The sequence below is a fragment of the Priestia sp. 40 genome (assembly GCF_049368575.1).
Taxonomy (GTDB): Bacteria; Bacillota; Bacilli; order Bacillales; family Bacillaceae_H; genus Priestia; species Priestia zanthoxyli.
On the sequence record NZ_JBMPZA010000005.1, the window covers coordinates 1,860,729 to 1,918,399 of the forward strand.

General features: G+C 38.1%; 47 protein-coding genes and 4 tRNA genes (2 of these 51 cut by a window edge). 17 read left to right on the plus strand and 34 right to left on the minus strand.

From position 1 onward, the window contains the following. On the plus strand, positions 1 to 613 hold the 3' portion of the coding sequence (gene ald, locus ACO1DI_RS10765) for an alanine dehydrogenase (protein ID WP_013059863.1). It extends 521 nt beyond the left edge of the window; the window shows 613 of its 1,134 coding nt (coding positions 522-1,134); its start codon lies beyond the left edge, outside the window; it ends in the stop codon at positions 611 to 613. Between the two features lie 326 nt (positions 614 to 939). Further along, positions 940 to 1,764, plus strand: a complete 825-nt coding sequence (gene pdxK / locus ACO1DI_RS10770) for a pyridoxine/pyridoxal/pyridoxamine kinase (protein WP_243550089.1) — start codon at positions 940 to 942, stop codon at positions 1,762 to 1,764. A gap of 33 nt (positions 1,765 to 1,797) precedes the next feature. Here pdxK and ACO1DI_RS10775 read toward each other — a convergent pair whose 3' ends face one another. Further along, positions 1,798 to 2,667, minus strand: a complete 870-nt coding sequence (locus ACO1DI_RS10775) for a Cof-type HAD-IIB family hydrolase (protein WP_371906264.1) — start codon at positions 2,665 to 2,667, stop codon at positions 1,798 to 1,800. 88 nt (positions 2,668 to 2,755) lie between these two features. Further along, entirely contained in the window at positions 2,756 to 3,463 is a 708-nt protein-coding gene (gene pgmB / locus ACO1DI_RS10780; protein WP_371906265.1) for a beta-phosphoglucomutase, read from the minus strand. 274 nt (positions 3,464 to 3,737) lie between these two features. Between pgmB and ACO1DI_RS10785 the strand changes: the two genes are divergently transcribed. The 9 genes from ACO1DI_RS10785 (at position 3,738) to ACO1DI_RS10825 (ending at position 13,807) form a co-directional block, all read left to right on the plus strand. Continuing rightward, on the plus strand, positions 3,738 to 5,375 hold the full coding sequence (locus tag ACO1DI_RS10785; RefSeq protein ID WP_074681872.1) for a PTS transporter subunit IIBC: 1,638 nt from the start codon (positions 3,738 to 3,740) through the stop codon (positions 5,373 to 5,375). A gap of 4 nt (positions 5,376 to 5,379) precedes the next feature. Continuing rightward, the gene (locus ACO1DI_RS10790; protein ID WP_014457716.1) at positions 5,380 to 6,165 is read left to right on the plus strand and encodes an endonuclease/exonuclease/phosphatase family protein; all 786 of its coding nucleotides are present in this window, start codon (positions 5,380 to 5,382) and stop codon (positions 6,163 to 6,165) included. Positions 6,166 to 6,455: 290 nt separating this feature from the next. Further along, positions 6,456 to 7,556 carry a glycosyltransferase family 4 protein gene (locus ACO1DI_RS10795; RefSeq protein ID WP_406866602.1) on the plus strand — a complete coding sequence of 367 codons (1,101 nt, stop codon included), beginning with the start codon at positions 6,456 to 6,458 and terminating at the stop codon, positions 7,554 to 7,556. Beyond that, on the plus strand, positions 7,553 to 8,491 hold the full coding sequence (locus ACO1DI_RS10800) for a glycosyltransferase family 2 protein (protein WP_013059871.1): 939 nt from the start codon (positions 7,553 to 7,555) through the stop codon (positions 8,489 to 8,491). The genes ACO1DI_RS10795 and ACO1DI_RS10800 overlap by 4 nt, the downstream gene beginning before the upstream one ends. 5 nt (positions 8,492 to 8,496) lie before the next feature. Next, positions 8,497 to 10,212: a DUF6020 family protein gene (locus ACO1DI_RS10805; protein ID WP_423145228.1), complete on the plus strand. Its 1,716-nt coding sequence runs from the start codon at positions 8,497 to 8,499 to the stop codon at positions 10,210 to 10,212. Then, entirely contained in the window at positions 10,212 to 10,547 is a 336-nt protein-coding gene (locus ACO1DI_RS10810; protein ID WP_013059873.1) for an EamA family transporter, read from the plus strand. The genes ACO1DI_RS10805 and ACO1DI_RS10810 overlap by 1 nt, the downstream gene beginning before the upstream one ends. After that, positions 10,540 to 10,872 carry an EamA family transporter gene (locus ACO1DI_RS10815; RefSeq protein ID WP_014457712.1) on the plus strand — a complete coding sequence of 111 codons (333 nt, stop codon included), beginning with the start codon at positions 10,540 to 10,542 and terminating at the stop codon, positions 10,870 to 10,872. The genes ACO1DI_RS10810 and ACO1DI_RS10815 overlap by 8 nt, the downstream gene beginning before the upstream one ends. Before the next feature lie 30 nt (positions 10,873 to 10,902). Continuing rightward, entirely contained in the window at positions 10,903 to 12,405 is a 1,503-nt protein-coding gene (gene murJ, locus ACO1DI_RS10820; protein WP_014457711.1) for a murein biosynthesis integral membrane protein MurJ, read from the plus strand. Between the two features lie 25 nt (positions 12,406 to 12,430). Then, positions 12,431 to 13,807 carry an O-antigen ligase family protein gene (locus ACO1DI_RS10825; protein WP_182421638.1) on the plus strand — a complete coding sequence of 459 codons (1,377 nt, stop codon included), beginning with the start codon at positions 12,431 to 12,433 and terminating at the stop codon, positions 13,805 to 13,807. Positions 13,808 to 13,836: 29 nt separating this feature from the next. Here the strand turns inward: ACO1DI_RS10825 and ACO1DI_RS10830 are convergent, their stop codons facing one another. The 10 genes from ACO1DI_RS10830 to ACO1DI_RS10875 all read right to left on the minus strand — a co-directional run bounded on the left by ACO1DI_RS10830 (position 13,837) and on the right by ACO1DI_RS10875 (position 25,289). Beyond that, entirely contained in the window at positions 13,837 to 15,636 is a 1,800-nt protein-coding gene (locus tag ACO1DI_RS10830) for a cation:proton antiporter (protein ID WP_014457709.1), read from the minus strand. A gap of 226 nt (positions 15,637 to 15,862) precedes the next feature. Beyond that, positions 15,863 to 17,608, minus strand: a complete 1,746-nt coding sequence (gene cydC / locus ACO1DI_RS10835) for a thiol reductant ABC exporter subunit CydC (RefSeq protein WP_423145229.1) — start codon at positions 17,606 to 17,608, stop codon at positions 15,863 to 15,865. Beyond that, the gene (gene cydD / locus ACO1DI_RS10840; protein ID WP_014457707.1) at positions 17,608 to 19,320 is read right to left on the minus strand and encodes a thiol reductant ABC exporter subunit CydD; all 1,713 of its coding nucleotides are present in this window, start codon (positions 19,318 to 19,320) and stop codon (positions 17,608 to 17,610) included. Before cydD ends, cydC begins: the two co-directional genes overlap by 1 nt. Further along, positions 19,320 to 20,336 carry a cytochrome d ubiquinol oxidase subunit II gene (gene cydB, locus ACO1DI_RS10845; RefSeq protein ID WP_014457706.1) on the minus strand — a complete coding sequence of 339 codons (1,017 nt, stop codon included), beginning with the start codon at positions 20,334 to 20,336 and terminating at the stop codon, positions 19,320 to 19,322. Before cydB ends, cydD begins: the two co-directional genes overlap by 1 nt. Further along, entirely contained in the window at positions 20,323 to 21,729 is a 1,407-nt protein-coding gene (locus ACO1DI_RS10850; RefSeq protein WP_014457705.1) for a cytochrome ubiquinol oxidase subunit I, read from the minus strand. Before ACO1DI_RS10850 ends, cydB begins: the two co-directional genes overlap by 14 nt. Positions 21,730 to 22,029: 300 nt before the next feature. Then, positions 22,030 to 22,485 carry a threonine/serine exporter family protein gene (locus ACO1DI_RS10855; RefSeq protein WP_013059882.1) on the minus strand — a complete coding sequence of 152 codons (456 nt, stop codon included), beginning with the start codon at positions 22,483 to 22,485 and terminating at the stop codon, positions 22,030 to 22,032. Between the two features lie 14 nt (positions 22,486 to 22,499). Next, positions 22,500 to 23,261 carry a threonine/serine exporter family protein gene (locus ACO1DI_RS10860; RefSeq protein ID WP_013085528.1) on the minus strand — a complete coding sequence of 254 codons (762 nt, stop codon included), beginning with the start codon at positions 23,259 to 23,261 and terminating at the stop codon, positions 22,500 to 22,502. 144 nt (positions 23,262 to 23,405) lie between these two features. Beyond that, positions 23,406 to 24,128, minus strand: coding sequence for a LacI family DNA-binding transcriptional regulator (locus tag ACO1DI_RS10865; protein ID WP_423145230.1), 723 nt, complete (start codon positions 24,126 to 24,128; stop codon positions 23,406 to 23,408). Further along, positions 24,082 to 24,417: a LacI family DNA-binding transcriptional regulator gene (locus tag ACO1DI_RS10870; RefSeq protein WP_423145231.1), complete on the minus strand. Its 336-nt coding sequence runs from the start codon at positions 24,415 to 24,417 to the stop codon at positions 24,082 to 24,084. The genes ACO1DI_RS10865 and ACO1DI_RS10870 overlap by 47 nt, the downstream gene beginning before the upstream one ends. A gap of 95 nt (positions 24,418 to 24,512) precedes the next feature. Then, the gene (locus ACO1DI_RS10875; protein WP_115655105.1) at positions 24,513 to 25,289 is read right to left on the minus strand and encodes an alpha/beta hydrolase; all 777 of its coding nucleotides are present in this window, start codon (positions 25,287 to 25,289) and stop codon (positions 24,513 to 24,515) included. A gap of 189 nt (positions 25,290 to 25,478) precedes the next feature. Here ACO1DI_RS10875 and ACO1DI_RS10880 point away from each other — a divergent pair, with 189 nt between their 5' ends. Further along, complete coding sequence (locus tag ACO1DI_RS10880) at positions 25,479 to 26,864, plus strand: sugar porter family MFS transporter (protein ID WP_140451819.1); 1,386 nt, start codon at positions 25,479 to 25,481, stop codon at positions 26,862 to 26,864. A gap of 33 nt (positions 26,865 to 26,897) precedes the next feature. Here ACO1DI_RS10880 and ACO1DI_RS10885 read toward each other — a convergent pair whose 3' ends face one another. Both ACO1DI_RS10885 and proB read right to left on the minus strand, forming a co-directional pair. Beyond that, complete coding sequence (locus ACO1DI_RS10885) at positions 26,898 to 28,142, minus strand: glutamate-5-semialdehyde dehydrogenase (RefSeq protein ID WP_014457701.1); 1,245 nt, start codon at positions 28,140 to 28,142, stop codon at positions 26,898 to 26,900. Next, on the minus strand, positions 28,139 to 28,972 hold the full coding sequence (proB, locus tag ACO1DI_RS10890) for a glutamate 5-kinase (protein WP_014457700.1): 834 nt from the start codon (positions 28,970 to 28,972) through the stop codon (positions 28,139 to 28,141). Before proB ends, ACO1DI_RS10885 begins: the two co-directional genes overlap by 4 nt. Positions 28,973 to 29,216: 244 nt before the next feature. Between proB and cstA the strand changes: the two genes are divergently transcribed. Next, complete coding sequence (cstA, locus tag ACO1DI_RS10895) at positions 29,217 to 31,025, plus strand: carbon starvation protein CstA (RefSeq protein WP_014457699.1); 1,809 nt, start codon at positions 29,217 to 29,219, stop codon at positions 31,023 to 31,025. Between the two features lie 275 nt (positions 31,026 to 31,300). Beyond that, positions 31,301 to 32,761 (plus strand): catalase KatA, encoded by a 1,461-nt coding sequence (gene katA / locus ACO1DI_RS10900; RefSeq protein WP_115655107.1) that lies wholly within the window; start codon positions 31,301 to 31,303, stop codon positions 32,759 to 32,761. A 326-nt stretch (positions 32,762 to 33,087) separates the two neighbouring features. Here katA and ACO1DI_RS10905 read toward each other — a convergent pair whose 3' ends face one another. Together ACO1DI_RS10905 and ACO1DI_RS10910 are read right to left on the minus strand one after the other, a co-directional pair. Beyond that, entirely contained in the window at positions 33,088 to 35,337 is a 2,250-nt protein-coding gene (locus tag ACO1DI_RS10905; RefSeq protein WP_423145232.1) for a histidine kinase dimerization/phospho-acceptor domain-containing protein, read from the minus strand. Continuing rightward, the gene (locus ACO1DI_RS10910) at positions 35,315 to 36,004 is read right to left on the minus strand and encodes a response regulator transcription factor (RefSeq protein ID WP_025752427.1); all 690 of its coding nucleotides are present in this window, start codon (positions 36,002 to 36,004) and stop codon (positions 35,315 to 35,317) included. Before ACO1DI_RS10910 ends, ACO1DI_RS10905 begins: the two co-directional genes overlap by 23 nt. 250 nt (positions 36,005 to 36,254) lie before the next feature. Here ACO1DI_RS10910 and ACO1DI_RS10915 point away from each other — a divergent pair, with 250 nt between their 5' ends. Beyond that, on the plus strand, positions 36,255 to 37,706 hold the full coding sequence (locus tag ACO1DI_RS10915; RefSeq protein WP_014457695.1) for an alpha-amylase: 1,452 nt from the start codon (positions 36,255 to 36,257) through the stop codon (positions 37,704 to 37,706). Between the two features lie 29 nt (positions 37,707 to 37,735). On the opposite strand, the gene ACO1DI_RS10920 is transcribed toward ACO1DI_RS10915, so the two are convergent. Further along, positions 37,736 to 39,169 (minus strand): anion permease, encoded by a 1,434-nt coding sequence (locus ACO1DI_RS10920; protein ID WP_014457694.1) that lies wholly within the window; start codon positions 39,167 to 39,169, stop codon positions 37,736 to 37,738. Positions 39,170 to 39,447: 278 nt separating this feature from the next. After that, the gene (locus ACO1DI_RS10925) at positions 39,448 to 40,647 is read right to left on the minus strand and encodes a class I SAM-dependent rRNA methyltransferase (protein WP_115655109.1); all 1,200 of its coding nucleotides are present in this window, start codon (positions 40,645 to 40,647) and stop codon (positions 39,448 to 39,450) included. Positions 40,648 to 40,928: 281 nt separating this feature from the next. Here ACO1DI_RS10925 and ACO1DI_RS10930 point away from each other — a divergent pair, with 281 nt between their 5' ends. After that, positions 40,929 to 42,827, plus strand: a complete 1,899-nt coding sequence (locus ACO1DI_RS10930; RefSeq protein WP_014457692.1) for a PhoX family protein — start codon at positions 40,929 to 40,931, stop codon at positions 42,825 to 42,827. Between the two features lie 392 nt (positions 42,828 to 43,219). Continuing rightward, positions 43,220 to 44,218 (plus strand): tRNA dihydrouridine synthase, encoded by a 999-nt coding sequence (locus ACO1DI_RS10935; protein ID WP_014457691.1) that lies wholly within the window; start codon positions 43,220 to 43,222, stop codon positions 44,216 to 44,218. A 169-nt stretch (positions 44,219 to 44,387) separates the two neighbouring features. On the opposite strand, the gene rlmH is transcribed toward ACO1DI_RS10935, so the two are convergent. The 16 genes from rlmH to ACO1DI_RS11015 form a co-directional block, all read right to left on the minus strand. Then, a complete protein-coding gene (gene rlmH / locus ACO1DI_RS10940; RefSeq protein ID WP_013085547.1) occupies positions 44,388 to 44,867 on the minus strand; it encodes a 23S rRNA (pseudouridine(1915)-N(3))-methyltransferase RlmH in 480 nt (159 codons plus the stop codon). Between the two features lie 83 nt (positions 44,868 to 44,950). Then, on the minus strand, positions 44,951 to 45,109 hold the full coding sequence (locus ACO1DI_RS10945) for a CxxH/CxxC protein (protein WP_013059901.1): 159 nt from the start codon (positions 45,107 to 45,109) through the stop codon (positions 44,951 to 44,953). Between the two features lie 73 nt (positions 45,110 to 45,182). Continuing rightward, complete coding sequence (locus tag ACO1DI_RS10950) at positions 45,183 to 46,415, minus strand: S1C family serine protease (RefSeq protein ID WP_013059902.1); 1,233 nt, start codon at positions 46,413 to 46,415, stop codon at positions 45,183 to 45,185. Positions 46,416 to 46,472: 57 nt separating this feature from the next. Further along, positions 46,473 to 47,267, minus strand: coding sequence for an MBL fold metallo-hydrolase (locus ACO1DI_RS10955; RefSeq protein ID WP_014457688.1), 795 nt, complete (start codon positions 47,265 to 47,267; stop codon positions 46,473 to 46,475). Positions 47,268 to 47,285: 18 nt separating this feature from the next. After that, the gene (locus ACO1DI_RS10960; RefSeq protein WP_226556380.1) at positions 47,286 to 48,065 is read right to left on the minus strand and encodes a two-component system regulatory protein YycI; all 780 of its coding nucleotides are present in this window, start codon (positions 48,063 to 48,065) and stop codon (positions 47,286 to 47,288) included. Beyond that, entirely contained in the window at positions 48,052 to 49,353 is a 1,302-nt protein-coding gene (locus ACO1DI_RS10965) for a YycH family regulatory protein (protein ID WP_235860910.1), read from the minus strand. Before ACO1DI_RS10965 ends, ACO1DI_RS10960 begins: the two co-directional genes overlap by 14 nt. 56 nt (positions 49,354 to 49,409) lie before the next feature. Continuing rightward, positions 49,410 to 51,317: a cell wall metabolism sensor histidine kinase WalK gene (gene walK, locus ACO1DI_RS10970; protein WP_423145233.1), complete on the minus strand. Its 1,908-nt coding sequence runs from the start codon at positions 51,315 to 51,317 to the stop codon at positions 49,410 to 49,412. A 6-nt stretch (positions 51,318 to 51,323) separates the two neighbouring features. After that, on the minus strand, positions 51,324 to 52,031 hold the full coding sequence (gene yycF / locus ACO1DI_RS10975) for a response regulator YycF (RefSeq protein ID WP_013085552.1): 708 nt from the start codon (positions 52,029 to 52,031) through the stop codon (positions 51,324 to 51,326). A 262-nt stretch (positions 52,032 to 52,293) separates the two neighbouring features. After that, positions 52,294 to 52,366 (minus strand) — tRNA-Phe (locus ACO1DI_RS10980). Between the two features lie 4 nt (positions 52,367 to 52,370). Then, positions 52,371 to 52,446 (minus strand) — tRNA-Asp (locus ACO1DI_RS10985). Positions 52,447 to 52,481: 35 nt separating this feature from the next. Next, a tRNA-Glu gene (locus ACO1DI_RS10990) sits at positions 52,482 to 52,553 on the minus strand. A gap of 15 nt (positions 52,554 to 52,568) precedes the next feature. Next, positions 52,569 to 52,641: transfer RNA gene (locus ACO1DI_RS10995), tRNA-Lys, on the minus strand. A gap of 168 nt (positions 52,642 to 52,809) precedes the next feature. After that, positions 52,810 to 54,096 carry an adenylosuccinate synthase gene (locus tag ACO1DI_RS11000; protein WP_423145234.1) on the minus strand — a complete coding sequence of 429 codons (1,287 nt, stop codon included), beginning with the start codon at positions 54,094 to 54,096 and terminating at the stop codon, positions 52,810 to 52,812. A 187-nt stretch (positions 54,097 to 54,283) separates the two neighbouring features. Next, complete coding sequence (gene dnaB / locus ACO1DI_RS11005; RefSeq protein ID WP_013059909.1) at positions 54,284 to 55,648, minus strand: replicative DNA helicase; 1,365 nt, start codon at positions 55,646 to 55,648, stop codon at positions 54,284 to 54,286. A gap of 115 nt (positions 55,649 to 55,763) precedes the next feature. Then, a complete protein-coding gene (rplI, locus tag ACO1DI_RS11010; protein WP_013085555.1) occupies positions 55,764 to 56,213 on the minus strand; it encodes a 50S ribosomal protein L9 in 450 nt (149 codons plus the stop codon). Continuing rightward, on the minus strand, positions 56,210 to 57,671 hold the 3' portion of the coding sequence (locus ACO1DI_RS11015; protein WP_025752414.1) for a DHH family phosphoesterase. 512 nt of this gene lie beyond the right edge of the window; the window shows 1,462 of its 1,974 coding nt (coding positions 513-1,974); its start codon lies off the right edge, out of view; the stop codon is at positions 56,210 to 56,212. Before ACO1DI_RS11015 ends, rplI begins: the two co-directional genes overlap by 4 nt.

Consider the following 57,671-nt stretch of genomic DNA (forward strand, 5'->3'; position numbering starts at 1 on the left):
AGGCGGCGGTGTTGGTACAAATGCTGCAAAAATCGCAATTGGCCTTGGTGCTGATGTAACAATTATTGATTTAAGTCCTGAACGCCTACGTCAATTAGACGATATCTTTGGTAACCAAATCAATACGTTAGTATCAAATCCATATAACATTGCAGATGCAGTAGCAGAGTCAGATTTAGTGATTGGCGCAGTATTAATTCCAGGTGCAAAAGCTCCAAAACTAGTAACAGAAGAAATGGTGAAAACAATGAAGCCAGGTTCTGTGATTGTTGACGTAGCAATCGACCAAGGTGGTATCGTTGAAACAATCGACCACATTACAACACACGATCAGCCTACTTATGAAAAGCACGGTGTTGTACACTATGCAGTTGCGAACATGCCGGGAGCAGTTCCACGCACATCAACGATTGCTTTAACAAACGTAACGGTACCTTACGCACTTCAAATTGCTTCTAAAGGTGTTCACAAAGCAATCGCTCAAAACGAAGCGTTAAAATTAGGAGTGAACGTTGCAAACGGAGCTATTACGTATGAAGCAGTTGCACATGATTTAGGTTACGATTATGTATCAGTAGACGTAGCTCTTGAAAAAGAATTAGCTTCTATCTAATAAATAATAAAAAACGTCCTTAACCTTCTGTTAAGGGCGTTTTTATTTTGAATGAACAGCAATTAACTGTAAAAACCACGACTATTTAAAGTTTTGTGTATCTTTACTTTTCATTTGACGCATGCTTTACAGGCAGTCGTCATAATTCTAAATTCCACGAAGGATTCATACAGTTTTTAGAAATTGAATATCTACATTAAAAGCGATAAAATAGAAGGAAAAGTGAATGGAAGAAAGTTATCTAAAACACATTGGGCAGCTAAAGACCGACCGGTGGAAGTTTTACTCTATTTTCTCTATGAACTTAAAATACGGGAGGATTTTTTATGACAATGAATAAAGCATTAACCATTGCGGGTTCTGACAGCAGCGGCGGAGCTGGCATTCAAGCGGATTTAAAAACATTCCAAGAACTTGGTGTTTACGGAATGACAGCTTTAACAACAATTGTAACAATGGATCCCGATAACGGCTGGTCTCATAACGTATTTCCACAAGAAGTTTCAACTGTTGAACAGCAGCTGAAAACAATCGTAAAAGGCGTAGGCGTACAAGCTCTAAAAACGGGTATGCTTGGCTCAGTGGAAATTATTGAACTAGCCGCAAAAACAATTGAAGAATACGATTTAAAAAATGTTGTAGTAGATCCTGTGATGGTATGTAAAGGAGAAGACGAAGCGCTTCACCCGGAAACAACTGTCAGCTTGCGCGATGTACTAGTTCCAAAAGCAACAGTCGTAACGCCTAACTTATTTGAAGCTAGTCAATTAAGCGGACTTGGCCCTATCAAAACGGTTGATCAAATGAAAGAAGCAGCCGTGAAAATTTCTGAACTTGGTGCTGAATATGTATTGATTAAAGGTGGAAGTAAATTAGCGCATGAAAAAGCAATCGATTTGCTTTATGATGGAAAGACATTTGAGATCTTAGAGTCTGAACGTATTGAAACGACATTTACACACGGTGCTGGATGCACATACTCAGCTGCGATTGCTGCTGAATTGGCAAAAGGCAGTGGCGTCAAACAAGCTATTTATACAGCAAAAGAATTTATTACAGAAGCAATTCGCCATTCATTTGCTTTAAATCAATATGTCGGACCAACAAATCACGGTGCATACCGTCGTACAAAAGAAAAAGTAACAAACTAAAAGCATGCCTTTAGGCATGCTTTTCTATTTTGCTTATTGTTTGACTGTTTCAAGCGCATTTAAAATAGCCTGAGCTACGCCGTGCTCGTCATTTGTCCCTGTTACGATATGGGCAAACTCTTTAATTTCTTGAGGGGCATTCCCCATCGCTACGGCACGTCCAACTCGCTGAAACATCGACACGTCGTTATAATTGTCTCCAATGGCCATCGTTTCTTCTAAAGAAATATGGCGTTCTTGAACAAATGATGTAACTGCAATTCCTTTTTGAGCATTTTCATCATTTATTTCAATATTTTCTTTACCAGATGCACTGACTGCAATAGAATCTAACTTCACAAGTTCTATTTTTGCCTGTTCTAACTTTTCTTCGTCAAAAGAGAAAGCAAGCAGCTTATAAATGTCCTTGTTTGGATCTTGAAACAATGCTTCATACTCTTCAATAAGTTTCACTCTGCCGCTATTGAAACGCTCTTTTGCCGCTTCTAACGATTTTTCATAATTATCTTTTAAGCTGGCGCTTAAATAAATATCCATTAATACCGACAAAGCTTTTTCATAGTCATTTGAATACGTACCTTCACTTGTATAGACTTCAAAGTACAGCTGAAACTTCTTAAAAATATCCTCTACTTCGCGAATAGATTCCATCGTCATGCCTACTGAATATTGTTTTTGCCCTTGTGGATTCCGAAGCTCTGCTCCGTTTGCACAAATTAAATATGTATGAAGTCCTGCTTCTTCTAAAACATAACGTGCCTCTTCATAAGAACGTCCCGTAGCAACAACAACTTCTACCCCTGCCTTTTGAGCTGTCTTAATCGCTTGGGCATTTTCTTTACTTACAACTTGTTCACTATTTACTAACGTTCCATCCATATCGATCGCAATACATTTAATCATGATGTACCCCTTCCTATGTATCTTTGCTCTCTTATTTTATTCTAGCACATGTTTTTTTGCGCTTTGCTACTTGCATGTAAAAGATTTACTAATTTTTTGTATACGCGCTGTTATAATCTGTTCCTTTTCTTGCTTTTTCGAAAACCTCTTTGATTGTCTTTAAATGCAAATCAGCTGTTGAATGTACATGTAAATTTACGTCCTCTGCTCTTAGGTGCTTACCAACACCAATAGAAACCATATCAGTTTGGTTAATAGCTTTGATACCAGCCTCTCCATCTTCTATCGCCACACATGCATCGGGTTTTACTTTTAATTGATCGGCAGCTGTCAAAAATATTTCTGGATTTGGTTTACCTTTTTTTATTTTTTTCACATCCACAATACAGTCAAAAAAAGAGCGTACTCCTAGCGTATCCACTACAGTATTTGCATTTGAACTAGAAGAAGCAATCCCCATTTTAATGCCTTGTTTTTTACAATCTTCTAACAACATTTTAATGCCTGGAAGTAAATGATCTTCTGTCATTTCTCTTATTAAAGCCTGATAATGCTTATTCTTTTCATAAGCAAGCTCTTCTTTTTTCTCCACTGTCAGACGTACATTTCCTTGCGCAGCAATGAGCTCTACAGTTCTCATCCGGCTGACTCCCTGCAGCTGTTGATTTAGTTCTTCAGAAAACGAAACGTTAAGTTGATCTGCTACTTTTTTATTTGCTTTATAATATAGATGCACCGTATCTGCAATAACACCGTCTAAATCAAAGATAATTGCTCGTAATCTTGCTTTTGTCATATTATCCTCCTCTACACTTGTCTTTATGCCATTATCTACACGCTTTTGTTACATTCCATCATGTTGAAATAACATTGATATTGTTCACTTTATCATAAAAATTTTTTCACCATTTAAAATTCATGAATAAATTTTTCAAAAAAGAGAAATTACAGTATTGCATTATGAAAGCCCTTTTATTACAATAGGTTTATGCAAACGGTTGCACTGTCTTGAAAATATAGTTTATCAAAAAATAAAATGAAAACCCATACATAGGGGAAGGGGAAAAACTATGAAGAAGTTCTTTTCATTTGATTTTTGGCAGAAGTTTGGTAAGGCTTTATTAGTAGTAGTAGCGGTTATGCCCGCAGCTGGTATTATGATTTCACTTGGAAAACTAGTTGCAATGACTGGGGGAGACATCACTGCTGTACAAACAATCGCACGAGTGATGGAAGATATAGGATGGGGTATTATTACAAATCTTCACATCTTGTTCGCTGTTGCCATCGGGGGATCTTGGGCAAAAGAACGTGCTGGCGGTGCATTTGCTGCACTCATTGCATTTGTTCTTATTAATCGAATTACAGGAGCCATTTTTGGAGTTAAAGCAGAAATGCTCTCAGATTCAAAAGCAACGGTTCAATCACTGTTTGGACAAGAATTAGTTGTAAAAGATTACTTCACATCTATTTTAGGATCTCCCGCTCTTAACATGGGAGTATTCGTAGGAATTATCGCCGGTTTCTTAGGCGCAAATTTATTCAACAAATATTACAATTATGATAAATTGCCTGAAGCCCTTTCGTTTTTTAACGGCAAGCGCTTCGTACCATTTGTGGTCATCGGTGGTTCAGTTGTAACGGCACTGCTTTTATCCATTGTGTGGCCGTTCATCCAAGGTTCGCTAAACAGCTTCGGACAGTGGATTGCAACATCTAGAGATACAGCTCCTATTCTGGCACCATTTATTTTCGGAGCATTAGAGCGTCTCCTTCTTCCGTTTGGTCTTCATCATATGCTGACAGTTCCTATGAACTATACGGAGCTAGGCGGTACGTACAAAATTTTAACGGGTTCTGGAGCAGGTTCCACTGTTGCCGGTCAAGATCCTTTGTGGCTTGCTTGGATTGCAGACTTAAATAACTTCCGCGCTGCAGGAGATATGGACAGCTACAAGCAGCTCTTACATGACGTTACACCTGCACGATTTAAAGTAGGACAGATGATTTTATCTTGTGCGTCATTAATTGGAATCGCTTTAGCAATGTATCGCAACGTAGATCCTGACAAACGTTCGAAATATCGTTCAATGTTCTTTTCAGCTGGACTAGCTGTTTTCTTAACAGGCGTAACAGAACCGATTGAATTTATGTTCATGTTCGCGGCACCTCTTCTATACGTCGTATACGCCATTATGACGGGACTGGCTTTTGCCATTGTTGATATTGTTCATGTTCGCGTACACTCATTTGGCGTAATTGAACTATTAACACGTACACCAATGATTATCAAAGCCGGACTATGGGCTGACTTAATGAACTTTGTCATCGCCTGCCTTGTATTCTTTGGCTTAAATTTTGGAGTGGCAAACTTCTTAATCAAACGTTTTAACTTCCCAACGCCGGGACGTAACGGAAACTATATCGATGAAGAAACAACTGCAACAAGCAGCAAGCAGGTGAAAAATGATTCGCTTGCCCCAGTCATTATTGGACTGCTTGGTGGAGAAAACAATATTGAAGACGTTGATGCTTGTATGACTCGCTTACGTGTAACGGTAAAAGATATACATGCCGTTGCAGGAGAAAGTGAATGGAAACAAAACGGAGCCCTTGGTTTAATCTTGAAAGATAAAGGGGTACAAGCTATTTATGGACCTAAAGCGGATGTTTTGAAATCCGACATTCAAGATTTGTTAGGAGCTTAACATAATGAAGCTATTAACGTTAAATTGCCACTCTTGGCAAGAGGAAAATCAGCTAGACAAGTTATCTTGTCTAGCTGAAGTAATTAAAAAAGAAAAATATGATGTCATTGCTTTACAGGAAGTAAGCCAAAAAATAGACGCACCTTATGTATATGACTACATTCGCAGCGATAATTACGCTTGGCTTTTAGCAAAAGAACTGGGTAAGCAAGGTGAAGACTATCAATTGGTATGGGATTTATCTCATATAGGCTATGAAGTGTATGAAGAAGGAATTGCCATTTTAACGAAACACCCGATTATTGAAGAGCATTCATTTTTTGTTTCGCAAACGTCAAATATTGACTATTGGAAAACGAGAAGAATTGTTGGAGCAACAATCGAATATGAAAAAGAACTCCTTACTTTTTATTCTTGTCATCTTGGCTGGTGGGATGACGAGGAAGAGCCATTCAAGCAGCAAGTTGATACGCTGCTAGCTCATGTACACAAAGATAACCCATTTTTCTTACTTGGAGACTTTAATAATGACGCTCATAGACAAAATGAAGGTTACGACTACCTGATGAGCCAAGGCCTCTATGATACGTATACTCTATCAAATAAAAAAGACAGCGGTATTACAGTTCAAGGTAATATTGCTGGATGGGATGATAATGAACGTGCGCTGCGCCTTGATCTAATTCTGTCGAGTCATGCGCAGGATATTCAGTCGTCAACTGTGGTTTTTAACGGCATACATTATCCCGTTGTTTCCGACCATTTTGGGGTAAGCGTTGAAGTGAAATAAGTGACATAAAGCGAACGAATAGCGTTCGCTTTTTTCGTGTGATTATGATGATGTGAAAATCATCTTCTTTACTGCTTTATCTATCGTTTTAGAAGTGTCCGATAAACTTTCGCATTTTAAAAAGTAGGTGTGCTATAATATTGTGATGTTGACGATATGCAACCCATTTTTGCATGTTTATCAATGAAATCGCTCAACTTAATAGTAAGATGATACATGTAAGCTCTATTTAAATGAACACCCGTTGTCATTATCATAAACTAATAAAGAAAAATAGGTGTGAAACAATCATGAAAATTTTGTTGATTTCAAATATGTATCCTTCTGAACAATTCCCAAGCTATGGTGTATTTGTTCAAAACACTGAAAAAATTTTAGTTCAACATGATATTCAAGTTGATAAAATTGTCATGCAAAAAAAGACAAGCAAATTGAGCAAGCTTTTTAGCTATGCTTCTCATTATGCTAATGTCATTGTGACGGGCTTAACAAAAAACTACGACTATCTTTACGTACATTATGCATCTCATAATGCTCTTCCGCTGCTGATTCTCAAAAAGCTAAAGAAGAATGTGAAGATTGTGACAAACGTGCATGGTTCAGATGTTGTACCTGAAGTAGCTTCACAGGAAAAATATCAGCCTAGAGTAAATGACTTATTGCACCATTCCACTAAAATTATTACTCCTTCTCCCTACTATAAAGGGCTCGTTGAAGAGAAATATAAGGTGCATAACCCAATCTATATTTTTCCAAGCGGAGGAGTGAATAAAGATCTGTTCCATCCTTATGCAGATAAAAGCAAAGCTTATGAAGAACTAAATTTGGACCCTAATATCCGTTATATTGGATGTGTAAGCCGCATTGATGTGGGTAAAGGATGGGAATACTACCTTCAAGCAATTGCAAAAGCTGAACAACAAACGCCCACTTCTTACAAATACCTATACGTTGGAAGCGGAAAAGACGAAGCTGCATTTAAGGAAATGATCCAGACTCTAGGTCTAGAGGAAAAAGTCATCCATTTCCCTCTGCTTCCTCAGTCCTCTCTTGCTTACGTATACAATGCGATTGAAGCATTCGTGTTTCCGACCGTAAGAAAAGGAGAAAGTTTGGGCTTAGTCGGCCTCGAAGCTATGGCTTGCGGAGCACCCGTAATTGGGAGTCAGATTGGTGGTCTAAAAGATTACATTATAGACGGAAAGAATGGTCTATTCTTTGAGCCTAAAAATGTAGACGAACTAGCTTCACAGCTACAGGCTTTTATTAATCTTCCTGAAGATGTGAAACAGCAAATGTCTCAACAGGCGTTACAAACAGCAAACCGCTACACAGTAGATGTAATTGCTGAACAGCTCCCAACAATTTTTTTTGATGAGGTGGAAAAATGAAAGTCGCAGTTTTAATTCCTTGTTATAACGAGGAAGTAACAATTGGAAAAGTAATTGACGATTTCAAACGCGAACTGCCTAGTGCAGATATTTATGTATACGACAACAATTCAAAAGATCGTACAAGTGAAATTGCACTTGAACACGGCGCAATCGTCAAAAAAGAATTCAAGCAAGGAAAAGGAAACGTTGTACGCTCAATGTTCCAAGAAATTGATGCAGATTGCTATGTCATGGTAGATGGGGATGATACGTATCCTGCAGAATTTGTTCATCAGTTAATTGAGCCTATCAGAAATCGAGAAGCTAACATGGTCATTGGAGATCGTTTATCAAACGGAACGTATCTCGAAGAAAACAAACGTGCTTTCCATAATTTTGGTAACAACTTAGTACGTTCTTTAATTAACGGCCTGTACAAAAGTAACATTAAAGATATCATGACAGGTTATCGTGCGTACGATAAATTATTTGTAAAATCAATTCCTGTGATGAGCCCGGGATTTGAGATTGAAACAGAAATGAGTCTTCACGCGTTAGATAAACGATTCCGCCTAAAAGAAATCGCGATCGATTATCGCGATCGACCTGAAGGCAGCGAATCGAAACTTAATACGTTCTCTGATGGATTTAAAGTGTTACGAATGATTTTTACGTTATTTAAAGAGTACAAGCCGCTTCAGTTCTTCTCTATTTGGACAGTGTTGTTTATTGTCGCAGGATTAGCTGTTGGTGCTCCTGTACTTTATGAATTTTTTGATACAGGCTTTATTACCAAAGTACCTTCATCTATCTTAGCAACTGGATTGATGGTGTTAGGTGTTTTATCTTTCGTCTGTGGATTAATTCTAGATACAATCGCTTCATTAAATCGCAAGCAATATGAATTAGAACTAAATAAAAAAATTGAACAGATTGAACAAGTAGGAGAATAACAATGATGAAGAATAAAAAAAGTATTTTACTGCTTACAGTAACAGCTTTAATTATTCTTATCGGTTTAAGTATTGGTAATCCAGACGGTGTTCACTATCTTTCCCTTTTTGCTGCACTTGTATTTACCATCATAAGCTCTATTTTTATTTATAAAAATAGAGCTTATGCTTCATTTAAACCGCTAGAATGGCTATTGCTGATTGTTTTTTCGTTTATCGTACAGTTTTCACTTTTAGATAACTTACATATGACGAGCTCAACTATTTTTTCACTCGTTTTGTATGCCATCAGCCGTACTTTATTAGCAATGCTGCTGACGGCCGCTGTACTCAGCGCTATCAAACAGATAAACGATTTTCACTATACATTTGCACACCCAAAGCGTTACCTAGGAATTGTTACGATTCTTATTTTAGCTGTTAGTCTATATTACTGGTTCGCCTTTTTCCCAGCGGCCATGACTCCCGATTCATTAGCACAGTGGAGACAGGCACATAACGGAGAATTTAACGATTGGCACCCTATTATGATTACGTGGCTCATTATGCTGCTGACAAAAATATGGGATAATCCAGGCATTGTAGCGTTCACACAAATTGTTGTTGTAGTGAGCATATACGCCTATACGTTTGACTTTTTCATTAAACGCAAAGCACATCCTGTTATGATTGGACTTTTAACAGCTATTATTGTCATTATTCCAAGCTTTTTAATCTTTTCAATTATTATTTGGAAAGACATTTTATACAGTGCTTTTCTGCTGTTTTTTACGGTGAACATTGCAAAAATTTATCTGTCCAAAGGTACTTGGGTTAAAAGTAAAGCGAGCTTTTTCTTACTTTTACTTTCGGCATTTGGAGTAGCTTTCTTTAGACATAATGGTTTTCCTGTATTTGTTTTGACTTTCCTTTTAATGATCGTCTTGTTCAGAAAAAATTGGAAACCTCTTGTCACGATTTTCTTAGTCGTCTTTATTTTACAAAAGATTGTTACAGGCCCTGTGTTCACGTGGCTTGATGTAAAACCTTCAGATCCAAATGAAGCTTTGTCTATTCCAACTCAACAAATTGCAAACATCATTTCAAATGATGGGGAGATGTCAAAAGAAGAGCGCGAATATTTTAATAAAGTGCTTCCTATTGAATTGTGGAAAGAAAAGTATAATCCATACAAAAGTGATCCAATTAAATTCACGTGGAAATACTATGACCGCGAATTTATTTTTAATGATTTAGGTCTTTACTTTAAGAACTATGCTAGCATTGTCATCAAAAATCCTTATCTAGCAACGGAAGGCTTTCTCAAACAAACGGCTTTAGTATGGCAAATCAACCCTTTTAAAGATGGCTACACGGATACGTATGTAACCAACATTTATTACGGCAATGATTTAGGTCTTAAAAATAAAGTAATCGAGCCGTTTATTACACATACTGCTAATGCTTACTTAGCTATTTTTAAGCACCCTGTTTTTACATTCTTATGGAAACCAGCTTTTTATCACTGTGTCATTTTATTATTTTCATTAATGCTAGTGATTCGAAGAGGAATTACGTCACTCATTATCGTCATTCCGTGGGCTCTTAACACGCTTTCTGTTCTTGCAGCATTGCCGGCTCAAGATTTCCGATATTTATTAGCAAGCGTATTTGTGTCTTTCTTCTTTATTGGTCTTCCTTTTATCCGATTTGATCAGAAAGAAAAGGATGTGACCTCCTGATGGAGAGCAATTACAACAAAAAGCTAGGAATCACACTCATTATTGTGGCTTCCCTGTTTACAGCTGTTGGACAACTTTTTTGGAAGTTGTCCGAAGCTTCATTTAACTTAAATTTAATTATTGGTTTTTTTCTTTATGGATTAGGAGCGGTGTTTATGATTGCCGCTTTTAAATTTGAAAGAGTTTCCTTGCTTCATCCATTTTTAAGCCTAGGGTACGTCATCAGCATTGCTCTTGGTTTCTTTCTATTAAATGAAACCATTAGCCCTATGAAGCTGGTCGGTACTCTTATTATTATCGTAGGTGTAATTTTAGTAGGTGGCCAAGATGAATAGTATCCCACTTTTAATTATTATGACCCTTTTAGGTTCAGTTGGAGCTGTCTTTTTCAAGTATATTTCTACGTATTTAAACGAAAAAAAGATAAAACTAGCGCTTATTTGCTTTGTAGGCGGCGGCCTTTTTTACGGGGCGGCAGCTCTGCTTAATGTGTATGTTTTAACGCTGTTACCTTATTCTATTGTATTTCCGCTTACGTCTATTACGTATATTTGGACATTAACATTCGGTTACTTTTTAATTAAAGAAAAAGTTACAACAAAACAAGTTATCGGCTGTATTCTTCTAATTGTCGGATGCTTTTTTATTGCTAATAGTTGATGAGATAACTTGAAAAGGTAGGAGTTTCGCATGAAAAACTTAAAATTCGCGAGCATTTTACTGCTCATATCAACATTATTTTTGAAATTTTCTAGTATGATTCGTGATTTAGTTATTGCTAACTATTTCGGTACAAGTTATATCGTCGATTCATACAACGCAGCAATGATTATTCCAAACGCTTTTATTTTATTTATGTTAACGGGGATGAAGGATGCGTTTATTCCTAGTTATTTACGTTATGAAAAAGAAAATAAAGGAAAGGTTCATTTGACTAATATTGTTAAATCAACCTTTCTTATTTGTTTCATTATTTCGGTTCTCGGATCAATTGCCGCTTTCTTTTACTTTCCCGCTTCGTATTCTAATTTTTCCAAAGCAGCAATTGAACTAGGAATTTATACGGGCGTTATGTACTTCTTATCTCTTTCACTAGTTGGAGTAAATGCCGTATACGAAGGTGTATTTGATGCACGAAGTCAATATTCTTTCTCTGTGTTTTCTCAAACGGTTGTTGTACTATTTACGATTTTAAGTACAATCCTATTACATTCAATTATGGGCGGCTATGCAATTGCTCTTGGCTATTTTGTAGGAACAATTGCTTCTTTCTTAATTAAAGTTGTCTATTTTAAACCGCAGCATCTGCTGTTATGGAAGCAAAAAATTGACCGTGATGAAGTGGTGGCTTTTTATAAAGTATTCATCCCTGTTGGTGTGACCATTATGGTCGGTCAAATTAATTTAACTGTAAACTTCTTCTTTGCTGGCTCCTTTGGTGAAGGTGTTATTTCATACTTAAATTACGCCTTCAGACTTGTAAGTATTCCCCAGGCAATATTCGGGGTTACGGTCGCAACCATTATTTACCCGCTGATTGCAAGAGCCATTTCTGAAAAAGATGACGAACGATTTAAATCAGGAATTGAAAAAGGGATTACGTTTATGCTGATGCTGCTGATTCCGACGATTGTTATTATGATCTTTTATATGAAAGACATTGTAATGATTGCTTATCAGCGCGGTGCATTTGACGCACAATCAACGCTAAAAACAACGGATGTATCTTATTATTACCTAGGTTCGGTATTTTTCTATTCGCTACAAGCTGTTCTTGCAAAAGGATTTTATTCTCTTCAAAAAGGTTATCTTATTATGAGAGCAGGCTTATTATCCATTGTGTTAAATATTATCTTTAACATAATTTTCACTAAATTTATGGGATACCAAGGATTAGCACTTTCCATGTCAGTGGTTGCCTTTTTCTATACGGCTATCGTATTCGTTATGCTGGCAAAACAAATCAATCACTTCCATTACGGATATTTAGCGAAAGAAACAGGAAAAATTCTTTTAGCTTCCGTACCTGTTGCGATCGTCATGTTCTTCTTAAGGGACATCGCATTTTTGAATTCATTACATGTTATCTTACGATTTGGTATTGTCTGTATTGCAGGTGGTTTAGTATACTTAATGTCGACGCTATTATGCAGAGTAGAAGGTGTTATGCTTTTAGTTAAAAGAAAACGTTAATTCACGTAAAACAGGAGAGTACTATATGAAGAACACATACTGGTTATTTTTTCTGTTCGTTGGTTTTATTTCAATTCAGCCGATTATTGATATGCTAACGACGTACATGGTTTTGAACATGGATAGTGGTCTCTCAATTGGGGTTGTTATTCGCTTTCTATATATGATTTTTGCAGGTGTCCTACTTTTAGTGTTTGCTAAACAATCAAAATGGGCTAGATATTCGATTATCTATCTTATTGTTTTTGCACTCTTTCTTGGACTCAATATCTACTTAAATCATCAATGGAAAGATCCTTATTATATTGGGCAAGAAATTAAATTTTTCAATAAGGTTGTTTATATGAACGTTACATTACTTGGAATGATTGTGATGTTTTCACATTATCGATCATCTGTGGATGTAAAAAGAATACTGAGCAAAAATTTATTGACTGCTTCACTCATCATCAGTATTGTTTTTATCGGTACAATGCTAACAGGTACAGCACTAGAGAGTTATCAGTATAATAAAATCGGATTTAAAGGCTGGTTTTATGCAGCGAATGAGCTAGGCGCAACCATTGCTATTTTGCTTCCTCTCACACTGCTTTTAGCTTTAGATAAAGTACGTTCGTTTTCAAAAGCTTATTACTGGATTCCTTTTATCTTGTTAGCCGTTTCGTCCATCATGCTTGGAACGAAAGTAGGCTTAGGTGCCGTTATTCTTTCTTTAGTTGTAGCAACAGTTGTCTTATTTGCAAAATTATTTACGAATAAACGCAGCTTAATTAAAGCCAACTTAGTAATCTCAATTCTACTTTTAATTGTAACCGGAGCAACTACTCCGATTTCTCCAGCTTACAAAAACACTTATACGCACATCGATATGTTAGAGGCTAAAAAAGAGAAAACAGAGAAAGAAAAGCCGGAAAAGAAAGAAAAAGAAAAGCCGGCTAAAAAGAAAAAACAAAAGGAATCAAATTTAGATGACAAAGATATTCAAAATCTGATTCTAAGCAGCCGTGAGCAATTCTTAGCTCATCATAAGGAAGAGTATGCAAAAGCACCTATTGCACGAAAAATGATAGGTATGGGCTTTTCTGGTGACTATACAAAGCAGCTTCCGCCAAAGATGATTGAAATGGATTTTTATGATTTGTTTTTCTCTTTAGGTATCATCGGATTTTTACTATGGGTTCTTCCACTTCTAGTAGTTGGTTTAACCGTGTTGGTTCGATTATTTAAAGACCCATCACAGCTTCTTGATGAAAGCTTTATGATGTATAGTACAGCAATTGTATTAGCTCTTGGAATTGCTTTTGTAGCTGGGCATGTCTTCACCGCACCAGCCGTTACTATCTATTTTGCAGCAGCTGCTGCTTATCTGTTCGTCATTCATTTTAAACAAAGAAAAGCATAAAAAAAACAGGTCATTAAAGGCCTGTTTTTTTATCTTTTTAATGGCTGAAGGCTTAACACCGTGTCACCCGTATTAACGTTTATTTCTTGATCATGAGCAAAAAAACTCAATGCCTTTCCTTGCTTGCTCACTGCTAGTAAAAGAGAATCATCGCTTTTCTCCTCAAGATATGTTTCATACGTATATTCATCCGTAATTTTTGTATTGTAAATCGTATATCCGTGCTCCATTTTATGATGCAGAAACTCCCACGTAATTCCTTTCTTAAAGAGCATACGTCCTCTTACTGTGTGCATAATTTCATCGACATCTTCTCTTGAATCTTCTTGGTCACGAATGCTCAATTGAAAAACATTGTTCCGCCCCATATCTTGAAGAAAAGCAGTACAAACAAGCGCATTATATGCATCTAACTCAGTTGCAGCAATCACATATTCATAAGGAGTTAAGTCTAGATGATATTCCGTTTGCTCAGCTAGTACTTCTCCGTGATAAACATCTACTTCCGCTCTGCGCGCAACTCTTAACCGCTCCCACGAAGAATCAGCAACTAATACTGGATAGCCTAGCTGTTTTAACTTCGTTGCAAAGGCAACCGTAAAATCATTGCTTCCTACAAGCAAAATACCAGGTTCTTCTCCAATTGATAAATCAAGCTTCTTAGCTAGCCATGAAAGAGAAAAACCGTGTGCACAAACCGTAGCAAACACTAAAGCAAATGTCAGCGTTGTTAGGATGGAAGCATCTTTAAATCCTTCATCAATTAGTACTTTCGCAAAGTAGCTCGAGACCGTTAACGCCACAATTCCGCGCGGAGCAATCCAGCCAATCAGTATTTTTTCTTTTATAGATAAATCTGTCCCTACCGTTGATAAAAAGATGGAGACAGGTCTGACAATAAACAGCATAAGTAAAACAAACAAAATAATATTCCAATGAAAAATTTCAGTAATGGTCTTCATCGTCAGTCCAGCCGTTAACATGATAAAAATAGTAGAAGTTAATAGAACCGAAATGTTCTCTTTAAAATGTCGCATATCACTAATAGATGAAATATGCATATTAGCAAGCGTAATCCCCATCGCTGTTACTGCTAGAAGACCTGTTTCATGCTTAATTTCATCAGCTATCGTAAAGCAGGCAATAACGACAATAAATACGACCGGAGATTTTAAATACTCTGGAATATGACCCTTTTGAAACATCCATCCTATTCCGCGGCCGAGAAGCCACCCTATTAAAACGGCAATAATAGAGGCCACGAAGAAAAAGAGAATTGTTTTTCCACTCACTTCTCTCAGCACTAAAAATTGAACAATTTCAAACGAAAAAACGGCCAGCAATGCACCAAAGGGATCAACAATAATACCCTCCCATTTTAAAATGGCTGCTGGTTTTGGTTTTAATTTAGCTTGTCGTAAAAGAGGCAAAATTACGGTTGGACCCGTCACAATAAAAAGTCCTCCGATAACAATTGCCACCGCCCATGATAAATCCGCTATATAATGAGCAGCTAAAGAGCCTAAAATCCAAGCTAGCATGGCTCCGAGCGTCACAATCCGAAACACGGGCTTTTCGATTCCCCTTACCTCTCTCATGTCTAAGTTCAAGCTGCCTTCAAATAAAATAACAGCTACAGCAATCGATACAAAAGGATCAAAAAGCTGAGCAAACTGTGCTTTAGGATCAATTAAACCTAAAATAGGGCCTGTTAGCAGTCCGATAATTGACATCACGACAATTGCTGGTAGCTTAAATCTCCAAGCCAGCCACTGAGATAGAACGCCTAGTCCTACTACGAGCGTGATATGTATAAGCATAGGTTCCATTGTATCTTCCTTCTCTCGTTCGCATAATGTGTATATATTTTCCCTAAAATAAACCGATGTTATACAGGAAGAAACAAACACTACCTTGTTTTACCACTTTTTCAAAAATGCTAAACGCATACCCTTTTCTTTAAATACAAGCTGTTTTCTTTCGTTCGACACATATTTTACTCGTGTTTGTCGAATTTCACGTTAGTATAAAATAATAAAAAGCCTTTAGCTTCTGCTAAAGGCTTTTTACCGGATGATCCAATTCGTATAACTTTTGATAGTGACTATTCGTAGCAAGTAATTCTTCATGCGTTCCTCGAATGGCTACCTTACCATCTTGTAAAAACAAGATTTCATCCATTTTTTCCATCCCAACTAAATTATGCGTAACCCAAATTAAAGTTTTGTCGTGAAGAGTTTCAAAGATAGTGGATAACAAACGCTTTTCAGTCACGGTATCTAACCCTGCAGTTGGCTCATCTAGCATAACAATTGGCGTATGCTGAAGCAAAACACGTGCTAACGCAATCCGCTGACGTTCTCCTCCTGAGAAGCGCTGACCTGTTTCGAGCATGGACGTTTGATATCCTTGGTGCAAACCTTCCACAAGGGAGTGCATATTGACTTGCTTCATTGCCTCAATTACCTCTTCTTTTGTGGCCTCTTCATTAGCTAGTAATAAATTGTTTGCTACGCTTGTATTAAATAAATAAGGATTTTGATTTAATACAGAGATGAGTTTTGATACATCTTCACGAACTTCAGCAACAGACTGACCGTTTAGTTGAACTGTACCTTCTGTAGGCAATAAGGAACCTTGCAGCAGCTTTAACAGAGTCGATTTTCCAGCTCCGCTCTTGCCAAGAATCGCAATTTTCTTCCCTTGCTCGACTTGAAATGAAAGATCATGAATTACTGACTCTTCCTCATTGCTATAGCGAAACCTTACATGCTCGACTTTTAAGCTAACCGAGTCCCATGAACCTTTATAAGGTAGGGAAAGAGTATGTTTTTTCTTTTCATTCACAGCTTCCCAGTTCTTTTCCATTTCCTGCACTCTATTTAATGACTCTTCAAACTGAGGAATCTTCTCTACTGCATTAGATACCGGCAGCAGTGCTTCAGATAAAGGAAATACTACTAAAATAAAAGCAGCAATAAAAACACCTGCAAGCTCTTTGTCTGCAAAAAGAGACGCCCCAAACCAAATCATTGTGACAATTAAACCTGCTACAATAACTTGGCCAATCAATTCTCGGTAATACGTCCATAGTTTAAGCTTGCGATCCATGCGGTCTAGCTCATCTTCTGTTTTGTTATACGAATGAAAAAATGACTGCTGCTGACCGCTTAACATCCAATCAGCAACTCCTAAAAACCCGTCTGTGACCTTGGCATATAACTGTGCTTTGCTTGATTTATATCTCTGATTAGCCGCTTTCATATGCCAAAGGGAAAAAAGCGGCATCACTACTACTAATAAAAATAAATAGATAGCAATCAAACATGCAAACTTTAGGCTAAAGAATCCTAAAGCTACAATCGCAACGACATATAAAATCACAGCTGAGATTGTTGGTAGAATGGTACGCAAGAACAAGTCTTGTAAGCTTTCAATATCTTCAGCAAGAACCCCTAAAACATCACCTGTACGATAGCGGGATGTAGCAATTAACGGTTCAATCAAATGATAAAGACGTGTGCGCATTTTAGCTAAAATCCGAAGAATAAAATCGTGACTAACAAGACGCTCCCCATAACGAAAGGCTGCTCGGCTTAAACCAAATGTACGCACAAGGACTATGGGAACGTATACTAATAAGATTGTTTCTGGCTGTAAGGACGAAGCTGAAATCAAGTAACCTGACGTGAACATTAGCGCGCAAGCAGAACCAATCGTCAATAAGCTTAGTAATAAGATAGAAAAGATACGATATTTATATGTTTTAAAGTAAGGCCATATCCAACTTTTATATTTCATCATATCTCCTCCTCTTCATGTAAAAATTGATAGTAAGCTCCTTTTTTTTGAATCAGTTCTTGATGATTACCGATTTCTGAAACCTTTCCGTCCTCTATCACAACAATAAGATCCATGTCTTTCATCCAATGCAAACGGTGCGTAGCTAAAATAAATAACTTGTCTTGAAACATCGTTAAAATATCTTGCTTTAATTCATATTCTGTTTCAATATCGACTTGTGCCGTTGGTTCATCTAGCATAATAATGGGGCGATCGCTTAGAAATGCTCGAGCTAGGGCAATCCTTTGAGCTTGGCCGCCGCTAAGCTGCCGTCCCCCATCCCCTATCATTTCATTTTCCTTCTTAGGCATCTGTTGAACCGCTGATAAAAGTCCTGCTTTCGTTAAAGCATCTTCATAATTATATGAGCGGACTCTATCCTGATAAAATTCAACATTTTCTTTTACAGTTCCATTAAAAATAAATGGGTGCTGAGGGATATACGTAATCTGCTTTTGCCAAGCCTCTGAGCGTAAATCAACCTGCACGCCGTTTACTTCAGCAGAGCCTTCTGTAGATTGTACAAAGCCGCTCAGTATATCAATAAGCGTCGATTTTCCAGCTCCGCTTTTTCCTATAATCCCAATTTTTTTACTTCCTTTAACATGAAGCGACACATCTTCAAGAGAAGGTGGCTGCTCTTCGTCATACTTGACGGTGATATGCCTTATTTGAAGTTCACTGCTTTCAGTCCAAGTAGGAACATCTTCTTCTTTAGCCGACGGTTTTTCAGCCTGCTTCACAACCTTAAGTAATGCATCTCCAGATTCTTTTCCGTCCAATGTTGCATGATAATCGTTTCCGACTTCTCGTATGGGCAGAAAATATTCAGGCGCCAGCAATAAAATCATAAGTGCAGGCTCTAATGTCATCGAACCATTCACCAGCCGCAAACCAAGCGTAACAGCCACGATGGCTACAGATAACATCGTAAAGAAATCGAGAGCAAACGTAGATAAAAAAGCAATTCGGAGGGTTCCCATTGTCGCTTTTCGATAACGGTCACTGACTCTCTCAATCGTTTCAGCATGTTCCTTACTTTTCCCGAGAAATGTTAACGTTTCTAACCCTCGAAGCGAATCTACAAAGTGGTTGGACAACACTTGATATGTCTCCCATTGGCTATCTATTTTTTTTTGTGCAGCCAGTCCGAGCAAAATCATAAATAAAATTAAAATTGGCATGGTCACAAGTAAAATAATGCCTGAAAGCCGATCATGGTACCAAACGAAAGCAAGCACTAGCCAAGGTGTAACGCTAATGGCGGCCAGTTTAGGCAAAAACAGCTCGAGATAAGCGCGAAGCTTCTGTAGACCTGTGGTGATGAGCGTCACCAAGTTTCCTGTTCCTTCATCTTTGGTAAAACGCGGTCCTAATGAAAAAATGCTTTTCATGACTATCAAACGAAGTTCCTGAGTCGTTTTGACTCCAAATTGATATGCTGTTTTTTTTACTATAAAACCTACGATCTGACGAACCATAAAGGCAGACAAAAACAGTCCGATTGCTTTTGTCTGCGAAGTTAAACTTTCACCATGAAAAAGAGCGGTAATTACTTCGGCAAGCCACTTAGCTTGAAAAATAATGGCTACACTTTGAATAGTAATAAGCCCTATTAACATGGCAAGAACCATTTTTATTCCGTTGTAAACCATTAAATTTCTACCCATTAGTACTCCATATGCTCCTTATGATCTACACGTTTTCTGAAAACGTAGTAGCTCCAAATTTGATAACCTAACACAAAAGGCAGTAACGCAATAGCAGCGTAAGACATAATTTTCAAGGAATAATTCCCTGATGCTGCATTATAAATCGTTAAACTATAGCCTTCATTGATTGAACTAACCAAAACGGTTGGAAACAATCCTGCAAATATAGAGGAAATTGATAAAATTAAAATTAAGCCAGACATAGCAAATGCCCATCCGTCTTTTTTACGTGTAAGGAAAAAACCTGCTAGTAAATACACGAAAATGCCGATGAAAAATGTATATAGCATCAAGCGGCTATGATTACTGAATAAATCTGTTTCAAAAAACGTCATGCCTGAAAAAATAAGAAGCAGCAAGGCATTAACAGGCAAAAGCTTCATGGCCACTTTTCGTGAACGATCTCTAATGTCATCCATCGTACGGATCGTCGCAAAAATAAGTCCGTGCCATAAGCAAAGCATTGTTAATGTAACACCGCCCGTTATAGTATATAGATTCACAATATCCGAAAAGCCGGCATTCATTTGCATGTTGCGCTCAACAGGCAGTCCTTTCATTAGCGCTGAAAATAAGATGCCGAAAATGAGCGGTGGAAAAAGACTTCCAAAGAAGATAACCCAATCCCACGCATTTTTCCACGCTTGTTTTTCAACTTTTCCTCGAAATTCAAATGCTACGCCGCGGCCAATAAGCGAAAGCAACAGAAGAACAAAAAGAACATATGACCCGCTTAATAGCGTTGCATACCAGTTTGGAAAAGCGGCAAACATAGCACCGATTGCTGAAATTAACCAAACTTCATTTGCATCCCAAAAAGGACCGATTGTATTAATAAAAGCTCGTCGCTCTAAGTCGTTTCGTCCTAAAAAACGAGACACCATTCCAATCCCAAAATCAAAACCTTCTAAAAAGATAAAACCAACAAACAGAATGGATACTAGTAAATACCAGAATTCATTAAGAGAAAACATTGTATCCCTCCTTTGTAAACGGATCAGTTGATGTTACTTTTGTATGTGCTTCGTGATCGTGATCTGGACCTTTTTTAATTTCTTTAACGAACAAGAACACCATAATCACAGCTAAAATTAAATAAAAGAACGAAAACGAGATAATAGAAAACAGTAATTCACCTGCTGTTACACCAGGAGACACGGCGTCTTCGGTTTTCATATAGCCAAATACAACCCAAGGCTGACGGCCAATCTCTGTCATAATCCAACCTGCTGAGCTTCCCAGGAACGGAAAGGCAATGGCAATCGTCATAATACGTAAAAATAGTTTGCTTTCTTGAAGTTTTTTACGAGAAAGCAAGTACGTACCCCAAATGCCTAGTGCACATAATACGCCACCTAGACCAGCCATAATGCGGAAACTCCAAAACGTTGTTCGAACGGGTGGAATATAATTTCCTTCTCCATATTTCGCCGTATACTGCTGCTGAAGCTCGTTCATTCCAGGAACGGAGCCTGAAAACTTCCCGTATGATAAGAAGCTTAATAAATAAGGTATTTTGATTTCACTCGTATTTTTCTTTTCATCAGGGTGAATATTTGCTGTTACTGTCCAAGCACCTGGACTTCCGCTGTTTTCCCATAACCCTTCACTTGCGGCCATTTTCATCGGCTGTGTTTTAACTAAGTATCCAGCCTGTTCATGCCCAGATAGCGCAATTCCTACACCTGAAACTAACCCTACAAGGATAGCAACTTGAAATGATTTTTTGGCAAAAGCCACATGTTTTTTCTTCAAGAGCATAACAGCACTGACACCCGTAATAAAAAAGGCGCCTGTTGCAAACGAACCTAAAATTGTATGAGGGAATTCAACCCACAGCTGACCGTTTGTTAACAATTTAAAGAAGTCAGTCATTTCTAAACGGCCATTATTTAGCTCCATTCCGACCGGATGCTGCATAAAAGAATTAGCCGTTAAAATAAAGAACGCTGAGAAGATAGTACCTAGACTAACAAGCCAAATACATAGACAGTGCAGCCATTTAGGCAAACGATCCCACCCGAAAATCCACAGCCCGAGGAACGTGGACTCCATAAAAAACGCTAGCAGTGCTTCAATAGCAAGCGGCGCACCGAATACATCTCCTACAAACCTTGAGTACTCTGACCAGTTCATGCCAAACTGAAATTCTTGTAAAATACCTGTTACGACTCCGACAGCAAAGTTAATCAGGAATAAGTGCCCCCAAAACTTTGCCATCTTTTTATACTGTTCATCTTTTTTTACTACGTACATCGTTTCCATGATCGCTACTAAAAAGACAAGGCCGATAGACAGCGGTACAAAGATAAAATGAAACAGCGTCGTTGATGCAAATTGAATACGTGATAGTATGACTGTATCCATCTTCTTTCTCCTTTCATATATAAGAACATTCATCATTTCCATAGATACTTTGCTCATTTCTGAGCATCTTTTACTTATATTGTGAAACATTGAGCATAACAATTCGAGAAATATGCTCAACATTTCACAAACATATGTAATGTCTCTCTTTCTATTTACATAGTATAGTCTATTTTTTTAGCTGTGCACGTACATTTTTTGAACGTTTTTAGACTAAAACGTGACTTTCTTGTGACGAAAAAGGGAAGGAACTCTTTATTTTTTCATAAAAAAAGCACGCTCTGATTTGAGCTTGCTTCTCTACGGTCGATATTTTGCTTTCGCATTTAATTTAGATTGACGAATGATTTGGTTAATGACTTCAGAAAATACAATACCAATGGCAATTGAACCCGAAATCATAAAGGCTTTTGCTGCAAGACTAATCGCTTCATTATAATTATTTTCTACAAAGTTACGCATGGCATCGTATGCTGTTCCCCCTGGAACGAGCGGAATAATACCTGCTACGGTGAAAATAATGATCGGCGTACGATAAATTTTTGCGTAAATTTGACTAATAATAGCAATAAAGAAGGCCGATGCTACAGTGCTTGGAATTTCATCTACACCATAGAACGTTAGCAAATAGTAAATGAGCCAGCCAATCATTCCGACAAAGCCACTTTTTAATAATGATTCACGTGGAACATTAAAAATGATCCCAAACGCTGCTGAAGCAATAAAACTTGTAATTATCTGCTCTACGATATGCATATGATGCCTCCCTTCTATAGAAGCGTAAATACAATGGCAATACCTGCACCAATAGCGAATGCCGTCAGAAACGCTTCTGCTCCTTTTGATAATCCAGACAGTAAATGTCCCGCCATTAAATCTCGCACTGCATTGGTAATGGATAAGCCAGGAACGAGAGGCATAACGGATCCAATAATAATTTTATCAATTTGCGTGCCCAGTCCTGAAGCGACTAAAAGAGCTGATAAAAGTCCAATAACTAACGAAGCGGTAAACTCAGCAAAAAAGCGAATCGGAATAAGACGGTGGAAATACACCACGGTTAAAAATCCGAGACCTCCTGAAAACATCGCTGGAATAAAGTCCGTCCATAAACCTTGAAACATGATTAAAAAGCATCCGCTAGAAATGGATGCAGCTGCAAGTTGAACCCATAGTGGAAAAGCTACGTTCGTTGCTTCAATTTCTTGTAGCATTTCATACGCTTCCTCCAAGGAGATGTTTCCTTGACTGATGGTTCTTGAGACGCTATTTACCATAGTTACTTTTTTTAAATCTGTCGTTCGTTCGGAAATACGAATTAGCTTCGTTTTCGTCGGTTCTTTCGTTTCAAGTGAAAACATGATCCCTGTTGGCGTCACATAGCTGTGGGATTTTTTTATACCGTAAGACGCTGCAATCCGCATCATTGTGTCTTCTACTCGATACGTTTCTGCTCCGCTTTCTAACATAATTTTACCTGCTAGTAAGCTAACGTCCATAATTTCATATTTATCTAATTTTTGCTGTGTCATCAAATCGCTCCAAACATATTAAAGCTTGGTTTTTTCCCCTACAGCATACAGTGTATAAGAAAGAGGGAAGTGGACGCAATGGTTAATGCAAAAAAGTGTGGACTTTTTGTCTCACACTTTCAGGAATAGTATATACATTCCTTATCAATTCATACGTTTTGTGGTCTCACGCTCTATTAATACAGGTGCCATTTTATACTGTACCTGATCTATTTCTTGCTGATCCTGAATTTGCTGAAGTAAGAGGTTTACTGCTTTTTCAGCCATTTTTTCCATCGGTTGACGGATAGTTGTTAGCGGAGGCTGCGCTTCACTAGCTTCTGTAATATCATCAAACCCTATCACAGACAAATCTGCTGGAACGTGAAGCCCGTTTTGCCACGCACAGTGTATCACTTTCAGAGCAATGTCATCCGTAGCACAAATAAGCGCAGTTGGGGGCTCTGGATGATGAGCTAGCTCATTTATAAACTGATATAGTTCATCTGAGTTATTCATATTTTCTTTCACAAACTTTGCGTTTGCTGACGGTACATATTGATAAAAAAGAGACAGACGGTGCTCCACTCCGCTTACAGCTTTTCCAACGAACCCGATATTATTATGGCCAAGGTCCGTTAAGTGAGCAACAGCTAATTGCATTCCCACCGCATCATCTACATGTACAATTGGCCAAAGTGCAGAAGAGCCGTCTCCTGTAAGAGAAACGTAAGGCGTTTGATATTGTTTTAATACGTCTACAAACGGATGATGAGCCGCTACGTAATCTAATAGAATGACCCCATCAAACCAATGATTCATCATCACATTTAATTGACGCTCAGCCGTTGCTTCTTGGTAATCCGTATGTCCAATAAGAACGTCCATCCCTCGAACTTTGGACTTGTTGCTGTACCTTTTTTAACAGTTCAATTAAAAACGGGTCTTTTAAATCTCTAATTAATATCCCAATAATCCCTGTTTTTTGGGCACGCAGAGCTGCCGCAAATGGATTCGTCTGATACCCTAAATGAGCTGCTGCTTTTAGTACTTTTTGTTTTGTTTTTTCACTGATTTTAATTTTACCGTCTTTATTATTAAAGATTCTTGATACCGTAGCTAATGAAACACCCGCTTCTTTTGCTACTTCTGTAATCGTGACTTTTTTTCTCCCCATTCGTACCGACTCCTATTTCCTTTTAGTCTATCGACCAAGTAAACATTTTTCTTTATTATACTACTAGAAGTCGGAACCACCCAAAACTACCTTCCCTACTTTTCACTAAACAGCCACTTTAACACATCTTGAATTTTGTGATCCCAATATGCCCAGTCGTGACTTCCTTTTCCTTCTTCATATGTAAAACAAATAGGCTCTTGCTTACATCGCTCGGAAAAACGTTTATTTTCCTGATATAAAAAATCTTCCGTTCCACAGCATTGATAAATACGCGGAGTCACTTCTCCATAGCGCCGGCGGTTTTCAAGCAGCCAAAAAAGATCATCCTCAGGTCTAATAACAGGCGGCATGCCAAAAATCAAAGGATAATCTAAGAGCTGAACTTCTCCTCGTCCTCCAAGCCCTTCAACGTCCATCACTCCTGATAAACTGGCAGCTGCAGAAAATTGATGTGGTTTGCAAAACGCCCATTTTAAAGCGCCGTACCCTCCCATAGAAAGACCAGCCACAAAATTATCTTCTCTTTTTTCCGATAACGGAAAGAATGACCTAGCCAATTGAGGAAGTTCTTCTGTTACAAACGTCCAATACTTCTTTCCATAAGCCATATCTCTATAAAAGCTACGATCTACATTTGGCATTACAACTGCAAGTCCTAATTCTGATGCGTAGCGTTCAATCGAAGTTCTTCTCATCCATATCGTATGATCATCAGAAAGACCGTGTAATAAATAGAGCGTAGGGTGTTTCTCACTTCTTATATTGGTTTGTAAACCAATCTGAGATTTTGTTTGCTGCGGTATCAAAACGTTCATTGAAGTACTTATTTGCAATACTTCTGAAAAAAAATCACATTGAATAAACGCCATATTTCTCTTCCCCCCTACTTTTTCTTCCCTATTGATTGATAACAAAACGTACATAATTCATATAAAAGTTAAAAAATAGTTTGATTATTTATAATTTTTAGTTTAACATAAAAACATCTTTTATGAAAACGTTTTACGTATAACGTTTTTTTATTAAAATAGTGCCCGCGATTCAAAGGAGGAATTTATATGGGGATAGTAAAAGTAACTTCTGACGAGTATAAGGAGCAAAAAGGAAATCTACTTTTTGTTATTTTCATTTCATGTGCAGCTGCTTTTGGAGGGTTACTTTACGGCTATGACACAGCCGTCATTTCAGGGGCTATTGGGTTGATGGAAGTGCATTTTAATCTTAGTCCAACGATGGTAGGTTTTGTTGTATCTAGTTTGCTGCTCGGTGGTGCTGTTGGGGTACTTGCTTCAGGAAAACTGAGTGATCGATTCGGTAGAAAAAGCATCTTGCTTTTAGCAGCTTCTTTATTTATCGTATCCGCAATTATGCAAGCGCTATCTTCATCCATCTCTTTTGTGATTATTTCTCGAATTATTGGAGGACTAGGCATTGGCATGGCTTCTGTTCTTTCTATTACCTATATTTCTGAAATAGCCCCTCCGCACATGCGCGGCCGCTTAGGCTCTCTTTATCAATTTGCTGTTGCCGTTGGGATTGTTTCTGTCTATTTTGTAAATGACTACATTTTATCTATTGGGGAAGACGCATGGCAGAATTCCACAGGATGGCGCTACATTATCGGTGCTTCTGGAATTCCAGCTCTTTTATTTCTTCTTATCCTTTCTCCTGTTCCTGAAAGTCCGAGGTGGCTGGTAAAAGCAAACCGCACTGTAGAAGCTATGGACATTTTAATTAAAATCAATGGTACACACATTGCACGCCAAGAGCTGTATCATATTGAGCAATCGTTAAAAGAAAATCAACCGGCTTCTCTTTCGCTTTTTAAAGAAGCAGGCCTTCGAAAAGCGTTGCTTATTGGTATTCTACTTGCAGCCTTTCAACAGCTTGTCGGAATCAATGCCATTATTTATTACGCCCCGCAAGTTTTTGAAGCAGCTGGAGCTAGAGGAGATTTATCGCTCCTTGTTACGTCTATGATTGGTGTAGCTGCCTTTTTAGGCGTTCTTTGTTCCATGTGGCTTATAGACCGGATTGGCCGCAAAGCTTTATTACTTATTGGCACAGCTGGTATGGCTGTTACGCAGCTTCTCGTTTCTTTTGGATTTCATTCACAGGGTACTGAAGGCTTGACTACTAGTTTACTTATTGTTTTTTATTTATTTCTTTTTAATATTTCTATGGGACCTGTTGTATGGGTTGTGATTTCTGAAATTTTTCCTAATCATGCGAGAGGCTATGCAATGTCTATTTCCACCTTTTTCTTGTGGATAGCTAATTGGTTTGTGTCTCAGTTTTTTCCTATTCTTTGGAACAAAGCTGGAGGATCTTTTACCTTTTTATCTTTTATGATTATGTGTATCGCTTCGTTTTTGTTTATATGGAAGTGGGTGCCAGAAACAAAAGGAAAGTCACTTGAAGAAATTGAACATATATGGAAATAAAAGAAGCCTGAGCATATATCTCAGGCTTCTTTTTTATCGAATTTGTCCATCTCCGTAAATAATATATTTTAATGTTGTTAATTCCTTTAATCCCATTGGTCCACGCGCATGAAGCTTTTGTGTACTAATTCCGATTTCTGCCCCGAAACCAAACTCTTCTCCGTCCGTAAACCTCGTTGAAGCATTCACATAAACAGCAGCTGAATTAACGCGCTGTAAAAAACGCTGAGCATGAGCATAATTTGTTGTTACAATCGCTTCAGAGTGATGTGAACTATGAACATTAATATGGGAAATCGCTTCATCGATATCATCTACGATTTTAACTGCCATGATGAAATCCAGATATTCTTTCTTCCAATCCTCATCCCCTGCTGGAACAAGGTCTGGAACGATCGTTAGCGCACGTTCATCACCGCGTACTTCTACATCTTTCTCTCGTAGCGCTTGAACAATAATCGGCAAAAATTCATGAGCCGCTCGTTCATGAATAATCAGCTTTTCGGCTGAGTTACACACCGCTGGACGAGATGTTTTTGCATTAATGACAATATTGGCCGCCATGTCACGGTCATATTCTTCATCAACATAAATGTGGCAGTTCCCGGTTCCTGTCTCAATAACAGGAACCGTTGCATTTTTTACCACTGCTTCAATTAAACCAGCACCACCTCGAGGAATTAATACATCGATATATTCATTTAGTTTCATTAACTCCAGTGCTGTTTCTCTCGACGTATCTTCAATAAGCTGTACGCTATGCTCAGGAAATCCTGCACTTGCCGCAGCTTGGGATAATACAGAAACAATAGCTTGATTCGAATAAAATGCCTCACTGCCTCCGCGCAAAATAACCGCATTTCCTGCTTTTAAGCATAAGCCTGCTGCATCACATGTAACGTTTGGACGCGCTTCATAAATAATTCCTATGACACCAATAGGTACACGCTGCTGCCCAATTTGTAAGCCATTTGGTCGTTTAGCCATAGACAGCACTTCTCCTACTGGATCTGCAAGCGCAGCTACTTGGCGCAGGCCGTCTGCCATTCCATGAATCCGCTCTTCATTTAAAGATAGGCGATCTAACATCGCTTTTGATGTGCCTTTTTGAACGGCTTTTTCTACGTCTAATTCATTTGCTTTTAAAATAGCTTCTTGTTGATCCAATAAAGCAGTGGCCATTTTATAAAGCGCCTGCTGTTTTTGTTCGCTCGTTACATTTCCTAAGAAATAAGAGGCTTCTTTTGCCTGCTTTCCTTTAAGCTGCAATTCACTCATTTCATTACTCCTTCAGCTTGTTTTAAGAATAACGTTCCAATTTCTTGGCCTTCAATAATATCTCGCAAAATACTTGGCTCTTTACCATTTGCTAAGATTAAGCTCACCCCTGCACTTGTAGCTGTTTTAGCAGCAGTAAGCTTTGTGACCATTCCGCCTGTTCCAACGTCAGTTCCACTATCTCCAGCAAAATTCTCAAGCTCCGGCGTGATGCCATCTATTACTTTCATTAATTTAGAGTTAGGGTTTTTTGTGGGATCTGAATCAAAGAAACCGTCAATATCAGATAAAATAACGAGTAAATCTGCGTGAATTAAAACTGAAACAATGGCGGATAAATTATCGTTATCTCCGAAACGCACGATGTTTTCAATTTCGTCGATTGCAACTGTATCGTTTTCATTCACAATAGGAATCACTTTGTCTTCAATTAATTTTTCAAACGTGTTCACAACGTTATTGCGCACATGTTCATCTTCGATTACATCTTTTGTTAACAGTACTTGACCAACAATGTGACTGTACTCACCAAAGAATTTACTGTAGATATGCATAAGCTCACACTGCCCGACAGAGGCTGCTGCTTGTTTTTCTCGAATAGAAGTTGGCTTTTCTTTTAACTTTAGTTTTTTTACTCCCACTTGAACGGCACCTGATGTAACAAGCACAACTTCTTTTCCTGCATTCATTAAATCAGATAACACACGCGCTAGTTTTTCAATGCGTGCTAAGTTAATATCTCCGTTATCATAGGTCAACGTAGATGTCCCTACTTTGACTACGATACGCTTGCTATTTTGTAACTCTTGACGATGGTTCACTCTTTTCATCTCCCTAACTAAAAACACCTAAATGCGTACTAATTTTTTTAAAAATTATAGCAGAGATTATGTGAAAAGTCTTATAGTTTTTCAAAGGGAATTTGAACTTTCTAATTTTTTAAATAATTAAGGGAAAAACTGGTGATAAAAGCGCTTTCTTCTTTTATAATGAAAGTTGTAAGGGGAACACACAATTACATAACGTTGTGTAGTAGTACAAACATCAGACAACTAAGGGATAGGGGGATTTGTAATGAATGCGGTTACGATTGTTATTGGATCTATCTGTATTTTAATGATTGCGTATCGGCTTTATGGAACATTCATGGCTGTTAAGGTCTTGAAACTAAACGATGCGCAAAAAACGCCGGCACATGAGCTTGAAGATGGAAAAGATTACGTGCCAACCAACCGATGGGTAACATTTGGTCATCACTTTGCAGCTATTGCAGCTGCGGGTCCGCTTGTTGGACCTATTTTAGCAGCTCAGTTTGGCTATTTGCCCGGACTGCTCTGGCTTTTAATCGGAGCTGTAATCGGAGGAGCCGTTCACGATGCAGTTGTGTTATTTGCATCTATGCGCCAAAAAGGCCAGTCGCTTTCAGAAGTGGCTAAAAAAGAACTAGGACCCGTCGCTGGTTTTTGTACAGGTTTAGCTATGCTTTTTATCATTACCATTACAATGGCCGGTTTATCTATGGTCGTGTTACACGCACTTGAGAAAAATCCTTGGGGTACATTCGCTGTTGGAATTACCATTCCGATCGCAATGGGGGTAGGTATTTACCACAAAAAAACAGGTAATTTAAAAGCGGCTTCTACCGTCGGCTTCATTTTAATTTTAATCGCCGTATTTAGCGGCCCTTATATTCAAGGAACAGCTTTAGGAGATTTTTTAACGCTAGATATTAAAACACTTTCAATTATTCTTCCCGTTTATGCATTTTTCGCAGCGGCCTTGCCCGTTTGGCTGCTTTTAGCACCTCGAGATTACTTAAGCAGCTTTATGAAAATTGGTGTCTTTATCGCGCTGATTGTAGGCGTGTTTTTCGTAAATCCAGCAATTCCATTTCCTGCAGTTACTGAATTTATTCACGGAGGCGGCCCTATTTTAGCAGGACCTGTGTGGCCGTTCATTTCTATTACGATCGCCTGCGGTGCTATTTCTGGCTTCCATGCATTTGTTGGTTCAGGAACAACCCCTAAGATGCTCGATCGTTGGAGTGACATTAAAGTTGTAGGCTTCGGCGCGATGTTAGTCGAATGCTTAGTAGGAATTATGGCATTAATTGCCGCAACTGCTTTACATCCTGGAGACTATTTTGCAATCAACTCTACACCTGAAGTGTTCAAAACGCTTGGCATGAACGTAACAGCTCTTCCTCAGCTTAGCCAAGAAATTGGCCTAAACTTAGAAGGCCGTACAGGCGGCGCTGTTACATTGGCTGTAGGAATGACGTATATTTTCACGGAAATTCCTTGGTTCAGCCACCTGTCTTCTTACTTTTTTCAATTCGTTATTATGTTTGAAGCAGTGTTTATTTTGACTGCTATCGACGCTGGTACACGCGTTTCCCGCTATTTAATTCAAGACTTTTTCGGTGAATTTTATAAGCCATTGAAGCGAGTAGACTGGCTTCCTGGGTCCATTTTTGCAAGTGCCCTAGCCTGTTTTATGTGGGGATACTTATTGTTCTCAGGAGATATCGGCTCAGTTTGGGCGCTGTTCGGCGTATCAAATCAGTTAATGGCATCTATTGGTTTAATTATTGGTGCAACCGTTATTCTTAGAATTGCAGATAAGCGCTCCTATATGCTTACTTGTCTTATTCCACTAGCCTACCTTTACGTAACGGTTAACTACGCGGGTTATTGGATGGTTAAGAATGTGTATTTAAATGAAGCTGCGGCAGGTTACAGCATATTAAATGCGACTCTTTCGATCATCATGCTTATACTCGGTCTCATTATTATGATTGCCGCGATTCAAAAATGGACGCAGCTTTGGCGCACGCCTCAGGCTGAACTAGCGGCGAAAGCAAACTTATCACAAAATATATAAAACGAACACGCTTGCTTATAGAAGCAAGCGTGTTTTTAACGTAGTAATAGCCGGTCAAAATAATTGCACACCAGGCATTTTTATTATTAAACTAAATATACTATACAGAAAATTTTTAAAATAGTTCGTACATTTCACATGCGTATCCTCCCACTGATTACATCTCAAAATACCCAAGTTAAATTATAATAATTATAAATTAGTATTGATTTTTTATTTAAAGATGTTATTATTATTTCTAACATAATAAAATTCAAATAAGAGGTGGTTCTAAGATGACAACAAACAAGAATAACCTAACGACTAGTTGGGGAGCTCCGGTTGGAGATAATCAAAATTCGATGACCGCTGGTTCACGCGGACCTACTTTAATTCAAGATGTTCATCTTTTAGAGAAATTAGCCCATTTTAACCGAGAGCGTGTTCCTGAACGCGTAGTGCACGCAAAAGGCGCCGGTGCCCACGGTTATTTTGAAGTGACAAACGATGTTTCAACCTATACAAAAGCAGCTTTCCTTTCTGAAGTAGGAAAACGAACACCTCTATTTGTTCGCTTTTCAACAGTAGCTGGTGAAAACGGCTCAGCAGATACTGTTCGCGACCCTCGCGGATTTGCTGTTAAATTTTATACAGAAGAAGGAAACTACGACTTAGTCGGAAATAATACACCTGTATTTTTCATCCGAGATGCGATTAAATTTCCTGACTTTATTCATACACAAAAACGCGATCCACGCACACATTTGAAAAACCCGACGGCCGTTTGGGATTTCTGGTCTTTATCTCCTGAATCTTTGCATCAAGTTTCTATTTTAATGTCTGATCGCGGTATCCCGGCAACGTTACGCCATATGCATGGATTTGGCAGCCACACATTTAAATGGGTTAATGCCGAAGGAGATGGCGTTTGGGTAAAATATCACTTTAAAACAGAGCAAGGCGTAAAAAATCTGTCTCCAGACGTAGCCGCAAAGCTAGCTGGTGAAAATCCAGATTATCATACTGAAGATTTATTTAATGCCATTGAAAAAGGCGATTTCCCTTCATGGAAGCTGTACGTTCAGATTATGCCATTAGAAGACGCTGATACGTATCGCTTTGATCCGTTTGACGTAACAAAGGTTTGGTCACAAAAAGACTATCCGTTAATTGAAGTAGGTCGCATGGTCTTGGACCGCAATCCAGAAAATTATTTTGCCGAAGTGGAGCAAGCTACGTTCTCACCTGGAACGCTTGTGCCGGGAATTGACGTATCACCTGATAAAATGCTGCAAGGTCGACTATTCGCATACAGTGATGCACATCGCTACCGCGTGGGTGCTAACCATCAAGCGCTACCGATTAACCGTCCGCGCAGCGAAGTAAATAACTATCAGCGTGACGGCCAAATGCGCTTTGACGATAACGGCGGCCGTTCTGTTTACTATGAGCCAAACAGCTTTGGCGGCCCAACAGAATCACAGGAAAACAAACAAGCAGCATACCCTGTTTCAGGCGTTGCTGATAGTGTTGCATATGATCATAACGACCATTACACGCAAGCAGGTGACTTATACCGCCTTCTAAGCGAAGACGAGCGTACACGACTAGTTGCAAACATCGTTGAAGCTATGAAGCCTGTAGAAAAAGAAGAGATTAAACTGCGTCAAATTCAGCACTTCTACAAAGCGGATCCAGAGTATGGAACACGCGTTGCAGACGGTTTAGGATTATCTGTTCCGCAGCAAGTGAAATAAATTTATCAGTTTTCTAAATGAAAAAATAAAGGTATTTTTCTCATTGTAGATTATCGTTTATTCTCAATTAGTTTAACATTTTATCACTAAATAAGTATCCATATTTTATGGATACTTATTTAAATTCTTGTAAAAAGAGGAAGGGATGAAGAAATGATTGGACAAGAAATAAGATGTAATCAGTGTGATAGAGAAATAAAAGTACTAAAGCACAGTACGCTTTGCGGTTGCGGAATAAAATTACGAACGCTAAAAAAAGAGAAGCAACCAGCATAATGAGGTTGCTTCTCTTTTTTTACTAGATATGCTGTTTATATTCACTCACATTAAAGAGTAATCGTTACTTTAAATAAGTCTCCGTCAATTTCAATATTCAGTTCTCCTCCGTGCAAATCAATAATTGACTTAGCAATAGCTAACCCAAGTCCGGAGCCATCGGTTTGTCTTGAAGTATCCCCTCTTTTAAATCGTTCAAACAGCTCATCTGCCTGCTCATTTAATTCATATTTACTTACATTTTTAAATGTTAGTTTCACTTGTTCGTCTATTTCTTGAACAGAAATATAGACACGCGTTTGTTCAAGTGAATATTTCAATATATTCTCTATCAAATTGTCAAATACTCTCCATAATTTTTGACCATCTACAGTAGAAAATATTGGATTTTCGAGAGATTGAATACGAAATTGCAGAGTTGAATCTTCAATTGCTTCATTATATTCAGCCAAAGCCTGATGAAGAAGCTGGTTAATATCAATTTTGTCTTTATGCAATTCTACATTTCCACTTGCCATTTTTGACACTTCAAATAAATCATCAATAAGTGTCTGTAACCGTTTTGATTTACGGTCAATAATTTCAACGTAAGAATGTTGTTCGTCCGAAGTAAGACCTTGCGACTTTAGCAACGCTATATATGTCATAATAGAAGTCAATGGTGTTCTTAAATCGTGACTAACGTTGGTAATTAACTCTGTTTTCAAGCGTTCACTTTTAACTTGAACATGCTGAGATGTTTGAAGTTGCTGCTGAATACGATTTATATTTATCGCTGCTTGAGTCAAAGCTGATTTTCCTTTGATAGGTAACGGCTCTTTCCACTCAGCTGTGGCGATTTGATCAATGGAAATAATAATTTTATTTAAATAGTTAATTCGTAGCATAAGCAGTATTAAAGTAACCACTCCTACGATACTGCCTATAGCTAAGTACAATGATGCGAATTCTGTTGTAAAGCCTGAGGTGCTTGTCGCTAGGGTCATAACAGCAAACACGGCAAAAACTAAAAGCAGCACTACAACCATTATATGCATGCCAATATGTCTGATAATAAAAATAGATCGAAAAAAATAAATTACTTGATAAACATACGTTCTTTTATATTCTTCTTTTATATCATCTATTGTACGCATACGCTGAAACAGTAGAAATACTTGAAGTGCCCATAGGGAAATAGCTATGGATATTGCTATCATATAAAAGAAGAACGCAGCAACGTGCTGATATGATTCTAATAAAGAAGTTGGATAGCCGTTCAGAACTAGACTTAATGTAAAAAATGAGTACAAAAGAAAAACAATTATACAAATATCTAAAGGTACTTTTTTATCAATCCTCTGTACTGCGGTTCGTCTTGTTATTTCTTTTAAACGTCCGGTTATTGTTCTTTTATAAATAAAGTAAACTATTAACAGAGCTATTATTCCTGACAATGCATACACCAGAAATACTACATTTTGGTGATGGTAATAGTTATATTCATCAAATAAAGAACTACTGAAAGCTTCTTTTTCAGGAACAGCAATCGTACCCGTAAACTTCTGCTTTAAATACTGGGTTGGAATCTCTGAGTCTGTATCACTGCTTAACAGTGAATTTTTATATTCATCCGGTTGAAACACAAGGGGTGATTGAGCTGAATAGGTATGTTTATACAACATATTTTTTTGTTTTACTAATTGATTAACGTCTTCCTTGCTTGCATTTTGGATGTTCGTATATATTTTTTGTGTGTTTCTATCTTTCAAATAATACATAATGTCTTTTTTATATTGAGATAATGTTTCTTGTCGATCAAAAGCTTCATTATATAGTTTCTTCATTTCGAGTTTTTTGTTTTTCGCTATTTCTTCTCGAACGAATTGATCATCTTGAAACTTTTTTTGAATGTTTTTAACTTCTAGATCCTGCTGCTTTATATAGGCATCTTCAACGTTTTTGCTCTTTGCCTGCTTAGCGTCTTCTATTTTTTCTTCATATTTATCGTGCACGTTTTTTATTTGTTCTGTTAATGTTCCTTCCGTATATCGATACGACTCAATCTCTTCTTCTGTTATCTTATTTGCATTAACGGTATTCTTATCTTTTTGTGTCAATTCTAAAAGGTAGAGATCATTTGTAAAACGACTTATTTGTTTTTTGAAGTCTTCTGATTTTACATAGCTGCTTTTTTGTAAATAGTTTGTTTTTAATAGATTATGCACGTTACTAATTGAAGAAATAGTTGCTCCTAAACCAAATAAAAACAAGATAATCCCTATAGCTGAAATGACGCTACTTTTCCATTTTGTATCCAAGTCCCCACACAACCTTTACATACCTCGGATTTTTTGGTTCAATCTCAATTTTTTCTCTTATTTTTCTAATGTGTACCGCTACTGTATTTTCTGCGTTATAGCCTGGTTCATTCCATACGCGTTCATAAATATCATGTATGGAAAAAACTCTCCCTGCATTTTTCATTAATAACTCTACAATTTTATACTCAATGGGAGTCAGCTTAATGAATACCCCATCAAGAGTGACGGACTTAGCCTCAATATCAAGTACGAGACCTCGGATATCAATCGTCTTTGTTTCCTCATATGTACCTAATGTCACATATCTTCTTAACTGTGATTTAACTCTCGCTATCAGTTCTAATGGATTAAAAGGCTTTGTCACATAATCATCTGCTCCTACCTGCAGACCGAGCACTTTATCTGCATCTTCGCTTTTAGCGCTCAGCATAATAATCGGGATATTTTTTTGTTCTCGGATTTTAAACGTCGTTGAAATGCCGTCTTGCCTTGGCATCATAATATCAAGAATAATTAAGTGAACTTTTTCTTTATTTAGTATCTCTATGGCTTCGATTCCATCTTTGGCCGTAAAGACTTTAATACCTTCATTTTTTAAATAAATAGCAATGCCATTACGGATTTCTTGCTCATCGTCTACGACTAAAACCACATATTCGTTCATTGATTTCTCACACTCCTTTCAAAAGTATATCATGGGTCATTTCGTCTATGGGTTTTATTGTAAACTGCATTTCTTAAGAAAAAGGAAGGGGAAATCTTAAGATTTTCTTAAGCTGCATATGTTGAAAAAGGTTTAAAGAATAGGGATAACAGGAACGTTAAAAGAAAAAATATAATCAATTCCTCATTTGATTCTAAAGAACTATCCGTGAGCGATTATATCTTTTTATTTAAAAGGAGGATGATTTAACTTGGAACGGAATCATACAATTATGCAATTTTTCGAATGGCATGTGCCAGCTGATGGCGAGCATTGGCAACGCCTCAAAGAGCTCGCTCCTCAACTAAAAGAACAAGGAATTGATTCCGTGTGGATTCCCCCGGTTACAAAAGGTGTTTCATCAGAGGATAATGGCTACGGCGTTTACGACTTATACGATCTTGGCGAATTTGATCAAAAAGGAACCGTTCGTACAAAGTATGGAACCAAGCAAGAGCTGCATGAAGCGATTGATGCCTGTCATAATCATGGAATTAATGTCTATGTGGATATTGTAATGAACCATAAAGCTGCAGCAGATGAAAAAGAAACGTTCCACGTCATTGAAGTGGACCCCATGAACCGAACAGAAGAAATTTCTGAACCTTTTGAAATTGAAGGGTGGACAAAGTTTACATTTGAAGGGCGCGGCGATCAATATTCTTCTTTCAAATGGAACTTTAATCATTTTAACGGCACTGATTACGATGATAAAAATGGAAAAGAAGGCGTTTTTCGTATTGCGGGAGAAAACAAAAGCTGGAACGAAAATGTGGATCAAGAGTTTGGCAACTACGATTATTTAATGTTTGCGAATATTGATTACGATCATCCTGAAGTTCGAGAAGAAATGATCAAATGGGGAAAATGGTTAGCAGACACTCTGCAGTGCGACGGTTATCGATTAGACGCCATTAAACATATTAACCACGATTTTATTAAAGAGTTTGCCCACGAATTGTCCTCTTCTCAAGAAAAGCCCTTTTATTTTGTGGGAGAGTTTTGGAATCCAGAGTTAACAGCCTGTCAGGAATTCCTAGACGTGATTGATTATCAAATCGATTTGTTTGACGTATCGCTGCACTATAAACTGCATGAAGCCTCTCAGCAAGGAAGAGATTTTGATTTAACCACGATTTTTGATGATACATTAGTCAAGACTCACCCTTTGAATGTTGTCACATTTGTAGATAACCATGACTCTCAGCCAAATGAATCTTTAGAATCTTGGGTAGAAGATTGGTTCAAACAAAGTGCTTACGCTCTAATTTTACTTCGTGAAGACGGCTATCCTTGTGTGTTTTACGGAGACTATTTTGGGATAGGCGGAGAGCACCCAATTGAGGGAAAAGAAAAAGATATTTCCGCTCTCTTGCATGTACGCTATGACAAAGCATACGGACAGCAAGACGATTATTTTGATCACCCGAATACCATTGGATGGGTAAGGCATGGTGTAGAGGAATTTGAGAAGTCTGGATGCGCTGTGGTGATGTCAAACGGCGAAGATGGCGAAAAGAGAATGTTCGTCGGCGAACACCGAAGTGGACAAACGTGGATTGACTTCACAAACAACCGAGAAGATCAAGTTGTTATTGAAGAAGATGGCTACGGACAGTTCCCTGTAAATGGCGGCTCTGTATCTGTTTGGGCTGAAGCATAAAAAAAACAGTGGCCTGCGCCACTGTTTTTTTACCATAGACCTAGCAGTTTCCACCACAAGCCGCCAATTCCAATCCAAATGATAATATGAATAATTGAAATTAAAAAGCCGAGCGACCACCATTTTTGCTGCGTTACATATCCACTACCGAAGAACACCGGTGCCGGTCCACTGCCGTAGTGAGTTAAACAGCCAAATAAATTGCTAAAGAACGCTAAAATCAATGCTGACAGTAACGGAGGCGCACCAGCGGCCACGATAACAGATAAAAACGCTGCGTACATAGCGCTGACGTGAGCTGTGTTACTTGCAAAGAAGTAGTGAGAATAAAAATACGCAATAGCTAGTACAATCAACGCCGTCATCCAAGACATATGGCTAACAGTGCCTTTCATCAGATCACTGAACCAAGGAATCATGCCTAGATCATTTAAGAAGGTTGCCATCATAACCAAAACAGCAAACCAGACTAATGTATCCCATGCTCCCTGTTCTTTTTTGATGTCCGACCAGCTTAATACTTGCGTTAAAAGCAGCGTACATAGACCAATAAAAGCAGTTGTTGTTGCATTAATATTTAAGTTAGCTCCAAAAATCCACAGCACAAGAAGAAGTAAAAATACGCCAATCATGTACCATTCTTCTTTCTTTAGCGGACCCATCTCATTTAATTTTTTTACTGCAATTTCAGATGCTTCCGGCGTTTCTTTTAATTCTGGCGGATACAGCTTATAAATAACAAGCGGAATCACAATTAAACTGATAATTCCAGGTACAATTGCAGCCGCTGCCCAGCCAACCCATGAAATAGTCTTTCCTGTAATTTGTTCCGTCATTTTAACAGCAAGAGGATTGGCCGCCATTGCGGTTACGAACATAGCCGATGTAATCATATCTCCTTGAAACGATACTTTTGTTAAGAAAGCACCGACTCTGCGCTCCGTACCGTCTCCAGTTCTCGATCCATATGTTTCAGATAAAGAACGAATGATTGGAAGAATAATTCCTCCAGCTCGTGCTGTATTAGACGGCATTGCAGGTGATAAAAGCAAGTCACTTACAATCAGAGAATAAGATAATCCCAACGTCTTTTTACCAAACAAACGAACGAAGATATAAGCAACCCTTGTTCCTAGACCAGTCTTAATAAAACCTCTGGAAATAAAGAATGCAATAACGATCAACCAAATCGTCGTATTTTGAAAACCGCTGAGCGATTGTTCAAGTGTTAATGTATTAGTTAATACAATAATGGTTAAAGATAAAATAGCTACACTGCCTAATGGCAATGGTTTAATGATAAGACCTACGATAGTAGCCACAAAAATAGCGAATAAGTGCCAAGCCTTCACATCAAGTCCGGACGGAGGTGTAATAAACCATAAAACAAGTCCGATTGCCAGACAAATTAATAAAGGAATAAACTTCACTTCGCCGGCAGGCTTTTTAGTTGTTTCAGCCATAATCTTTCTCCTTTCATGTTTTTAAATAATAGTAGTAGTATGCTCCTTCCCCTTCGTACCCAATACTTGTCCCATTTAAAATAAAATAATTGTAAAAATACGTTTCGTAAGGATGATATTGTAAATTTGTGAAGTGGTGAGCATAATTCCTTTATTATTTTATCATACATATTGACAATATTTATCTTTCACCTTCATTTTATTCCCTTCAAAATATCTTGTAAGCGTTATTTCATCACAATAAATAAGCTGCATGAGTTCATCATGCAGCCTTGCATTTAACGATTTACTTTTTGAATAAACACGACTTTAAGATAATCACCTGACTTAAATTCTTTTATTGTTTTAAAATCAGCTGGAAGAGAGAACTGCTCCATCATTTTGTAACGTTCCCCTTTTTCGTTAAAAGCTTTTTCAATAAACGAATGAAATTTTTTCATATCAAAATTACTTGCATTCGTCGAAGCTACAATGACACCATTTGGCTTTGTAAGAGCAATGGCTTCTTTTAATAAATCTTTGTAGTCTTTTGCCGCGCTGAACGTATGCTTTTTCGATTTAGCAAAGCTCGGCGGATCTAGCACCACAAGATCGAACGTCATATTCTTCTTAACCGCATATTTAAAATACTTAAAAACATCTTCTACAATAATGTCCTGTGCTTCGTGATCAATTCCATTTACACTAAATTGCTCAATTGTTTTTGCTAAGCTGCGATTGGCTAAGTCGACACTTGTTGTTTTTGCAGCTCCTCCAAGAGCGGCCGCCACTGAAAATGCGCCTGTATACGAAAACATATTTAGCACGGTCTTTCCTTTTGCATATTTATCTCGAATCGTTTTACGAACGTCTCGCTGATCTAAAAAGACTCCCACCATCGCTCCGTCATTTAAGTAAACGGCAAAACGAATACCATTTTCTTTTACAATAAGAGGGAACTCACCTTTATCCCCTGCTACAAAATCATCTTCTTCAATATACTGCCCTTTTACGTTAAAACGTTTTTTCTGGTATAGCCCTTTAAAATTAGGCGCAGACTTTAAGGCTTCAATGACGTATTCTTTAAATCGATAAATTCCTTCACTATACCAACTCATGACGTAATATCCGTCATAATAATCAATAATTAAGCCGCCGATTCCGTCACCTTCACTATTAAATACGCGAAAAGCAGTTGTGTCTTCAGACGCATAAAAGTCATGACGTGATGAAATAGCTTGCTGAATTTTTCTAGCAAAAAACGCCGCGTCAATTTGCTCACTTTTCTTCTTCGTAAGAATCCATCCGTAGCCTTTGTTTTGTTTTCCATAATAGCCTTTGGCTAAAAATTGATTCTTTGGAGTGACTAAGTTAATAATAACGCCTTCTTCTTGCAGTTTATGACCATCAACAAGCGCATCTTTTTCAAGGAGTGGATAACCCTTGTTCACTTTTTTAATAAAAGCTTCTTTGGCTATAACTTGTACTTCTTTTCTCATGTGTACACCCTATCTATTTAATTTAGTTCATTCTAGTTTTATCCATTTTATAAGAATAATCTACATTTATCTTAACATAGATAATCGTTGATGTTTCCAGTTAGAAAATAGAAAAGCAGCATATGCCATAAAGCATCCTCGATTTCATATGTGGATGATCTTTTTACATAAATGTTCAATATTTTTAACAATGACTCAACAAATACAACACTTCTCTTTATATTTCCTCAACAATCCAATGATTTAATAGGTGTATGAATATGATTTGGAGGTTATCAACCATGAAAAAACGAGTATCTCTTGGACTATCTCTTACTCTCTTGGCTTCTAGCGCTGCTTCTGCTTTTGCAGCAGAGCATCATCCAGTTCAACATCCAAAACAAATCAAAAGCGTTGAGTTTCAACCAATGAAAGCACCTACGACGATTGAAAACATGGTTAAAACGTATACAGATGCATCTGTAAAAGTAACGTATAAAGATGGAAGTGTTGAAGAAACTCCTCTTAACTATAATCAACTCTTTCTTTCAAAAGATAAAATTGTCGACAATAAAGGCGATTTAATTGCTGCAGGTACACCAATTGACGTAAACGGAGATCCAATTATTGACCGAAGCGTTCCTGATCAGCCATCACCATATGTATCAGATGCGCCGGATTCAAACAGCTTTATCACGATTAACGGGAAATCTTACATTGTGTCACACTATGAATATGACTCAGTTGATAATGCCGGAAATAAAGTATCAGGTCTCCCAGCTTCAATGACGCTAACGCAGGTTGATCGAGATGATAAAACTGGAAAACTGACTGTCAATCATGCCAAGAAAATTGATTTTTCTAATGTAAATGGTTTATGGACACCATGTAATGGTTCTACAACCGATTGGGGTACTCACCTTGGTTCAGAAGAATACGAGCCTGATGCACGTGCTTTTGAAGACCCTTCATCCAGCTCGTATAAAGACGTTACGAACTTCGCTAAGCTTTATTTCGGCGACACGTCAAAAGCAAATCCATACTACTACGGCTGGATTCCAGAAATTTCAGTGGATGAAAGCGGCAATGCGTCCGTCGTAAAACATTACAGCACAGGTCGTTTTTCACACGAAATGATGCAGGTACTTCCAGATAACAAAACCGCTCTTTTTGGAGACGATGGGTCTAATACTATGATGTTTATGTATGTAGCAGATAAGGAAAAAGACTTCTCAGCAGGCACGCTTTATGCAGCAAAATTCAAACAAACGAGCACAGAAAATGGAGGTAAAGGCGACCTTCAGTGGATTAAGCTTGGCCATGCAACAGACAATGAAGTGAAAAAAATAATCGACAAAGGCACAAAATTTAGTGATATTTTTGAAACAGCTGACCAGCCTACAAAAGGATTTAAAGCTGTGAAAACCGCCGCAAGTAAAAAAGTTGAATATTTAAAAGTAAAGCCTGGCATGGAAAAAGCAGCTGCCTTCCTAGAATCACGTCGATATGGTGCAATTCTGGGTGCAACATCTGAATTTAATAAGATGGAAGGTCTAACAGTTAATAAAAAAGACAAAAAGGCGTACATGGCCATTTCTTATCAAAATAGTGCCATGGTAAAAGAACCTGGCGCTGTACAAGATGATATCCAGCTTCCAAAACTAGAGTCTGGTGTGACCTACCAGCTGAACTTAGGATCGCATCAAAAAGACCAAGCAAACGGCCACATTAACAGTCGCTACGTTCCTGCAAGCATGGAAGGGCTTCTGATTGGACAAGACCTAGAAAAAGCAGATGCATATGGTAATACAGCAGATCCAGATAAAATTGCCAACCCTGATAACCTTACGTATTCAAATGACTTAAATACACTGTTTATTGGAGAAGACAGCTCATTACACACAAACAATTTCGTATGGGCTTATAATGTAAAAACCAAAAAACTATCACGTATCCTTTCAGTTCCAGTAGGAGCAGAAGCAACGGGACTTCGTGCAGTAGAAAACATTGAAAACTCTCGCTATGTACTAAGCAACTATCAGCACCCAGGCGAGGACATCAGCGACAAAAATATTACCGCTGTTGATAAAGAAGAGCTGACTAAAGCGATGAAAGAAAGCATCGGCATTCAAGAAACAGGTGGTGTAGGATACATTTCTGGACTGCCTTCTAATGATGGCGCTCCTTACAAAAAGCATTAATACGTAATGAAACCACGTCTGTTGTGAGTGACAGACGTGGTTTTTATATAATAGAAGTTATTTATAAAACCGCTTATCGCAACCATAATTATGGTGAATACTTTATAATATCCTTAAAGAAAGTGCCTAGCCCCAAACGCGTTAGCATATTTATTGATAGATATCCGGTATATCCCTTCAGGCTCACTTATGCCCCACTAATACTAGATATAGAATTCGTTTCAATAAGTATTTCCAGCCAAACAAAATGTCTCGTTCCCTTGCACTTTTCGTTCCATACCATTAAAGTATATATTGGTTGAAGTTTATACTAGCATTCAACCTTATAAAAGAAATTACACTTTTTAATTTTGGGAAGATGTTTTCCCTAAAAGAAAGGGTTTAGATATAAGATGAAAGATAATTTTTGGCATGAGTTGCCGCGTCCGTTTTTTATTTTGGCACCGATGGAAGCTGTGACGGATGTCGTTTTTCGCCATGTTGTGACTGAAGCAGCACGACCTGACGTATTTTTTACAGAGTTTACGAATACGGAAAGCTACTGCCATCCGAAAGGAAAAGATAGCGTAAAAGGACGTTTGACGTTTACAGATGATGAACAGCCAATCGTTGCGCACATTTGGGGAGACAAGCCTGAATACTTCCGTCAAATGAGTATCGGCATGGCCGAAATGGGCTTTCGCGGCATTGATATTAATATGGGTTGTCCTGTGCAGAACGTTGCAGGAAACGGAAAAGGTTCTGGTCTGATTCGCCGTCCAGATACTGCGGCTGAGATTATCCAGGCAGCCAAAGCTGGAGGGCTTCCAGTAAGCGTAAAGACTCGTCTTGGCTATACGCAAGTTGATGAGTGGTACGACTGGCTGAAGCACATTCTAGAACAGGATATCGTGAACCTTTCTATTCACCTTCGTACGAAAAAAGAAATGAGCGATGTTGACGCGCACTGGGAGTTAATTCCGGAGATTAAGAAGCTTCGTGACGAAATCGCGCCTCATACGCTACTAACAATTAACGGTGATATTCCTGACCGTCAGAAGGGTCTTGAACTTGCGGAGAAGTACGGCGTTGATGGAATCATGATTGGACGCGGAATTTTCCATAATCCGTTTGCGTTTGAAAAAGAAAAGAAAGAGCACACAAGCGAAGAGCTATTAGAACTTCTTCGCCTGCAGCTAGATCTTCATGATAAGTATTCTGAAGAATTAGAGCCGCGCCCTTTCAAACCGCTTCGACGCTTTTTCAAAATTTACGTTCGCGGATTCCGCGGTGCAAGTGAATTAAGAAATCTACTCATGAGCACGGAAACAACTGACGAAGTGCGTGCGTTGCTTGATGAGTTTAAAGACAGAGCTGGAGTGAAAGAAGACGAAGGTTTTTCTGTTTCTTAAATAAGATCTCGTTTGCTTAAACTCATTTTTTCTAGCATTTTATCGGAGAGAAGAACCTCTTGTTCTTTTTTATAGACGTGTGCTATTTATCCACATATGATAAAAACTGAGGCAGAAGGTTTTACATTTCCTTCTGCCTCAGCTTTTAATAAAAAAATATCCACACGTTCTATTTATGATAAGGTTCATTTCGAATGATACGAAAAGCTCGGTAAATCTGTTCTACTAATACTAGGCGCATAAGCTGATGAGGAAACGTCATCTTTGAAAAAGAAAGGGCTGCGTTTGAGCGTTTCATTACTTCGCTGCTTAAACCAAGCGATCCGCCAATGACAAACGCTATTTTGCTTTTTCCGTAGGTAGCTAATGAATCAATTTCTTTTGCGAGTTCCTCGGAAGATTTTTGTTTTCCGTTAATAGCTAATGCGATTACGTGAGTATCGTCTGAGATTTTCGCTAAGATGCGCTCTCCTTCTTTTTGTTTCACCTGTTCCATTTCAGATTCACTTAAGTTTTCAGGTGCTTTTTCATCTGCAAGCTCAATAATTTCTACTTTTGCATAGCTTGATAAACGCTTTAAATATTCTTGAATACCTTGTTTTAAGTATTTTTCTTTTAGCTTCCCAATGGTTATAATAGAGATATTCACAGGCTATTCTCCTCTCCCTTACCTCTTATCCACAGATATTATCCACATATCCACATGCTATATCCACATTTTGTATAAGAATATTAGTTCCCTACTACATATACAGCTTCATTGTCACAATATTCACAGCTTTTTTTGTCAGTAGAATTTTCTATTTTTTCAAAAACCGGTGCTAGTTCAATCTCATCTACCATTACATCCAGCGCTAGTTCTGTATGTTCTAAGCAGCAATATATCTTCATGTATTTATCTTCCTTTCTCTATTCTTTTCATTAAAAAACCACAGGAGTTTATCCCCTGTGGATAACTTTTCTTTCACTTCATTTGACGCGTTAATTTTACTTCTGTGGATTTCTTTTTGCCATCACGATAGAACGTTACGTTCATTTTATCGCCAATTTCTTTTTCAATGTAGAGGTGTTTGCGAAGTGTCGCAATGTCCCTTACTTTGCTGTGATCTAACTCAACAATCACATCATATTCCTTTAATCCGGCTTTAGCGGCTGGCGAACCTGGCTCGACTTTTAGAACAGCGACTCCGTTTACTACATCATGCGGTAACTTAAGGGTTTCTTTTAAATGATACCCTGATACCTCACTTAATGAAAGTGTACTAACTCCAAGATACGGACGTCTGACTTCACCATATCGTTCTAAGTCATTAATAATGGGTCTAGCCATATTGATTGGAATCGCAAGACCAATGCCTTCTACTGCTTCTTGGGCAATTTTCATAGAATTAATACCGATTAATTCACCATCAATATTAACAAGAGCACCCCCGCTATTACCAGGGTTAATGGCGGCATCTGTTTGAATAACTTCTGATTGCCAATCAGGATTTCCATCGCCATTCAAATCTTGAGGAATGACACGGTTAACCCCTGAGACAACTCCTTGTGTAACGGAGCCAGAAAATTGAAGGCCTAGCGGGTTTCCGATAGCAATTACTGGTTCACCAGCTTTAAGCTTATCAGAATTTCCGAAGGTAGCCACTTTTGTCACGTGGCCTGCGTCAATTTCAAGAACTGCTAAGTCCATTAAATCATCGCTGCCAAGAATTTTAGCCGATACCCTTGTACCGTTACTGAAGCTCACTTCAATTTCGTTAGCGCCTTTAATGACATGATAGTTTGTCACAATATAAGCTTTGTTACCTTGCTTTTTGTAAATAACACCTGAGCCCGTCCCTGCATCAGTTCGTTCATCATTCCAAAAGCTTTCAGAGTTCTGAATGTTTACAACTCCTACAACTGCTGCATTGGCTTCGGAAACAGCTTTTGTGACGGCCGTAGTGACGTCAAGAGATACTGACTTTTGAATGGTAGACCCTGTTTGTTCATCTCTATTTTCATCCGTCATCCATCCATCTGGCAAAATGCCGTTCCTCACCAAGGCTGGCATAAGAAGCAGTACAATAAGTGCACCTATAATAGCTCCAATCAGAGCAGAAGCGAAATATCCTCTGCGGCGTTTAGGCGGCCGACTATTCGGCTCTTGGCCTTCATCATAATGTTCCACACTATCACCGAACCCTTCATTTATCATCGTGAATGTCTGCATTCACGTACTAAATGAAGTTATTTTTCGCTTCCTTTCTAGAGACTATACATAAACAATATCAGTTGGTCTTTTTGGATCAGTATCACATAGAAGAATATTGTCCTCTACATTGATGTCTTTTTGTTGTAACACTTGCGCAACAGACATGCGGGCAATTTCCTTCATGTTATTGTCTTGACTCAAATGCGCTAAGTAAATGCGTTTGGTTTGATCTCCAATCACATCTGCCATTGCAAGAGCCGCATCTTCATTAGACACATGTCCTACGTCGCTTAGAATTCGTCTTTTAATACTCCAAGGGTAGCGTCCCATTCTGAGCATTTCAACATCATGGTTGCTTTCAAATACATACATATCGCTATTTTTAATCGTACCTTTCATGCGGTCACTTACATAGCCAGTATCCGTAATAAGGGTTAATTTTTTAGACCCTTGATGAAAGACATAAAACATAGGCTCTGCAGCATCATGCGAAACACCAAAAGACTCCACTTCCAATTGACCAAACGATTTCGTTTGGCCAATTTCAAAGTGAAACTTCTGTTCCGTATCAATGTTGCCGATCAAACCATCCATTGCGTTCCACGTTTTTTCATTTGCGAAAATGGGGAGCTTATATTTACGTGCCAGAACACCTAGTCCTTTAATATGGTCGCTATGTTCGTGAGTCACTAAAATTCCTGATAAATCCGGGATATTGCGATTTACTTGTTGAAAGAGAGCTTCCATTTGCTTTCCGCTCAGCCCTGCATCAACTAGTAAGGAATGTTCTCCATCACTTACTAAAATCGCATTTCCTGTGCTCCCACTCGCTAGCACGCTGAAATGCAGGCTCATTTATCTCACTCCAAATACTTATTTATTTCCTTTTTTAATGATTTGCCCTTCAAAGGCGTTTACAAAATAACTCGTATCTCCATTTACAATGACGTGCCAAGTTGGTGCTAAAACTTGAGAATTTAGTAGCGGCAGATCAAACGTATAGTACCCAAACTCTACTTTTGTTACAGAATCTTTCTTTTTCAATTCACCCTTCAAAAACAAATTTTCCAATGCTTTTAAAGGCGTTAAAACATCCTGCTCATCATCTAGTGTTTTTACAGAACCTAGCATCGTTTGTTCATACGAAATAATTTCACCTTTGTCATTTAAGTGAGCAACGATCATTCCATTTTCATTATCAAAGATTTTATGCTTCTTATATTTTTGAAAGAATGTAACTGTTTTTTTCTCTTTGTTAACATTCCATAGCTCATAATCCTTACCTGAGATAACATACCGTTTTAGAAATTGACTTAGCTTTGCTTCGGGACTTTTTTCAGATACTGAAAAAGGTTTGTCTAGTACGCTTCGAATTGTTTTTTCCTCAAGCAGCGCTGCTTTTTGTTCTTTAAGCTTTTTTAAATCTTCATCTTTAAACAGTTTGCTTTTAGCATTTAACGACGAAGCTTCCTTCACATCTACAGGTAGATGTTTATATTCAATGCCTTCACTCGTTAATTGTTCTTCAACGCTCGACTCCACAAATAGAGAGTACTGATCTTCTTGATGAGTTTTAAAAATCTGATAGCCTAAGTAAATATTCAGAATCAAGAAAGTGAAAATAAAGATGGTTTTTGTTCTATTCCAATCCATCGTTATCGCCTCCTTCGGTCGGCGGTGCAATTCGATACCACTTGCTATTATAATAATAGAACCAAGAAGGAACGAGTTTGACAGAGTTAGAATTAAACTCAACCGTCTTTTCACCGGTTTTTGGCTGCTGTGAGACTTCTTCTAGCTGATAGCCTATTGAAATATCTTTTAACAGATTCGGGTCAAAGTTTTGGTGTTTTTCAATTAATTGAATCACCTTTTGAGATGACTGCAGCTTTTCTACACTGGAATCCTGTACTCTTACAAAACGATAAAGAGGACGACGGTAATTTAAAATCTCCGCATTTCCCCATCTCTGATATATTTCAGTCATTCCCTGATTGCTGTACACGGGATAATTATCTTTATAATAACGATAGCTAATTTCTTTTGTAATACGATTCCAGCTGTTGAACCTGTAATTAGATTCCGTCCAGCCGCCGTGGTCATTAACGAAGCTAAAGCTGCGATTTATTAAATTATAATCTTCCATTACCTCGGTCGTAGAATTTACAAGATTCACATATTCCATCACATCTGTCTTCGTATTAACATTAATCACTTTTGTACCTTCGGTGTAGACATCTCGGTTTGTAGACGTTTCTTTCCTTGCATAGTCTGGGTTGTTAAAAAGCGCTTCTTTATATTTTTCAATATCTAAATGCCTCATGCTCGTATAGTAAACTTCACTATTCATCGTGATATTGTTTTCTGGAAGGAAGATATACCGATTTTTGTTTTCTTTATATACAAAGCTCGGGGCATAGGTACGTTTCATTTTATCTTCTAATTCTTTGATATCATCTTTGGCCAAATTCTTGACTGTAACCGAATAAATCTTTTTTTGCTCATAATTCACAAGATACACGCTCACGAAAAAGGAAGGTGTACGCTTAATTTTAATGAGTACACGGTCAAATGTTTGATTAGGCAAAGACGTTTGAGAAAATGAAAAAAGCTGTTGAAATGTTTTTAACGGTAGCGCGTCTGGATACAGCACTTCAATAGAATTACTTCCATGAACATAATTTAGAAATCCATCGGGAGAAATAGCATCCGAAACGTCCGTCACATTCGAAAATTTCCACTTTTTCATTTCATTTACCCATTTGTTTACATCATCTTCGTCGTGAGACATGTAGTGATTATCGTTTCGATGATAGAGAACTTCTGTTGGAAGAATATGATCTTCTATTTTACTTTTTGAACTCACTTCAACTTCCTGCAGGTGTTGATTTTTTGAAATGACCTTATAAGAAGGCTGATACGTCCATATGTGATACGTCATAATTAAACTGGAAGCGACGAGAACAACTAAGATGGCCGTTTTGATATGTTCATATCTCATTCCCATTCGTCATCATTCTCACTTTCAATCGGAAGAGTAAAGTAAATCGTTGTTCCTTTTCCTTCCTGACTATCTGCCCAAATACGTCCATCATGTGCTTCAATAATTTCCTTGGCAATAGCAAGCCCTAATCCTGTTCCACCTAATTTACGCGTTCGTGCTTTATCTACACGATAGAAGCGTTCGAAAATTTTAGCTAAATTTGATTTTGGAATCCCCATACCTTGGTCTTTAATGCTCACAACAATTTCATGCGTATGCTGAGCAATTGAAAATGTAATGGTTCCGCCTTCAGGTGAATATTTTATTGCATTGGAAATAATGTTATCTAATACTTGTGTAATTTTATCTTGATCGATAGCGACATAGATTGCTTCATTTGGCAAGTCGCGCACGAACGAAATACCTTGTTCAATTGTCATTTCAAAGCGATCAATGATGTAGTGATAGAACTTCACAAAATTGATTGGATCACGACTAAATCGGTAGTCTTGGCTATCTAGCTTAGATAATTGAAGCAAGTCGTTAACGAGACGAATCATTCGTTCTGTTTCCGTTTGCGTTACATTTAAAAATGTTGGAGCTAAGTCCTTATCTTGCCATGCTCCGTCTGCAAGCGCATCTAAATAACTGCGCATCGTTGTTAACGGCGTACGCAATTCATGTGAAACATTCGCTACAAATTCTCGACGATCTTGATCAATTTTCTCCTGCTCTGTAATATCATGCAGGACAATGATAATCCCGTTAATAAAACCGGTCTCTTTTTGAATAGCGGAAATGGTAGCTCTTAAAATAAAAGGATCCAATTTTGTACTAAAGTCCAAAATTAATGACTCTTGATTAGCGAGCAAGCTTTCAAACGTATGCGTTTCTTCAAGATCTAATAGGGAAACAACTGGGTCAGACAAAACCGTTTCACGTGAAACATTTAGCATAGCTGCGGCTGGATCATTAATTAAAATTACTCTTCCTTTTCGATCCGTCGCAATAACGCCGTCCGTCATATGAGCTAATACCGAACTAAGCTTACGGCGCTCCCCTTCTGTCGTTGCCTGTGCTTCCTGAAGCTTTCTTGTTAAGTTGTTGAATGTGAGAGCTAGCTGACCAATTTCATCATATCCGTATACCTTAGCTTTTCTCGTAAAATTCCCTTTGGCCATCTCAAGTGCTTGTTTTCTCATTTCAGACATTGGACGAGTAATCGTCTGAGCTAAAAACACGCCTAAAATAGCTGTAATAAAAAGAGCAATCACCGTACCTGCTTTAAAGATCTGATTGATATTACTCATTTGATCGTAAACAGGCTCCATGGAAGCTGTTAAGTAAATAGCACCTAAGATTTCTTCGCTAGACTGAACTTTTCCATTTTTATTAGTTGAATTTGATTGACTGGCACCTACTTTATCCTGTAAACGAATAGGCTGTATCATAACTCTGATTCGCTGTCCGCTTTGATCAACAAATACATTATCAGAGTTCGTTCCTGCTAACAACGCATTTGTAATCGCTAAATCATTAGTCTTTTTACCTATGATCTGTTGAGGATTTGAGTTCGATGTAGCAATGATTCTTCTATTTTGGTCAATGACTCTTACTTCAGAGATGTCATTCATATCATTTGAAGCTAAATTGGGTCTTGAAGCAAAATCTCGTAAAATAGTCTTTAAGTCTTCCTCAAGAGTGGGTGAATCATCATCACGATTTTTCACCATTTCTTGTCCAATGTTATACGTCAGCAAGTCTGTCCGCTCTTGAAGAGACGTTCGAAAGTTGTTAACTAATTCTTTTTCTAATTGTCGTGCAAAATAGACCCCAATAATTTGCATCGCAATTAAAATGAGCAGCACATAAATCAATACAAACTTTAAATGAATAGATTGCAGGAGCCTTACTTTCTTCATCTAAAATTACTCCTGCTCTGGGCTGCGTAAATAATAGCCTACTCCACGTCTTGTTACAATCCACATTGGATGGCTTGGATTATCTTCAATTTTTTCACGTAATCTTCGAACTGTTACATCTACCGTACGCACATCACCAAAATAGTCATAACCCCATACAGTTTGAAGCAAGTGTTCACGCGTCATGACTTGTCCAATGTGCTTCGCTAAATAATGCAGCAGCTCAAATTCACGATGAGTCAGTTCAATCGTTTCTCCGCGCTTAGACACGATATAAGCATCTGGGTGAATAACAAGTGCTCCAATTGTAATTTCATTCGTTTCGCTTTCTTCTGTTGGAACAGCTACTTGCTGATGTCTACGTAAATTAGCTTTTACACGTGCTAATAATTCACGCGTACTGAACGGCTTAGTTACATAATCATCTGCACCTAATTCTAGACCTAACACTTTGTCAATTTCAGAGTCTTTTGCTGTTAACATGATAATTGGCATATCATATTTTTTGCGCACTTCTCGGCAAACTTCCATTCCATCTTTCTGAGGAAGCATAATATCTAATAAAATCATTTCAGGCTGTACTTCTTCCACTTTTTCAAGTGCTTCTACGCCATCATAAGCACAAAATACTTCGTAACCTTCTTTTTGCAAATTAAACTTTAAAATATCTGCAATCGGCTTTTCGTCATCTACGACTAAAATACGTTTATCCATGATCATCGTTCTCCTTTATTAGTTGAAGCAAAATATAAAAGATAGTATTCATACTGTTTGAATACCGTAGTTTTATTATACTTGATAACCCTTGAAACGTCACAAGTTCATCCTCTACTATACATGAAGATATATGATTTTCAACCATCTCTAAATGCAAAAGTAATATATTACCACAAAAGAGATACAAAGCAAATAACGTTTTCTTTTAAATGTAAATAAAAGAAAAAAGCATGACTTTAAATAAAGTCATGCTTTTTGATGGCTCGGGACGGAATCGAACCGCCGACACAAGGATTTTCAGTCCTTTGCTCTACCAACTGAGCTACCGAGCCAAAATGGCGGTCCCGACGGGAATCGAACCCGCGATCTCCTGCGTGACAGGCAGGCATGTTAACCGCTACACCACGGGACCTCAGTCTATATGCTATGTATTAAAAATATTAAAAATGACCCGTACGGGATTCGAACCCGTGTTACCGCCGTGAAAGGGCGGTGTCTTAACCGCTTGACCAACGGGCCACGTTGTAACAAAAGTGAGCCATGAAGGACTCGAACCTTCGACCCTCTGATTAAAAGTCAGATGCTCTACCAACTGAGCTAATGGCTCATGTTATATCTCTTAGCGACGCTTATTATAATAACATGATATTTCATATGAATGCAATAGTTTTTTTAAAACTTTCTTTTTATTATTGAGCTTTTTTTAAAAATCTTGTTAACAAAGCACCAATTATAAATAAAAAAGGTTAGCTCAAGAAGAGCTAACCTTTTTTATTTAGCTATATACACCACGTAATACATTTGTTTGTGTACGATCTGGACCTACAGAGAAAATAGATAAAGGAATCCCTGTTAATTGAGACACGCGCTCTAAGTAGTGGCGAGCGTTATCAGGTAACTCATCTAATGTTTTCACACCCGTAATATCTTCTGTCCAACCTGGAAGCTCTTCATATACAGGTTCGCATTCTGCAAGTGTTTTTAAGCTAGCAGGGAATTCTTCCATAACTTCCCCTTTATAACGGTAAGCTACACAAATCTTTAATGTCTCAATTCCCGTTAATACATCAATTGAGTTTAAAGATAAATCTGTGATTCCGCTAACGCGGCGAGCATGACGTACAACTACACTGTCGAACCAACCTACACGGCGAGGACGACCAGTTGTTGTACCATATTCACGTCCTACTTCACGGATTTGATCACCGATTTCGTTTGTTAATTCAGTTGGGAAAGGACCGTCACCAACACGAGTTGTATACGCTTTTGATACACCTACAACGTGCTTGATTTTAGATGGACCTACACCAGAACCAATAGTTACTCCACCCGCTACTGGGTTTGAAGATGTAACAAATGGATATGTTCCTTGGTCGATATCTAACATAACACCTTGTGCGCCTTCAAATAGTACACGACGTCCTTCGTCTAACGCATCATTTAATACTACTGATGTATCAACAACATATTTTGCAACTTGTTGACCATACTCATAGTACTCATCTAAAATTTCTTTTAATGTAAAGCCTTCTACTTCATACATTTTTTCAAGAAGGCGATTCTTTTCAGCTAAGTTTTGTGTTAATTTTGCTTCAAATACTTCACGGTCTAGTAAATCGGCAATTCGAATACCAACACGTGCTGCTTTATCCATATAAGCTGGTCCAATACCTTTTTTCGTTGTACCAATCTTATTTTCACCTTTACGTTCTTCTTCAACTTCATCTAATTTTAAATGATATGGAAGAATCACATGAGCTCGGTTACTAATACGTAAGTTTTCTGTTGTTACACCGCGATCATGTAAGTATTTTAATTCTTGAACAAGTGCTTTTGGATCAACAACCATACCGTTTCCAATTACACACGTTTTGTCATTATAAAAAATACCTGAAGGAATTAAATGTAACTTATAAGTTTCACCATTAAACTTAATTGTGTGACCTGCATTGTTCCCACCTTGGTAACGTGCAATCACTTCTGCATTTTCTGATAGGAAGTCTGTAATCTTCCCTTTTCCTTCATCTCCCCATTGTGTTCCTACTACAACGACTGAAGACATATCTTAAGCACCTCCGCTTAGTAAGCAACAGCTCACTACGACATAATTTAACCATGGATAAGTGTATCAATTTATCACGCTAAAGTCAATTAAATCCGAACGATTTAACAAAAGTTATTATAAATATATCGTATTTTGCGGAACGAATGCGATAACAATAAAATAAAACCTCTCAATATGAGAGGTTTTATGCACCAGGCGGCACTCCTGCATCATCAAAGCGCCGCTCGAGATTAACGAATTTATTGTATTCTTTTACAAAGGCAAGCTGTACGGTTCCAACTGGACCGTTACGCTGCTTGGCTATAATAATCTCGATAATATTTTGATTTTCTGTGTCTTTTTCATAATAGTCTTCACGATATAAGAAAGCTACGATATCGGCATCCTGCTCAATACTTCCGGATTCACGGATATCAGACATCATCGGTCGCTTATCTTGTCTCTGCTCTACACCACGGGAAAGCTGTGATAAGGCGATAACAGGGACTTCTAATTCACGGGCTAAAGCTTTTAACGCACGAGAAATTTCAGATACTTCCTGCTGTCGGTTTTCTCCGCTTCGTCCATTACCTTGAATAAGCTGTAAGTAGTCAATTAAAATCATCCCAAGTCCACCTTCTTGTTTCAAGCGACGACACTTAGAACGAATTTCACCTACTCGAATACCGGGTGTATCATCAATATAAATCCCTGCATTGGACAAAGACCCCATTGCCATAGTAAGCTTTCCCCAGTCATCAGCTGTAAGCGAGCCTGTACGCAGCCTTTGTGCATCAATATTTCCTTCGGCACACAGCATCCTCATAACAAGCTGCTGAGCACCCATCTCTAAACTGAAGATGGCTACGTTCTCATCCGTTTTCGTTGCAACGTTTTGCGCAATATTTAAGGCAAAAGCCGTTTTACCTACCGATGGACGGGCTGCTACAATGATTAAATCATTTCGCTGGAACCCTGCTGTCATTCTATCTAAATCACTAAACCCAGTTGGGATACCTGTAATGTCACCTTTTCGATTGTGAAGAACTTCGATATCATCGTACGTTTGTACAAGTACATCTTTGATATTTTGAAACACACCGCTGTTTTTACGCTGTGCTACTTCTAAAATGTTTTTTTCCGCTTCATTTAATAAAACTTCCACTTCGTCTTCCCTTGCATATCCTTCTGAAGCAATATGCGTTGCAGTACGAATTAGGCGGCGCAAAATCGACTTTTCTTCTACGATTTTACCGTAATATTCTACGTTTGCAGCCGTTGGAACAGAGTTAGCTAAATCACTTAAATACGATACGCCGCCAACTTCTTCTAGGATTTTTTGGTCAGCTAATTCAGACGTTACCGTTACCAAATCAACCGGTTCACCTTGGTCAGAAAGTTTCAGCATACATGTAAAGATTTTCTGGTGCGATGCCCGGTAAAAATCTTCAGGTATTAGCAGTTCAGATGCTAAGGTTAAAGAAGAAGGCTCTAAGAAAATGGCCCCTAATAGCGCTTGCTCTGCTTCAATATTCTGAGGCGGAAGACGATCAGCAAAAAGATCACTCATATTTCTATGCCCCTCTTATATTCTTTCGTATTTTCTTTCATCATAAATGTTGGCGCGAACAAATACAAGTCCGCGCCAACCCTTTATATTATTTACCTATTTTTCAATCGTACGTTTATTTTTGTTCAGTCACATGTACCTTTACAGTAGCCGTTACTTCCGGATGTAATTTAACCGGTACATTTGTATAGCCTAATGCGCGAATGGCATCATTTAATTCAATTTTACGCTTATCTACTTTGATGTTATGCTTTTTCTTTAATTCCTCAGCAATTTGTTTGCTTGTGATAGAACCGAATAAACGGCCGCCTTCACCAGATTTTGCTTTTAATTCAACTGTTAGTTCTTCAAGAGTTGCTTTTAACTCTTTGTTTGCTTGAAGTTCTGCAGCTGCATCTTTTTGCTCTCTATTTTTTTGTGCTTCTAATACCTTCACATTACCGCCTGTAGCTTCAACAGCATAACCATTTTTTAATAAGAAGTTATGTGCATAACCGTCTGAAACATTTTTCACTTCACCTTTTTTGCCTTTTCCTTTTACATCTTTTAAGAAAATTACTTTCATGATTTTTTACCTCCATCTAAGTACTCGTCAATTGCTTGTTTAAGCCTTTCTTCAGCTTCATCCAAACTAATGTCTTGAAGCTGAGTAGCAGCATTCGTTAAGTGGCCTCCGCCTTGGAGACTTTCCATAATAACTTGTACATTGATATCTCCAAGCGATCTAGCACTAATGCCAATTAGATTATCCCGTCGCTTAGAAATAACAAACGAAGCAACCACTCCGCTGATTGAAAGCAGCGTATCTGCAGCTTGCGCGATTAACACTTGATCATACATTTTGTTCGGTTCAGCGCGTGAAATGGCAATACCTGCTGTATAAATCTCTGCATGTTCAATAAAGCGTGCTCGCTGTACATATTGTGTGATATCTTCTTTTAAAAACTTTTGAACAAGAACCGTATCTGCGCCTTGAGAACGTAAAAAGGACGCTGCATCAAACGTACGAGATCCCGTGCGTAATGTAAAGCTTTTTGTATCGACAATAATACCGGCTAAAAGTGCTGTTGCTTCTAGCATATCAATTTTAAATCGTTTCGGCTGGTATTCAAGAAGCTCAGTAACGAGTTCTGCTGTCGAGGAAGCATATGGCTCCATATAGACAAGAAGAGGATCTTCGATAAAGTCTTCTCCTCGTCTATGGTGATCAATGACCACGACATTTTCAATACGATTTAATAATCTTTCTTCAATAACGAGCGACGGCTTATGCGTATCTACTACTACTAAAAGAGTATCATCACTCACAAGATTTAAGGCTTCTTCAGGCGTAATAAATCTTTCCCACAGGCCTTCTTTCTTTTTAATCTCTTCTAGCATTCGCTGAACACCTGTATCAATATGATCAGGATCTAATACGATAAAACCATCTTTCTGATTTACTTGCGCTACTTTTAATATCCCAATAGCAGCTCCTACAGCATCCATATCCGGATACTTATGACCCATGATAATCACTTTTCCACTCTCTGTAATGAGCTCTTTTAACGCGTGAGAAATAACTCTTGCACGCACGCGCGTCCGTTTTTCCATTGGGTTTGTCTTACCCCCAAAGAATTTCACTTTTCCATTCGGCTGTTTAATCGCTACTTGATCTCCGCCACGACCCAAGGCCAAATCTAAGCTAGATTGAGCCAAAGCACCCAGTTCGGGTAAATCAGCCGCACCAGCCCCAATACCGATACTCAATGTAAGCGGTATATTTTGTTTAGACGTCTCTTCTCGAACTTGGTCTAAGATAGAAAATTTACTTCGCTCTAAATGAATTAAGATTTGTTCATTCATAATCGCAATAAATTTCTCAGAAGACGTACGTTTAATAAAAATACCGTATTCTTGAGCCCAACTATTTAACATAGAAGTTACTTGGCTATTCAAGTTACTTTTAACTTGATCATCCATTCCTTGTGTTAGTTCATCATAATTATCTAAAAAGATAATGCCTAAACTTGTTCGTTCTTCT

Excerpts from the sequence above, each read along its gene's own strand:
- pdxK (WP_243550089.1), top strand. The coding sequence starts at position 940 with ATGACAATGAATAAAGCATTAACCATTGCGGGTTCTGACAGCAGCGGC.
- ACO1DI_RS10775 (WP_371906264.1), bottom strand. The coding sequence starts at position 2,667 with ATGATTAAATGTATTGCGATCGATATGGATGGAACGTTAGTAAATAGT.
- pgmB (WP_371906265.1), bottom strand. The coding sequence starts at position 3,463 with ATGACAAAAGCAAGATTACGAGCAATTATCTTTGATTTAGACGGTGTT.
- ACO1DI_RS10785 (WP_074681872.1), top strand. The coding sequence starts at position 3,738 with ATGAAGAAGTTCTTTTCATTTGATTTTTGGCAGAAGTTTGGTAAGGCT.
- ACO1DI_RS10790 (WP_014457716.1), top strand. The coding sequence starts at position 5,380 with ATGAAGCTATTAACGTTAAATTGCCACTCTTGGCAAGAGGAAAATCAG.
- ACO1DI_RS10795 (WP_406866602.1), top strand. The coding sequence starts at position 6,456 with ATGAAAATTTTGTTGATTTCAAATATGTATCCTTCTGAACAATTCCCA.
- ACO1DI_RS10800 (WP_013059871.1), top strand. The coding sequence starts at position 7,553 with ATGAAAGTCGCAGTTTTAATTCCTTGTTATAACGAGGAAGTAACAATT.
- ACO1DI_RS10805 (WP_423145228.1), top strand. The coding sequence starts at position 8,497 with ATGAAGAATAAAAAAAGTATTTTACTGCTTACAGTAACAGCTTTAATT.
- ACO1DI_RS10810 (WP_013059873.1), top strand. The coding sequence starts at position 10,212 with ATGGAGAGCAATTACAACAAAAAGCTAGGAATCACACTCATTATTGTG.
- ACO1DI_RS10815 (WP_014457712.1), top strand. The coding sequence starts at position 10,540 with ATGAATAGTATCCCACTTTTAATTATTATGACCCTTTTAGGTTCAGTT.
- murJ (WP_014457711.1), top strand. The coding sequence starts at position 10,903 with ATGAAAAACTTAAAATTCGCGAGCATTTTACTGCTCATATCAACATTA.
- ACO1DI_RS10825 (WP_182421638.1), top strand. The coding sequence starts at position 12,431 with ATGAAGAACACATACTGGTTATTTTTTCTGTTCGTTGGTTTTATTTCA.
- ACO1DI_RS10830 (WP_014457709.1), bottom strand. The coding sequence starts at position 15,636 with ATGGAACCTATGCTTATACATATCACGCTCGTAGTAGGACTAGGCGTT.
- cydC (WP_423145229.1), bottom strand. The coding sequence starts at position 17,608 with ATGAAATATAAAAGTTGGATATGGCCTTACTTTAAAACATATAAATAT.
- cydD (WP_014457707.1), bottom strand. The coding sequence starts at position 19,320 with ATGGGTAGAAATTTAATGGTTTACAACGGAATAAAAATGGTTCTTGCC.
- cydB (WP_014457706.1), bottom strand. The coding sequence starts at position 20,336 with ATGTTTTCTCTTAATGAATTCTGGTATTTACTAGTATCCATTCTGTTT.
- ACO1DI_RS10850 (WP_014457705.1), bottom strand. The coding sequence starts at position 21,729 with ATGGATACAGTCATACTATCACGTATTCAATTTGCATCAACGACGCTG.
- ACO1DI_RS10855 (WP_013059882.1), bottom strand. The coding sequence starts at position 22,485 with ATGCATATCGTAGAGCAGATAATTACAAGTTTTATTGCTTCAGCAGCG.
- ACO1DI_RS10860 (WP_013085528.1), bottom strand. The coding sequence starts at position 23,261 with ATGACACAGCAAAAATTAGATAAATATGAAATTATGGACGTTAGCTTA.
- ACO1DI_RS10865 (WP_423145230.1), bottom strand. The coding sequence starts at position 24,128 with ATGGACGTTCTTATTGGACATACGGATTACCAAGAAGCAACGGCTGAG.
- ACO1DI_RS10870 (WP_423145231.1), bottom strand. The coding sequence starts at position 24,417 with ATGGGGAGAAAAAAAGTCACGATTACAGAAGTAGCAAAAGAAGCGGGT.
- ACO1DI_RS10875 (WP_115655105.1), bottom strand. The coding sequence starts at position 25,289 with ATGGCGTTTATTCAATGTGATTTTTTTTCAGAAGTATTGCAAATAAGT.
- ACO1DI_RS10880 (WP_140451819.1), top strand. The coding sequence starts at position 25,479 with ATGGGGATAGTAAAAGTAACTTCTGACGAGTATAAGGAGCAAAAAGGA.
- ACO1DI_RS10885 (WP_014457701.1), bottom strand. The coding sequence starts at position 28,142 with ATGAGTGAATTGCAGCTTAAAGGAAAGCAGGCAAAAGAAGCCTCTTAT.
- proB (WP_014457700.1), bottom strand. The coding sequence starts at position 28,972 with ATGAAAAGAGTGAACCATCGTCAAGAGTTACAAAATAGCAAGCGTATC.
- cstA (WP_014457699.1), top strand. The coding sequence starts at position 29,217 with ATGAATGCGGTTACGATTGTTATTGGATCTATCTGTATTTTAATGATT.
- katA (WP_115655107.1), top strand. The coding sequence starts at position 31,301 with ATGACAACAAACAAGAATAACCTAACGACTAGTTGGGGAGCTCCGGTT.
- ACO1DI_RS10910 (WP_025752427.1), bottom strand. The coding sequence starts at position 36,004 with ATGAACGAATATGTGGTTTTAGTCGTAGACGATGAGCAAGAAATCCGT.
- ACO1DI_RS10920 (WP_014457694.1), bottom strand. The coding sequence starts at position 39,169 with ATGGCTGAAACAACTAAAAAGCCTGCCGGCGAAGTGAAGTTTATTCCT.
- ACO1DI_RS10925 (WP_115655109.1), bottom strand. The coding sequence starts at position 40,647 with ATGAGAAAAGAAGTACAAGTTATAGCCAAAGAAGCTTTTATTAAAAAA.
- ACO1DI_RS10930 (WP_014457692.1), top strand. The coding sequence starts at position 40,929 with ATGAAAAAACGAGTATCTCTTGGACTATCTCTTACTCTCTTGGCTTCT.
- ACO1DI_RS10935 (WP_014457691.1), top strand. The coding sequence starts at position 43,220 with ATGAAAGATAATTTTTGGCATGAGTTGCCGCGTCCGTTTTTTATTTTG.
- ACO1DI_RS10945 (WP_013059901.1), bottom strand. The coding sequence starts at position 45,109 with ATGAAGATATATTGCTGCTTAGAACATACAGAACTAGCGCTGGATGTA.
- ACO1DI_RS10950 (WP_013059902.1), bottom strand. The coding sequence starts at position 46,415 with ATGATAAATGAAGGGTTCGGTGATAGTGTGGAACATTATGATGAAGGC.
- ACO1DI_RS10955 (WP_014457688.1), bottom strand. The coding sequence starts at position 47,267 with ATGAGCCTGCATTTCAGCGTGCTAGCGAGTGGGAGCACAGGAAATGCG.
- ACO1DI_RS10960 (WP_226556380.1), bottom strand. The coding sequence starts at position 48,065 with ATGGATTGGAATAGAACAAAAACCATCTTTATTTTCACTTTCTTGATT.
- ACO1DI_RS10965 (WP_235860910.1), bottom strand. The coding sequence starts at position 49,353 with ATGACGTATCACATATGGACGTATCAGCCTTCTTATAAGGTCATTTCA.
- walK (WP_423145233.1), bottom strand. The coding sequence starts at position 51,317 with ATGAAGAAAGTAAGGCTCCTGCAATCTATTCATTTAAAGTTTGTATTG.
- yycF (WP_013085552.1), bottom strand. The coding sequence starts at position 52,031 with ATGGATAAACGTATTTTAGTCGTAGATGACGAAAAGCCGATTGCAGAT.
- ACO1DI_RS11000 (WP_423145234.1), bottom strand. The coding sequence starts at position 54,096 with ATGTCTTCAGTCGTTGTAGTAGGAACACAATGGGGAGATGAAGGAAAA.
- dnaB (WP_013059909.1), bottom strand. The coding sequence starts at position 55,648 with ATGAGTGATCTTTTTGCTGATCGTCTTCCGCCTCAGAATATTGAAGCA.
- rplI (WP_013085555.1), bottom strand. The coding sequence starts at position 56,213 with ATGAAAGTAATTTTCTTAAAAGATGTAAAAGGAAAAGGCAAAAAAGGT.